The sequence below is a fragment of the Prevotella sp. P5-64 genome (assembly GCF_002251285.1).
In the GTDB taxonomy this organism is placed as follows: Bacteria; Bacteroidota; Bacteroidia; order Bacteroidales; family Bacteroidaceae; genus Prevotella.
Window position 1 is genome coordinate 1 of the sequence record NZ_NPJK01000071.1, and the last position, 46499, is coordinate 46499.

44 protein-coding genes, 2 tRNA genes and 1 other RNA gene are annotated in these 46499 nt (G+C 44.1%); 17 read left to right on the forward strand and 30 right to left on the reverse strand.

The window, feature by feature from the left end:
• Window positions 1-434: 434 nt before the first annotated feature.
• Window positions 435-1352, reverse strand: a complete 918-nt coding sequence (locus tag CIK87_RS12515) for a FimB/Mfa2 family fimbrial subunit (RefSeq protein WP_144008223.1) — start codon at window positions 1350-1352, stop codon at window positions 435-437.
• A gap of 125 nt (window positions 1353-1477) precedes the next feature.
• On the reverse strand, window positions 1478-1639 hold the full coding sequence (locus CIK87_RS14515) for a hypothetical protein (protein ID WP_173823503.1): 162 nt from the start codon (window positions 1637-1639) through the stop codon (window positions 1478-1480).
• Between the two features lie 340 nt (window positions 1640-1979).
• Here CIK87_RS14515 and mtaB point away from each other — a divergent pair, with 340 nt between their 5' ends.
• From mtaB to CIK87_RS12530, 3 genes are read left to right on the forward strand one after another with little or no spacing between them, the layout of a single operon-like run.
• Window positions 1980-3320, forward strand: a complete 1341-nt coding sequence (gene mtaB, locus CIK87_RS12520) for a tRNA (N(6)-L-threonylcarbamoyladenosine(37)-C(2))-methylthiotransferase MtaB (protein WP_094387450.1) — start codon at window positions 1980-1982, stop codon at window positions 3318-3320.
• Window positions 3317-4810, forward strand: a complete 1494-nt coding sequence (locus tag CIK87_RS12525) for a glycosyltransferase (RefSeq protein ID WP_094387451.1) — start codon at window positions 3317-3319, stop codon at window positions 4808-4810. The genes mtaB and CIK87_RS12525 overlap by 4 nt, the downstream gene beginning before the upstream one ends.
• Before the next feature lie 14 nt (window positions 4811-4824).
• The gene (locus tag CIK87_RS12530) at window positions 4825-5094 is read left to right on the forward strand and encodes a PqqD family protein (protein WP_094387452.1); all 270 of its coding nucleotides are present in this window, start codon (window positions 4825-4827) and stop codon (window positions 5092-5094) included.
• Between the two features lie 108 nt (window positions 5095-5202).
• Here CIK87_RS12530 and CIK87_RS12535 read toward each other — a convergent pair whose 3' ends face one another.
• Complete coding sequence (locus CIK87_RS12535) at window positions 5203-7407, reverse strand: S9 family peptidase (RefSeq protein WP_094387453.1); 2205 nt, start codon at window positions 7405-7407, stop codon at window positions 5203-5205.
• Between the two features lie 93 nt (window positions 7408-7500).
• On the opposite strand from CIK87_RS12535, the gene CIK87_RS12540 reads away from it, so the two are divergent.
• Window positions 7501-8412: a TIGR01212 family radical SAM protein gene (locus CIK87_RS12540; RefSeq protein ID WP_094387454.1), complete on the forward strand. Its 912-nt coding sequence runs from the start codon at window positions 7501-7503 to the stop codon at window positions 8410-8412.
• Here the strand turns inward: CIK87_RS12540 and CIK87_RS12545 are convergent.
• The 5 genes from CIK87_RS12545 to CIK87_RS12565 all read right to left on the reverse strand — a co-directional run bounded on the left by CIK87_RS12545 (window position 8391) and on the right by CIK87_RS12565 (window position 13216).
• A complete protein-coding gene (locus tag CIK87_RS12545; protein ID WP_022311518.1) occupies window positions 8391-9194 on the reverse strand; it encodes a gldB family lipoprotein in 804 nt (267 codons plus the stop codon). The genes CIK87_RS12540 and CIK87_RS12545 overlap by 22 nt on opposite strands.
• A gap of 151 nt (window positions 9195-9345) precedes the next feature.
• Window positions 9346-10239 (reverse strand): hypothetical protein, encoded by an 894-nt coding sequence (locus tag CIK87_RS12550; protein WP_022311516.1) that lies wholly within the window; start codon window positions 10237-10239, stop codon window positions 9346-9348.
• 18 nt (window positions 10240-10257) lie between these two features.
• Window positions 10258-10728 carry a hypothetical protein gene (locus CIK87_RS12555; RefSeq protein ID WP_094387455.1) on the reverse strand — a complete coding sequence of 157 codons (471 nt, stop codon included), beginning with the start codon at window positions 10726-10728 and terminating at the stop codon, window positions 10258-10260.
• Window positions 10729-10739: 11 nt separating this feature from the next.
• Complete coding sequence (locus CIK87_RS12560) at window positions 10740-11603, reverse strand: RNA polymerase sigma factor RpoD/SigA (protein WP_094387456.1); 864 nt, start codon at window positions 11601-11603, stop codon at window positions 10740-10742.
• A 155-nt stretch (window positions 11604-11758) separates the two neighbouring features.
• A complete protein-coding gene (locus CIK87_RS12565) occupies window positions 11759-13216 on the reverse strand; it encodes a Do family serine endopeptidase (RefSeq protein ID WP_022311513.1) in 1458 nt (485 codons plus the stop codon).
• Between the two features lie 342 nt (window positions 13217-13558).
• On the opposite strand from CIK87_RS12565, the gene rnpB reads away from it, so the two are divergent.
• Window positions 13559-13952, forward strand: an RNA gene (rnpB, locus tag CIK87_RS12570) — RNase P RNA component class A.
• 51 nt (window positions 13953-14003) lie between these two features.
• Window positions 14004-14411: a YkvA family protein gene (locus tag CIK87_RS12575; RefSeq protein ID WP_094387478.1), complete on the forward strand. Its 408-nt coding sequence runs from the start codon at window positions 14004-14006 to the stop codon at window positions 14409-14411.
• 550 nt (window positions 14412-14961) lie between these two features.
• Here the strand turns inward: CIK87_RS12575 and CIK87_RS12580 are convergent.
• The 3 genes from CIK87_RS12580 to CIK87_RS12590 form a co-directional block, all read right to left on the reverse strand.
• Entirely contained in the window at window positions 14962-15351 is a 390-nt protein-coding gene (locus CIK87_RS12580) for a rhodanese-like domain-containing protein (RefSeq protein ID WP_254046042.1), read from the reverse strand.
• Between the two features lie 62 nt (window positions 15352-15413).
• On the reverse strand, window positions 15414-16970 hold the full coding sequence (locus CIK87_RS12585) for a DUF4301 family protein (RefSeq protein ID WP_094387457.1): 1557 nt from the start codon (window positions 16968-16970) through the stop codon (window positions 15414-15416).
• Window positions 16971-17115: 145 nt separating this feature from the next.
• A complete protein-coding gene (locus CIK87_RS12590; RefSeq protein WP_022311508.1) occupies window positions 17116-18300 on the reverse strand; it encodes a sugar MFS transporter in 1185 nt (394 codons plus the stop codon).
• Window positions 18301-18618: 318 nt separating this feature from the next.
• Between CIK87_RS12590 and CIK87_RS12595 the strand changes: the two genes are divergently transcribed.
• Complete coding sequence (locus tag CIK87_RS12595) at window positions 18619-20829, forward strand: bifunctional (p)ppGpp synthetase/guanosine-3',5'-bis(diphosphate) 3'-pyrophosphohydrolase (RefSeq protein WP_094387458.1); 2211 nt, start codon at window positions 18619-18621, stop codon at window positions 20827-20829.
• On the opposite strand, the gene CIK87_RS12600 is transcribed toward CIK87_RS12595, so the two are convergent.
• Window positions 20826-21449 (reverse strand): TetR/AcrR family transcriptional regulator, encoded by a 624-nt coding sequence (locus CIK87_RS12600; protein WP_022311506.1) that lies wholly within the window; start codon window positions 21447-21449, stop codon window positions 20826-20828. The two genes, CIK87_RS12595 and CIK87_RS12600, sit on opposite strands and share 4 nt — an antisense overlap.
• Before the next feature lie 131 nt (window positions 21450-21580).
• On the opposite strand from CIK87_RS12600, the gene CIK87_RS12605 reads away from it, so the two are divergent.
• On the forward strand, window positions 21581-23872 hold the full coding sequence (locus CIK87_RS12605; RefSeq protein ID WP_094387459.1) for an NADP-dependent malic enzyme: 2292 nt from the start codon (window positions 21581-21583) through the stop codon (window positions 23870-23872).
• Window positions 23873-23932: 60 nt separating this feature from the next.
• Here the strand turns inward: CIK87_RS12605 and kdsB are convergent, their stop codons facing one another.
• Entirely contained in the window at window positions 23933-24691 is a 759-nt protein-coding gene (gene kdsB, locus CIK87_RS12610) for a 3-deoxy-manno-octulosonate cytidylyltransferase (RefSeq protein ID WP_022311504.1), read from the reverse strand.
• Between the two features lie 98 nt (window positions 24692-24789).
• Between kdsB and CIK87_RS12615 the strand changes: the two genes are divergently transcribed.
• The 3 genes from CIK87_RS12615 to CIK87_RS12625 are packed head-to-tail and all read left to right on the forward strand — an operon-like array spanning window position 24790 to window position 28463.
• Window positions 24790-25905, forward strand: a complete 1116-nt coding sequence (locus CIK87_RS12615) for a phosphatidylinositol-4-phosphate 5-kinase (protein ID WP_094387460.1) — start codon at window positions 24790-24792, stop codon at window positions 25903-25905.
• Window positions 25906-25921: 16 nt separating this feature from the next.
• Window positions 25922-26371, forward strand: a complete 450-nt coding sequence (locus CIK87_RS12620) for a YhcH/YjgK/YiaL family protein (protein WP_094387461.1) — start codon at window positions 25922-25924, stop codon at window positions 26369-26371.
• 4 nt (window positions 26372-26375) lie between these two features.
• The gene (locus tag CIK87_RS12625; protein ID WP_094387462.1) at window positions 26376-28463 is read left to right on the forward strand and encodes an alpha amylase C-terminal domain-containing protein; all 2088 of its coding nucleotides are present in this window, start codon (window positions 26376-26378) and stop codon (window positions 28461-28463) included.
• A 91-nt stretch (window positions 28464-28554) separates the two neighbouring features.
• On the opposite strand, the gene CIK87_RS12630 is transcribed toward CIK87_RS12625, so the two are convergent.
• Genes CIK87_RS12630 through rsmG form a run of 4 tightly spaced genes read right to left on the reverse strand, consistent with a single transcriptional unit; the run spans window position 28555 to window position 30874 of the window.
• Window positions 28555-28989, reverse strand: a complete 435-nt coding sequence (locus tag CIK87_RS12630) for a hypothetical protein (protein ID WP_254046448.1) — start codon at window positions 28987-28989, stop codon at window positions 28555-28557.
• Window positions 28990-29043: 54 nt separating this feature from the next.
• Window positions 29044-29622 carry a crossover junction endodeoxyribonuclease RuvC gene (gene ruvC, locus CIK87_RS12635; RefSeq protein ID WP_022311499.1) on the reverse strand — a complete coding sequence of 193 codons (579 nt, stop codon included), beginning with the start codon at window positions 29620-29622 and terminating at the stop codon, window positions 29044-29046.
• A complete protein-coding gene (locus CIK87_RS12640) occupies window positions 29619-30260 on the reverse strand; it encodes an MBL fold metallo-hydrolase (RefSeq protein ID WP_022311498.1) in 642 nt (213 codons plus the stop codon). The genes ruvC and CIK87_RS12640 overlap by 4 nt, the downstream gene beginning before the upstream one ends.
• Entirely contained in the window at window positions 30254-30874 is a 621-nt protein-coding gene (gene rsmG, locus CIK87_RS12645) for a 16S rRNA (guanine(527)-N(7))-methyltransferase RsmG (protein ID WP_022311497.1), read from the reverse strand. The genes CIK87_RS12640 and rsmG overlap by 7 nt, the downstream gene beginning before the upstream one ends.
• Before the next feature lie 109 nt (window positions 30875-30983).
• On the opposite strand from rsmG, the gene CIK87_RS12650 reads away from it, so the two are divergent.
• Both CIK87_RS12650 and CIK87_RS12655 read left to right on the forward strand, forming a co-directional pair.
• Entirely contained in the window at window positions 30984-31616 is a 633-nt protein-coding gene (locus CIK87_RS12650) for an HAD family phosphatase (RefSeq protein WP_094387464.1), read from the forward strand.
• Window positions 31586-32761: an MFS transporter gene (locus CIK87_RS12655; RefSeq protein WP_144007796.1), complete on the forward strand. Its 1176-nt coding sequence runs from the start codon at window positions 31586-31588 to the stop codon at window positions 32759-32761. The genes CIK87_RS12650 and CIK87_RS12655 overlap by 31 nt, the downstream gene beginning before the upstream one ends.
• A 64-nt stretch (window positions 32762-32825) precedes the next feature.
• Here CIK87_RS12655 and CIK87_RS12660 read toward each other — a convergent pair whose 3' ends face one another.
• The 9 genes from CIK87_RS12660 to CIK87_RS12700 form a co-directional block, all read right to left on the reverse strand.
• Entirely contained in the window at window positions 32826-33209 is a 384-nt protein-coding gene (locus CIK87_RS12660) for a DUF1573 domain-containing protein (protein ID WP_022311494.1), read from the reverse strand.
• A 146-nt stretch (window positions 33210-33355) separates the two neighbouring features.
• Window positions 33356-33429, reverse strand: a tRNA-Asp gene (locus tag CIK87_RS12665).
• Between the two features lie 29 nt (window positions 33430-33458).
• Window positions 33459-33532: transfer RNA gene (locus CIK87_RS12670), tRNA-Asp, on the reverse strand.
• 73 nt (window positions 33533-33605) lie between these two features.
• Complete coding sequence (locus CIK87_RS12675; RefSeq protein ID WP_094387466.1) at window positions 33606-34130, reverse strand: GNAT family N-acetyltransferase; 525 nt, start codon at window positions 34128-34130, stop codon at window positions 33606-33608.
• Window positions 34111-35292: a glycosyltransferase family 2 protein gene (locus CIK87_RS12680; protein ID WP_094387467.1), complete on the reverse strand. Its 1182-nt coding sequence runs from the start codon at window positions 35290-35292 to the stop codon at window positions 34111-34113. The genes CIK87_RS12675 and CIK87_RS12680 overlap by 20 nt, the downstream gene beginning before the upstream one ends.
• Window positions 35267-35695, reverse strand: coding sequence for a hypothetical protein (locus tag CIK87_RS12685; protein WP_094387468.1), 429 nt, complete (start codon window positions 35693-35695; stop codon window positions 35267-35269). The genes CIK87_RS12680 and CIK87_RS12685 overlap by 26 nt, the downstream gene beginning before the upstream one ends.
• Window positions 35696-35697: 2 nt before the next feature.
• Entirely contained in the window at window positions 35698-36309 is a 612-nt protein-coding gene (gene recR, locus CIK87_RS12690; RefSeq protein WP_094387469.1) for a recombination mediator RecR, read from the reverse strand.
• A gap of 5 nt (window positions 36310-36314) precedes the next feature.
• Window positions 36315-36809, reverse strand: a complete 495-nt coding sequence (locus CIK87_RS12695; RefSeq protein WP_094387470.1) for an outer membrane beta-barrel protein — start codon at window positions 36807-36809, stop codon at window positions 36315-36317.
• A 7-nt stretch (window positions 36810-36816) separates the two neighbouring features.
• On the reverse strand, window positions 36817-38337 hold the full coding sequence (locus tag CIK87_RS12700; protein WP_094387471.1) for a carbon starvation protein A: 1521 nt from the start codon (window positions 38335-38337) through the stop codon (window positions 36817-36819).
• Between the two features lie 103 nt (window positions 38338-38440).
• Here CIK87_RS12700 and CIK87_RS12705 point away from each other — a divergent pair, with 103 nt between their 5' ends.
• The 4 genes from CIK87_RS12705 to CIK87_RS12720 all read left to right on the forward strand — a co-directional run bounded on the left by CIK87_RS12705 (window position 38441) and on the right by CIK87_RS12720 (window position 42892).
• Window positions 38441-40087 (forward strand): glycoside hydrolase family 10 protein, encoded by a 1647-nt coding sequence (locus CIK87_RS12705; protein WP_094387472.1) that lies wholly within the window; start codon window positions 38441-38443, stop codon window positions 40085-40087.
• A gap of 112 nt (window positions 40088-40199) precedes the next feature.
• Window positions 40200-40805: a DUF4840 domain-containing protein gene (locus CIK87_RS12710; RefSeq protein ID WP_144008224.1), complete on the forward strand. Its 606-nt coding sequence runs from the start codon at window positions 40200-40202 to the stop codon at window positions 40803-40805.
• Window positions 40806-40872: 67 nt separating this feature from the next.
• Complete coding sequence (locus CIK87_RS12715) at window positions 40873-41163, forward strand: hypothetical protein (protein ID WP_158216255.1); 291 nt, start codon at window positions 40873-40875, stop codon at window positions 41161-41163.
• A gap of 31 nt (window positions 41164-41194) precedes the next feature.
• A complete protein-coding gene (locus tag CIK87_RS12720) occupies window positions 41195-42892 on the forward strand; it encodes a putative transporter (protein WP_022311485.1) in 1698 nt (565 codons plus the stop codon).
• Window positions 42893-42919: 27 nt separating this feature from the next.
• Here the strand turns inward: CIK87_RS12720 and CIK87_RS12725 are convergent, their stop codons facing one another.
• From CIK87_RS12725 to CIK87_RS12740, 4 genes are all read right to left on the reverse strand, one after another.
• Window positions 42920-43711, reverse strand: coding sequence for a DUF4738 domain-containing protein (locus CIK87_RS12725; RefSeq protein ID WP_094387475.1), 792 nt, complete (start codon window positions 43709-43711; stop codon window positions 42920-42922).
• On the reverse strand, window positions 43708-45024 hold the full coding sequence (locus CIK87_RS12730; RefSeq protein ID WP_022311483.1) for a UDP-glucose/GDP-mannose dehydrogenase family protein: 1317 nt from the start codon (window positions 45022-45024) through the stop codon (window positions 43708-43710). The genes CIK87_RS12725 and CIK87_RS12730 overlap by 4 nt, the downstream gene beginning before the upstream one ends.
• The gene (gene rfbC, locus CIK87_RS12735; protein WP_022311482.1) at window positions 45024-45572 is read right to left on the reverse strand and encodes a dTDP-4-dehydrorhamnose 3,5-epimerase; all 549 of its coding nucleotides are present in this window, start codon (window positions 45570-45572) and stop codon (window positions 45024-45026) included. The genes CIK87_RS12730 and rfbC overlap by 1 nt, the downstream gene beginning before the upstream one ends.
• A 438-nt stretch (window positions 45573-46010) precedes the next feature.
• Complete coding sequence (locus tag CIK87_RS12740; protein WP_094387476.1) at window positions 46011-46334, reverse strand: hypothetical protein; 324 nt, start codon at window positions 46332-46334, stop codon at window positions 46011-46013.
• Window positions 46335-46499 lie beyond the last annotated feature (165 nt).

Below are 46499 nucleotides of genomic sequence, written 5' to 3' on the forward strand. Positions count from 1 at the left end.
TTATTTACAAACTTTATGTCACAGTTTCGCATCGGAGTATATTCTTTTTTTCGTGGTAAAGTTAGTAAATATTTATAAATCAAGCATATACAAAGCTGTTTTTCTAATGGCGGTCATTAGAAAATGACAAGAAACTTTTTCTAATGACCGATTTGGGTTAAGTAGTGGTTAGACAAAAGGGACCAACCTCTTGGTAAACCTTGTTAGTTTAGAATTTTGGCACTGTATTGCCTTTTTTCGAAGCAATCGGAAACGTAGTTCTAAGTACCATTAGAAAGATGATGAATGCGGCTTCTTTTTGCAGGATTCCAGTTGCTTTCGAACGGACAAGGACAAAAGATAGGGCTGAATTCCAAGCGCGGAATCCAACCCTATCATTAATGTATATGAACTTTAATCAGTAACTTATAGCCTAAAGCGATGATATTGGTGTGTTAGTAGCAGTTTGTTATATCAGTTATATTGCTACTATTGATGGGGATATGGATATCTGGTTTAACGTTTATGTTATCGTCGTTTCCCCCTCCAGTATTATCTCCTTTGAACAGTGTGGAGTTTATTATTATGCACGTGTTTTTGGAAATAGGTACGTCTTCGTATTGGATGCTTTTGACGGTTGATTTGTCTTTATCCAGAGCTTTAATGGTTAGTTTTACCTCTCCATTCTCGTCTCGTGGGAATGTGTATATATTAAATTCTGAATTTTTGCCAATCATATCATCGGTTACATTGCGGTATTCCGTCTGTCGAGAGTTGACAGACCCATATCCGGATAAACTGCTATAGGTTGAGCTTCCACCCGTGTAATAGAATTCCATCTGCTTCACCTCTTTGGGCATGGGATCGGGTATGGTAACACGTATGTTGGCCACAATACGTTCAAGTTCAACAGAAATAGTCTTATCTGATTCTACATCAATGTTGGTAGAACAGGCAAATGTGTCTGTAATTTTGTTGTCTTTGAACTTGATTTTTTCTTCTGACTCAACGCTGATATTGCCCAGTCCATTATGTGCAATAATCACTAAATGATATTGTCCATCTTCTATAGTAAGCGTAGGTGAGCCAAAGTCTTTGTCGGTGATACTTTGGTGCCTTATGGAATATAGTTTACCATTATTACTGAAAACACAATAGCTGATGCGTGTGCAAACTTGCTTCAGGTCAGTCAAATCATCAATTGTTGTGATATTGACTTTGACCTTTCGGCCATTTTGGATTTCTGTTCCAGGAGAGTCCTCTCCATTATTGGGGATATTTGCTTTTTCGCATCCAGCTAAAAAGAGCAACGAACATACAATCAGTATTTTTTGTGTTACCCAAGCATATATAAAAGAGGGTGGCTTGTTCATTTCGGCGGTTTTATAGTTGATAAACTGGTAGTAATGGTAGATAAGATAGTAGAAAAATAGGATAATGAACAAAAAAACCGCTTAGAACAATGTTCCAAGCGGCCATTTCCTTTAGTTCGTGCTAATTACTCAGCAACTACACTATCAGCAACTGCTGTATCAGCAACAACTGAGTCAACTACTGCAGTGTCAGAGTCTGCGTTAGCAACGGGCTCAGCAGTTTTGTTACCACAAGATGCGAAAGAGATAGCAGCGATAGCTACGAACATCAAAACTAATTTCTTCATTTTCTTTGCTTTTTAAATCTGTAAAACAATCATTTGTTTATTAAAACATTGCAAAGGTACATATTTTTTCAATAGGTTGTTCATCTTTTTGAGTTTTTTTTTAGTGTTAATTGTAACTTTTTTGAAAACGACTGAAATACAATTTATTACAAACTGTGAAATAAGGTTAATTTTCTGCGAGTTGATTCATATCATCTAAAAAACCTTCTTTTGGAGCTGAAAAATGTGGTCTCGGTTACTGGATTATTGGCCAGTGTTTTGTATACAATCATTAAAATTGATGCCAAATCAGTCAAATAGCTCTAAAGTTTTTGCTAACTTTGCATTATAATTAATTAATATGATAGATACATCTGCATTCCAAGGGAAAAAGGCAGCTTACTATACTTTAGGGTGTAAGTTGAATTTTTCCGAAACGTCCACCTTTGCAAAGACGCTTGAAGCTATGGGTGTCGGTACTGTTGAAAAAGGTGAGCGTGCCGACATATGTCTCGTAAATACCTGTTCGGTTACAGATGTTGCCGATCGTAAGTGCCGTTCTATAATTCGTCGCATGGTAAGGGAACATCCTCATGCATTTGTGATTGTGACGGGGTGTTATGCCCAGCTTGAATCTCAAAAGGTTGCCAATATTGATGGGGTGGATTTGGTCTTGGGCAGTAATGAGAAGGCAAACCTTGTGCAGTTCTTATCCGATGCATGGAGTAACCGGACGGATGGTGCACATTTACATATATATCATTCTGTCAAAACCAAGGATATCAAAACATTCCAGCCTTCCTGTTCGCGAGGAAACAGAACTCGCTATTTCTTGAAAGTCCAGGATGGTTGCAGTTATTTCTGTACGTATTGTACTATACCTTATGCCCGTGGTTTTTCGCGTAATCCTTCTATCGAATCTTTGGTGGAGCAGGCACGGCAGGCAGCTGACGAAGGTGGAAAGGAAATTGTGCTTACGGGTGTTAATATAGGTGATTTCGGAGCCACCACGAAAGAGCGATTTATCGATTTGGTAAAGGCCCTGGATAAAATCGAGGGTATCAAGCGATACCGTATCAGCAGCTTGGAGCCCGATTTGCTGGACGACGAACTGATAGAGTATTGTGCACAAAGTCGTGCTTTCATGCCGCATTTTCACATACCTCTTCAGAGTGGCTCTGATCATGTATTGCGTCTGATGCATCGTCGTTATGACAAAGCACTTTTTGCTCATAAAATCAATCTTATCAAGCGACTTATGCCTGATGCCTTTATAGGTGTAGATGTGATGGTCGGATGTCGTGGAGAACATCCTGAACATTTTGAAGAGTGTTATGATTTTCTTGATGGATTGGATGTCACTCAGCTGCATGTATTCCCATATTCTGAACGCCCAGGAACTTCAGCGCTTTCGATTCCCTATGTGGTCGATGATGCTGAAAAGAAAAAGCGGTGTAACAGACTCTTGGCGCTGAGCGATAGCAAAACCATCGACTTCTATAGCCGAAACATCGGTAAGGAAGTTGATGTATTGTTTGAGAAATCTACTCGTGGCAGATTCATGCATGGTTTTACAGAAAATTATATTCGTGTAGAACTATCCCCCAAAGATGCTAAAGCCGAATATGACAACCAGATTCTGCGTGTGAGATTGGGTGATTTCAACCACGACAAATCAGCTCTAAAGGCGGAATTGATATGAAAATAGCCATTGTTATATTGAATTGGAATGGGCGGAATATGCTGAAACGCTTCTTGCCCATATTACAGTCCAATCTTATCGCCGATAGTGTCGTCTTTGTGGCGGACAATGCATCGAGTGACGATTCGCTTCAACTGTTGAAGAGCGATTTTCCAGATGTGCGTGTTATCGAATTGGATAAGAATTATGGTTTCGCTGACGGATATAATAAAGCTCTGCAGCAGATTGATGCTGAGTATTATCTCTTGCTGAATTCGGATGTCGAAGTGACATCTGATTGGATTGAGCCGATGTTGTGGTTTATGGAAGCAAATCATGATGTGGCAGCATGCCAGCCTAAAATTCTCTCCATCTCCGATCGTCATAGTTTCGAGTATGCGGGTGCTTGTGGCGGATTCATTGATAAGTATGGTTATCCCTATTGTCGTGGCCGCATATTTGATACGATAGAGTATGACAAGGGCCAATATGACAATCCGATGGAAATCCAATGGACAACAGGAGCCTGTATGCTTATTAGAAGCTCGGACTACTGGGCTGTAGGCGGCTTGGATGGTCGCTTCTTTGCCCATAGTGAGGAAATCGATATGTGTTGGCGCCTGCGATTGATGGGACGCAAATTGTATTGTATTCCACAGAGCAAGGTGTTCCATGTAGGTGGTGGCACTCTGAATAAAAGCAATCCCAGAAAGACCTTCTTGAATTTCCGCAACAACCTTACGATGCTTTATAAGAATTTGCCCGACAAGGACTTAAGACATGTTATGGCTGTCAGATGGTGGCTTGATTACCTTGCTGCATTCCAAATGTTGATACTTAATCGTAGCTGGGGTGACTTCAAGGCTGTAGTTAAAGCTCGTCGTGCTTTTCACAAATGGAAGAAACAATTTCTTTCCGAACGTCAGGAAATTCAGCTTCGACAGGAAAGCGCTCCGGATGTCCAGGTGAGATCTTCTTATAGTATCTTGTGGCAGTATTATTTTCATCGTAAAAAAGAGTTTAGTAGATTGCATCCTTCTGTCAGCAAAGGAACAAAGCAGTTTCCTAATGTTGTTCTGCTACCACAAATAGAGGCGCTCCTTAATGAGGGGCATACGGTTACGCTACAATTAAGGGGTTACAGTATGCGCCCGTTCCTTGAAGACAATCGAGATAAGGCTTTGCTCATTAAGGCTTGTCATATTGCCGTTGGCGATGCAGTCTTGGCCAGGCTTCCGCAAGGAGGTTATGTCTTACATCGTATAGTAAAAATCAAAGGAGATGAAATAACCCTGCTGGGTGATGGTAATCTGGTGCCGGAGCATTGCAAACGCAGTGATATCATTGGTTTTGTAGTCGGCTTCTATCGCAAGGGGCGCTCTGCCATCGACAAGACGAATGGCATCAAGTGGGGGCTGTATTCCATTATATGGATGCTGCTTAGGCCATGTCGAAGATATCTGTTGGCTTTCTATCGGCGTGTTTGGTTGAAAATGTTTAAACCCATTTAATAATATAATTGCATATGAGAACAAAGAAAGGATTCAAGCTCCGCGAAGTATGTGGAGAGAAGATATTGCTGGCTGAAGGCGTAGAGAATATTGACTTTAGTGATATCATCAGTATGAATGCCAGTTCGGCATATCTCTGGGAACAGGTAGACGGAAAAGACTTCACGGTAGAGGAGATGGCCCGACTGCTCACGGAACAATATGAGGTTGAAGAAGCTGTGGCGTTGGAAGATGCCAAGGAACTGGCCAATCAATGGTTCAAATGTGGTATCATTGAGATTTAACGCAATCAATGCCTTGGCTTTGAACTGACTGCCAGACAATAATAATGCCCGTTACAAGCGTTGAACGATGTAACGGGCATTTGTTGTCTATTGCCAGTGGTAATACTGTTACTTGAGATTGGTGATGAAGAAGTTGGCAATCTGTCTCATTAAGTGATTGCGCGTATTTCCACCATATATACTGTGATTGCGGTTGGTGTACAACAGTTCGGAGAAATCTTTGTCGGCTTCTATCAGCGATTCTGTGTATTCAAATGTATTCTGTGGGTGAACGTTGTCGTCGGCCAATCCATGGCAAATCAGCAATTTTCCGTTAAGTTTGTTGGCCCATCCTATAGGTGAGTTGTCATAACCCTGCGGATTCTCTTTGGGAGTACGCATATAACGTTCGGTATAGATGGTGTCATAATATCTCCAGTCTGTAGGAGGTGCGACAGCTACGCCGGCATAGAAGACATTGCGGCCTTCACTCATGCTCATGAGGGTGTTAAAACCTCCGAAGCTCCATCCCCAAATGCCTATGTGCTGTTTGTCGATATAGGTTTGGTTGCCTAACCAAAGCGCAGTTTCTACCTGGTCCTTTGATTCAAGGACGCCCATCTGTTGGTAAATGCATTTTTCAAATTTGGCTCCTCGACCACCAGTGCCTCTGCCATCTACGCATACTACAATAAAACCTTGCTGAACAAGATATTGGTCAAATGCTCCGCCGTTGCCTAATGAACCGGCTTTCCAAGAATCAACCACTTGCTGGCTGCCTGGGCCACTGTATTGGAACAGGATAACGGGATACTTGTGAGATGGGTCGAAATTGTTCGGTTTTAACATCCATCCATCCAGAGATATTCCTTCAGAAGTAGTGAATGTAAATGGCTCTCGTTTGCTCCATCCATATTCTGCCATTTTGACCTTTAGCTTGCTGTTGTCGAGCAGCACGGACAAAACCTTGCCTTTCTGTGAACGCAATGTGAATGTATAAGGTGTGTTGTAGTTGCTCCATGTATTGATAAAGAACTGATAGTCGCCAGAGAAGATAGCGCTGTTCCATCCTTCCTGGTCGGTCAGTCTTTCTACTTTGCCGTTTTTATGAGAAACAAATACTTGGCGGTCGTGTGGATTTAATGCAGCTGCTTGATAATAAACATCTCCATTCTCCTCATTATATCCATATATGGAAGTAATGTCATGTTTGCCGTCACCGATTTTTCTTATCATTGTACCATTCTGATTGTAAAGGTAAATCTGCATATAACCGTCACGATCACTTGGCAAGAGGATAGTGCTCCGCCCAATGATAATATCTGCCATGGCCTGTTCTTGTATATAGCAATCTGCTTTTTCTTTAATAAGCAGCTGGGCTGTAGTGCTCCTCGGATTGACGGCATACAAATTCAGTTCATCCTGATGACGATTCATGGTGTATACAATTATCCGATGAGGGTCGTTGGTCATCTTTATTCTTGGCATGTAGCTGTCATTATCTGAAGGAACGTTAAGTCTCTTGGTTTGTCTGCTCTTTATGTCAAAGCTCCATGCACTGACAACAGAATTGTCTTCTCCGGCTTTAGGATATTTATATGAATATTCACCAGGATAGGTGCTATATTCATTACGAGTAGGATGTTTGCCCTTGAACATTTGCAGAGAGTATGATTTCACCTTGCTTTCATCGTATTTTATCCAGCAAAGCATAGTTCCATCCCCGTTAAAGCAGAAAGAGCGATTGTTGCCAAATTCTTCTTCGTTGACCCAGTCGGGGATACCATTGATGGTCTCGTTAAATTTGCCATCTTTTGTGACCTGGCTCTCCGCATTGTCGTATAGTAGCTTGATGAGGAACAGATTGTTGTCGCGGACGAAAGCAATCTGGTTCCCGTCTGGCGACCATAGGGGAACTTGCTGCTTGCCGCCGTCGGAAAGACGCTCCAGTTTTGTGGATTTTATCGTATAGATATAATAGTCTGCCTTGAAAGAGTGGCGGTACATTTTCTCGGTATTTGTCTGTATGAGGAATTTGTCACCCTTGGGCGATAAAATGTATCCGTCGAACTTTGTTATCTTTTCGCCTATGGTCTTGTTGACATCAAAAAGAACGGCCGTTTGTTTGCCGGTCTTAAATGAGTTTTGTATAATCTGTTTGCCATCATCGCTGATGCGTGCATACTGGTCTGTACCAGGTATGGGGTCAATTCCTTGGATGATCTTTGCGGAAAAGTATCCGGATGCAATGGTTTTGATGTCCATCTTTTTTGAAGCGGTCAGTTCTGTACAGGTCAATGCAAGAACTGCAAGTATTAATAATTGTTTTCTCATATTGGTGATTATATGTATATGACTATATGCAAAGTTACAAAATCTTCGTTATTATCAGTCTGAAATTGATGTTTTTTTGTAATTTTGCATACTATGCAGCAGGCTTATAATGATTTCGGCGCTTGGATACGCCGCCGCTTCCCGTTTAGGGTTCAGAAAATATCGGTTGATGCAGGTTTCTCTTGTCCTAATCGGGATGGGAAGATTTCGCGTGGAGGTTGTACATTTTGTGACAACCATACATTTAACCCATCATATTGCAATAGCCGTAAAAGTATAACAGAACAGTTGGAGGAGGGGAAAGCATTCTTTGCTCGTAAGTATCCGGATATGAAATACCTCGCATATTTCCAAGCCTATTCCAACACATATGCTCCTGTGCCAAGGCTTAAGCAACTGTATGAGGAGGCTCTGAGTGACGAGGATGTGGTGGGTATTGTGATAGGAACTCGTCCGGATTGTTTGTCGCCAGAGATTTTGGACTATCTGGAAGAACTGAATAGGCGAACCTTCGTAATCGTTGAATTGGGAGTGGAGAGTGCTAATGACGAGACGCTACTGCTGGTCAACCGGGGGCATACCTTTGCAGATAGCGTCAATGCCATAGAAGCCGTGCATCGTCGGGGAATTCTTGTAGGTGTTCACATTATACTTGGACTGCCAGGGGAAGATAGGGAAGAAATCTTGCGACAAGCCTCCGTGATATCTGACTTGCCTCTGGATATCCTCAAACTGCATCAGTTGCAGATTATCAAAGGTACATGTATGGCGCGACAATACTCAGAGGCTCCTTTTCATCTTTTCAGTGTCGAAGAATATATCGAATTGATAGGAGAGTACTTGCCATTACTGCGCAAAGATATAGTTCTGGAGCGCTTTCTTAGCCAGTCACCTGGCGAGATGCTTCTGGCCCCAAAATGGGGATTGAAGAATCATGAGTTTGTACATCTTCTTAACAAATATCTCGAGAAGAACAACATTTGTCAAGGAAGCAAGGTGGTGTAATCATCCTGACTGAGCAGTTGCTCGACAGTTCTGCTTCTGTGCTTGCGCATATAATTGTCAATCAGCAGCACATATTTCGTTTGGAAGATTTTCCGCTCGAGCGCCTTGTTCGTAATCCACATGATTTTTGCGATGTGTAAATCTCTTTCAAGCTGAGTGCGCTTGTCTATATTTGACAGGGGATAAAAACTGAGCAGGTAGAAAACCATTGCATCCGGTACAATGTATGCGCGGGTCATGCTTGTACGTTGTTGGTATGAATAGTACTTTTTGTACAATGGGTAGTTGATACCAAGATATTTGTCCAGACAGATACCGATACTCTTGTTGCCAATGATGACACTTTGGTCCAAAGCGCCTATTTGGGCGTAGACCTTGGGAAGTGGTATGTTGGGCAGGCTTTTACGTAGTCTGGAAAAACTCTTGCTGAAATCCTTGTTCAAGTCATCCATATCAGCAAACTCGGCTTCGGTGTCAGATATGAGAATCTGCAGTGTGGAGTCTTGGTAAAATCTTAGGTATTTGGAACTTATGTCAGGCTCAACCACCTCGCCAATCTGCAATACTTTTTCTATGAGAGTACGTGTCTCTACAGGGTATTCTGTGTTCATTTCCTGCAAGGCAGAATAATCACCGGTCGTGAGATACCGGCTTTGCAATCTGTCATATCTGGCAATCGTGATGTTGCCCTTTTGAAGGTCATCTTCAAAAGGTTTAATCTTTGGTTCGCATGAAACGAAGAGCAAAGCTGACAGTAATATGGTGGCGATACGGTTTCTCACTTGCTAATTCTCCCTTATTCACTTGCAAAAATAGTAAAAAAATGAATAAAACCAAAGGCAATGTATAAAAAATATAAAAAGCAGCCCAATAAATCTGCATATTTATTAAAAACCGTTATACTTCTGCGTGGTAAGTATGCCACGATTTATGCTAAGTGCGCGAAATGGTCTTGTTACAGATAACGGCAGCCTCTTTGTTGGGCAGGCAATGCAATATATAGAATGGCGTTTTTTCTATTACCTGGGTAATATTTTTTATAATGTCATCGTAGATATTCTCATCCCACCTGATGCTTGAGCATGCTGGGATAAAGTTTACCAGTGCATCTATAGGGGATAATCGGTCTATGCTGTTTTGCGGTGCACGGTCAATTTGAGTTATTGCTCCTAAATGGGCTTTGATATTGCGGTAGCATGGAGTCTTGCCACTCCAAGGACTTCCATAGATTACGGGAACGTTGTCTATAATTCTGATAATGGGGTTATCGTCATTCATCAGGTCGCAGTTTGGAAGGTGTTTGAGCCACATGCTGACCTGTGTGCTCTTTCCGGTACCGCTTTTAGCGATAAATGCATATCCATAACCGTTTTGCCTTACCAGGGATGCGTGTATTAATAAGGTGTTATATTTGCAACTGGCAAAAGCATAAGCAATCATGATGGCATTGTTCAGACCGAAACTACGCATGTCATAGTTGCCGTTGAGTGCGCACTGGCAGACGGAAAACTCTTTGTTGGCAATCAATAGGCAACAACTATTTCCATTAATGTCTTTGATGATAAACTGGTGTCTTCCATCATTTGTCTGGTCAACTATGATGTTGCCATTGCCAGTGTCAATGGTCTTTATGCGTACCCGTTCACTTTTTGCAATGGGTGCGGTCTTGTCATCTATGGTAAGCTCAAAGAGGTTGTCCTCTTTGGAGGGTTCGGCAATCTCAAATGGAGAAAAAGAGGGTAGTAGAGACAAATTATTAAGCCCATCCTCTTTGAAGATGAGCTTAATAGTCAGCTCGGCTATCGAGAACCAGTAGTTGCTGTTCATAGTTCGGGAAGTCGTACTTTATTTATCCTTTTTCTTGTTCTTCTTTGCTTTCTTTGTCTTCTTGGTTGGGCTTTCGGTCTGTTGCTCTTCGTCTGATTCTATTGCCTTGAATTGGAACTCGTTGGCGCCTACATATTTCAGTTCGTATTTCCCGTTCTTGGCATACTTCTTCTTGAGCTTGGTAAACTGCTTCTCTATATTCTTGAGTTTGGCATCAAAGAAAATTACGCACACTCTCGCAGGCATTCCTTGGTCCGAAAGGTGCTGACTCAACTGTTTTGAATATAAGTCCCGGTTCTCCAGAAAATGGCTTTTGTGCTCGATAGTTACATCTTTAACCAACTGTATATCTGTAAAATATACCGTTGAATCATTAAATGATGCCGAAAAACCAAATGCATAAATGTCACTCTTCTTGTTGGCAGCGCTTACATTACCTGAAACAATTGCGCATATCAGAATAAGTGTAATGGTAATAATTTTGTTCATTGTTCTTTCTTTTATCTTCCTAAATAACTCTTTAGAAGTTTACTCTTTGTATTATTTCTTAATTTACGTATAGCCTTTTCTTTGACTTGTCTTACCCTTTCACGAGTCAGCCCACACTTTGTGGCGATTTCTTCAAGGGTCTGTTCTGCTTGATTGATGCCAAAAAATGATTTGATGATGATGCGCTCCCTGTCATTGAGAACACTCAATGTTCTGCAAATCTCTTCTCTTAGAGATTCCGCAACCAGTTCATTGTTTGCTTCTGCACCCTCATCACTTGCAATAACGTCAAGTAGGCTGTTGCCTTCGTCGTCATTTATTGGGGCATCAACCGAAACGTGTCTTCTGGTTGCCTTGAAGGCATCTTCGATTTTATCTTCCGGCATATTCAGCTCATCGGCCATTTCATTGAGACTCGGACGGCGCTCGTGCTCTTGTTCGAAAACGCTGGATGCGTGGGATATTTTATTGACGGCTCCAACTTGATTGAGCGGGAGCTTTATCATATTGCTCTTTTCGGCTATTGCCTGCAGTATACTTTGTCTAATCCACCACACAGCATACGAAATGAACTTGAAGCCTCGGGTTTCGTCAAATTTTTCGGCAGCCTTGATGAGTCCCACATTGCCTTCATTGATAAGGTCGGGGAGACTCAGTCCCTGGTTCTGGTATTGTTTGGCCACAGAAACGACGAATCTTAGATTGGCTTTGGTGAGCTTTTCCAATGCTTTATGATCGCCCTTTTTGATGCGCTGAGCCAGCTCGACCTCCTCTTCAACCGTTAGCAATTCCTCACGGCCGATTTCTTGCAGATACCTGTCAAACGAGGCGTTCTCGCGGCTTGTTATTGATTTTGTGATTTTCAGTTGTCTCATAAAGCTATTGTTTGTCACTTTTCTGCAAATGTAGTATTTTTGCTTTATATATGCAAGTATTTTCGTTTTTATTTAACAAAATGGACGCAACTCTGAGCTTGTCTGGCTTGGAGTTGCGTCCATTATACTCGTTGGTAACTGAATTGTTATATATCCTAATTTACTTCTATTGCAAAGTAGTCACGTTTGCCAGTGGGCCATATACCTTTTATATATAGTACGGGGTCCTTGCTTGTCGATGCCTTCTTGACAGTCTCTTGCAGGTCGTTGATGGCCTTTATGGGAGTGTCATTGGCCTGAAGGATAATGAATCCTTTTTCAATTCCCTTCTTCTTCAGCGGACCATCGGTCACCTTGATTACTTCGAGACCATAGTTGATGCCAAGTTGTTCCTTTGTATCTTTGTTGACCGGTGCAAACGAACCGCCCAATACATCCAAGTCAGCAGTCTTTACCACTTTGGTTGTACCTTGCGCATTCTTGAGAGTGACGGTCTTGGTCACTTTCTTCTTCTTGTGAATGTAGGTTACGCTGAGCTTGTCGCCAGGACGCTTGTTGGCCATATGCTCCTGGAGTTCAGCCATCTTGCCAATCTTCTTTCCATCGATACTTATGATGACATCGCCTTCCTCAAGTCCGGCTTCGGCGCCAGCGCCGTCGGGATCCACCTTAGACACATAGACACCTTCGTTTGTGCCGAAATCAGCATCTTTGCCACTGTCTTTGAGCGCGTTGATCTGGTTCAGCAGGTCGCCACCGGTGATTCCGAGATATGCACGCTGAACGGTTCCATATTCTTTCAAGTCGCTTACCACTTTGTTCATGATGGTGGTAGGTATGGCAAAACCATAACCAGTAAACGAACCTGTCTGAGAATATAGCATGGCATTGATACCGACCAATTCTCCCTTGGTATTGACCAGGGCGCCGCCGGAATTACCGGGATTGATGGCCGCATCGGTCTGTATGAAACTCTCCACGCCATTCTGCTGGGCATACAGCGAGCGTGCCTTGGCGCTTACGATACCTGCTGTCACAGTATTGTTCAATCCATAGGGATTACCTACGGCTATCACCCATTCTCCCACCTTCAGCTTGTCGGAATCGCCAATGGGGAGGGTGGGTAAATCCTTGCCGTTGACCTTAATCAGTGCCAGGTCGGTAGAGGGGTCAGTGCCGATGATGCGTGCCGAGAACTCGCGGTTGTCATTCAGGGTCACAGTCAGTTCGTCGGCTCCGTTAACTACATGATTGTTGGTAACGATGTAGCCGTCGGAAGAGATGATGACACCAGAACCGGTAGCTTGCTTCTTAGGAGTCTGGATCTGCTGCTTGCGCTTGCCTCCGTTGCCCTGGCCGAATCCGAAGAAATCGCCAAAGAAATCATCGAATGGAGAGCTTGGAACTTCCACCGTCTGCACCTTGGAGTTCTGCACATATTTTATATGTACTACCGCCGGCAATGATTTCTCGGCGGCATAGGTTAAATCTACCGGCTGGCCAGCAATGGCTACACTGGCTGGTGTGGCATAGGCTTTGATGAAAGAGCCGGCAGAGAGAGCTATGGCAACAATGCTCAAGGCCCCAAAAAGATACTTTGAATACGTTTTCATACTCGTTTGTTTTTAATCTTATGTTTATTTTGTTCTTTCTTTTGGTTGAGGTTGTCAATCCTCTTTGTAATTATATCTGCAAATATACTCCCAAAGTTTGTGAAACTGCCATTTTGGCAGTCCGCTTTATTTCAATTTAACACTTTTATTTGCCCACTTAACGGCTATTAAGCGCCATCATCACGATTTTTACATCTTTTTATTATCCTTGTCAATGCTGTTTTTGGAGGGCTGGAGCATAAGAATAGCAAGCTATTTGGCTGATAAACGAGGTAAAAAGTGATTTTTTTGAAGTATAGTTGTGGTTTTTCATGAAAAAAATTTAATTTTGCAGAAAGAAAGGCAGTTTCCCGGCCCTGCCGCTGGCTCTTTTGCGAGGGCGAGAGGAAAGTCCGGGCAACGCAGAGCGCTCCACTTCCGAAAATAGAAGCTATTGGTGACAGTAGGGGAAAGTAGAAGAAAATAACCACCATGATACTATATGTTGTTTCGACAGCGTATGTGTCGGGAAAGGGTGAGAAGGTAGTGTAAGAGACTACCAGTCGGCGGGTGATCGTCGAGCTGTACTTCCTGGAGGTTGCAAGTTCATGTAAACCGTCGTCTGAAAGCTGCTCGCTTGATGTCTTTGACAACGGCGGAGGGTAGAATGCTTGAGCTGTGAGGTGACTTGCAGACTAGATAAATGACAGGGCTCCACTTGTGGATACAGAACCCGGCTTATCAGGAAACTGCCTTTCTTTTAATCTTTAGATTTATTACTGATAAAACGAACATTGATATGGCAAATATCGAACTTCCCGATTTCATGAGCTATAAGGACAAGTTTTCGAATAGCAAGTTTGTTGAAAAGATTCAGCGCGTGGCCAAGCGTGCCGGTGCCAAGTTGGTTTACGTGGCATTGATTTTGTTTTATACCTTGCAGAGCGATAAGGTGTCGCTCAAAGACAAGGCAATGATTGTCGGCGCGCTCGGATACCTTATTTCTCCTTTGGATGTGGTGCCCGACGCGATCCCTATAGCAGGATTGGGCGACGACCTCGTTGTGTTGCTCTATGTGCTTCATAAGATTTGGGGCGAAGTGTCCGAGGATGTCAAGGACAAGGCTAAGGCCAAGCTGGCTACCTGGTTTGACGGAGATGAAACCTCGAAGATTAACGACCTGTTCCGCGACGACCCCACAGATACTCCTGTATAGAATTATTTCAAACATCCATAGCCACAAGCCGTTTCCATGCTTGTGGCTTTTTTCTGTCCCTACGTTTGGAGTGGCATTTCGGCAAGGGCCATACCTTGTCCTTTTGACTGTAAGCCAACCTATCTGGCGTCGCTTATCTTGTCGATGGTTTTTCTTATGGGCAGATTATAGTTATTTGCAAGTTTTGAAACGGATGATTCGAACCTTGCAATGAACAGATCTAAGTCTGCAAAGAATAAATCAAGTCTTGCAATATAGATTTGTGTGATTATGGCCGTCTTTGACGGGTGGGAGAGTTGTTTCCACTCCTTGGGTGGTTTTTGGTCCATGGATTGTTGCTTCGATATGGGGCTGTTGATATCCAGGATGGCACGGACTGTTGGCGTATGAGGGCCTTGGGGAAAAATAAAACTCCTTATATGTGAATAAGGAGTTGTCTTGTGCTTGTCTGATAAAAGTGGTGTTGTGGCCTATCTTTATGGCATGCTGTCTTGGGGTGCTTCTGGCATGGCCGTAACTGTGAGCGGAATGGGGGAGTATGGTGGCCTTGTCATTTGGTAGTAACTGGCAGCTTGGCCTTAATCCATCCCAAATATCCCGAATCAAGTTCTATCACTTTGTAACCATGACCGGCTAATATCCGTGCGGCGGTTTTGCTGCGCTTTCCGCTGCGGCAGTTGACGGCAATGGTCTGACCTTTGGGCAACTGCTTAAGGGCTTGTTTCTCAAAATCGTCTTTGAGCACATCGATATTGATGGCATGTGCAATGTGGCCTTCGGCAAATTCGGCTGCAGTCCGCACATCCAATCTCACAATAGACGTGTCGGCAATGGCTGTTGCAAATTCTTCTGCGGGTAAACTGCGGAAGGTGCCGTTCTGGGCTTTACATCCCAACAGGCAGCATAGCATGGTCAGGAGTGTCATATATCTGTTCATCATTAATTATAGATAAATATGCGGCGACTATCTCTGTTGAAATAGTCGCCGCTAATGGTAGGTCTTTAATCGTGGTGGCAACTATGTGTTACTTCTCCTTCAGCAGGCTGGTGCTGCGGACGCAACAAGTCGTTGACGGTCTTTACGGGGTTGAATGTGTCGAGTGGGACTTCCACAAAAATTGTGTTCCAATCGCTCATAGCTCCATTCCAAAGGCCAGGCAATTCCAGTGCTTTCAGTTCGCGGCCGCCCTTACTCTTGCTGCTGATGAAGCCGGTGTTGTGGTCAACGTAGTCGGGCAGATGGAAGTGGTTGCCTTTATAGTCGCGGGTGGCACAAACCAAGTCAACTGGGTTGAAATGTGTACCCTCGGTAAACATCTTGACATACTCGGGGTTGGACTTGTCTATCTGGCTCGATTCCAATATCTGTAAACTTACGGTGCCGTCTTGGTTGTAAGCCAGGAAAGGACCACCACCAGGCTCGCCTACATTCTTGACTACTCCGCAGACGCGCATCGGGCGGTTGAGTTTGCTTCTCAGATAACTTACCAGTTCTGCATCTTCGAGTTCCTTGATATCGGCACGGCGGCAGCAAAGGTCGCGCTGTACAAAGCGGATGATTTCCTCAAGGTCCTTATGATTGTAGTTGCCGCTGTCGAGCAACTCAAGATATTCAAAAGCCCGCTTCTGGTTTTCAACCAGTACACCAGCCAATACATTTTTATAAAGTACGGTGTCGCCTTTGAGGCGGTCAGGCACAACATTGTCTATATTCTTGATGAATACAACATCGGCGTCAATGTCGTTGAGGTTTTCGATGAGCGCACCATGTCCGCCCGGACGGAAAAGCAATGATCCGTCATCGTTGCGGAATGGGGTGTTGTCTGTATTGACCGCAATGGTATCTGTCGATGGCTTCTGCTCAGAGAATGATACATTAATCTTTATGTCATACTTGGCTTCGTACTTTGCAATGCAATCTTCTACTTTTTTGCGGAAGAGCGGTAGGTGCTCGTGGCTGACGGTGAAATGGACATTGGCCTCGTCATTGCTTGCTGCATAGAGTGCGGCCTCAACCAGATGTTCTTCCATAGGTGTGCGAGCGCCGTCGGCATAGGCGTGGAACAAAAGCAATCCTTTGGGCAGTTGTCCATAATTCAGTCCCTTTTCCTCCAACAGATTGGCAACGACATCTTTATATTTCTCCTCCTTGAGCAGGGCACGTACACCCTTGCCATTATTCTTCTTGCATTGGTCGCACAGGGATTCACGGAAAGCAAAGTGGGGAATGTTGTCAAAGAACTTGTGTTCAAACTCAGTGGTAGGAGTGTCATATTCGGCAGTAAGGAATCCGAAAAGGTCCTTAAACATGCGGCTGGCTGCACCGGATGCGGGCACAAATTTAACTACACGATGTCCGTGAGCCTTGTATTCGTCCCAAGATTCAATGGCATGCTGGCGTTCTACCTCGTCAAGGGCAAGAATGCCTTTTTCGATAGAGGCTGCGGCTTCTAATTTAAGAAATGGAAAGCCCTTCTCAAACTGGTGAAGTTGCCCCATTACTTTTTCTTCGCTTATCCCTCTCTGGGATATCTGGTTAAGATCTGTTTGTGTTAGCATTATCTTTGATATTTTAATAATTATATGACAAATTTAGGTACTTTATCTGATATGCCCAAGTGTTTTGGGCGTTTTTTTTCAGTATATTGACGGCTTATGTCGTAAAAACTATTTCTCTGGCGGGTGGTATCTTCATGGGCTGGAGTTATAACCTGGCGCTTTTTCTGCGAAGAATGAGCAGGCATACGACCAGAAGAGCGGGGAAGAATGTTGCGGCCAAAATGCCACCATGTATATCGTCGCCTGTAAAATGGGTACAAAGCCCCACAAGAGATGGCCCAAAAGTGCCGCCGGCATCGCCGGCAAGGGCCAGAAGGGCAAAAAGAGCAGTACCGCCGTTGGGTATCCGTGCCGATGTAAGACTGATGGAACCCGGCCACATGATGCCTACAGCCAGACCGCTGACCATGCAGCCGGCCAGACTCAGTAGCGGAACAGAGGCTAAAGAAGCTGTCAGGTAAGCGACCAGACTCAGAAGCCCGGCCCATGTCATATAGGCGGACAGGTCCAGATTCTGTCCCTTCTTGCTATACCATAGACGGCCGAGACCCATACAAAAGGCAAATCCACAGGGACCAGCCAGATCACCAATCGCCTTTTCTACTCCCAGAGAGGCTTCGGCAAAGGCCGATGTCCACTGTGCCATAGTGGCTTCTGAGGCTCCGGCAGCTACCATCAGCAGTAGGAATATCCAGAACATTCCATTGCGCAGCAGTTGACCCATGCTCATACTCTCGGCATCGGGCACAATGGGTTCAATAGGGCATGTCGCGAAATTGATGATGTTGTAGAGCGGTATCAATGCCCATAGGCAGGCCAGAAACCTCCAGTGGTCCAATCCGAATAGGGAAAAGAAAAGCGTAGAGCCGACTATCACTCCCACGGCTCCCCAACAGTAGAAGGAATGGAGCAGGCTCATCATGCCCTCCTTGTTTGGGAAAGGGCAAGCCTCGATAATGGGGCTGCACAACACCTCTATCAACCCGCTACCTATGGCATACACGCATACACAGAGGAGTATTCCCACCAGCGGATTGGGGAATAGTTCTGGCAGAAATGCCAGCCCCATCAAGCCTGTGGCTGATGTTATCCCAGAGATGATGATACTTTTGCGGTAGTTGATGTTCTTGAACTTGGCGCACAGCAAGTCTGTAATCAGTTGGATGATGTAGAATACAGCAGGAATCAACGCCAGACTGGCTATAGGTATCTTGTACTCATGGTGGAAGGCCATGAATAGTAGAGGGGTGAAATTGGCCACGATGGCCTGTGTTACAAAACCAAGGTAGCAAGCCCGTTTGGTCTTCCTGTAATCTTTTCCTTTCTTCATGTTTTTGTCTACTTGTTTTATCTTCCAATGTATTCCTGCTATATTGCATTCGTATTTCTGCATTTATATTAGGATAGCGATGATTTCTGACGTGTGCTGCAAAGTTAACTGTTTGTCGGGAGAAACAGACGAATTATATTAAGTTTTTTCCCTTAATCATTAACTTATGTCAAACAGCCGTAAAAAGCCTACGGTTTTGCTTTGCCGTTTCTGCTAAAAGACGTACCTTTGCACCCTATACTTTGGTGTGTTACAGGTGCATTGACAGCAGATATGGACACCATAAAGGATTACTAATTATATAGAGAAGACATACGTATGAACGATGTATTTGCATTTTCGGATAACGAGCGCAGCGCAGCGATAAAACTGATATTTCAGATACGGGAGGCCATAGCCGACTCGCTGGCTCCCGGTGACGAACAGCTGATGCGCCAGCATATAGAGCAAGCCATCAACAGCCAACGTATCCAGCGTGATATGTTCGGTCTCAACCCCATTCTGCATGCCCTACAGACGGCTTGGCTGGCCGTAACAGAGATAGGGCTTAAGCGTGATGGCGTATTTGCCATTCTGCTCTATGAGGAAGTGATTGGGGGTAACGAGGACATTGACCACCTTACCTCGCTCTTCGGTGATAATGTAGGACGCATCCTGCATGGTCTGTGCCGCATACATGACTTGTATAAGAAAAATCCTGTAATAGAAAGCGAAAATTTCCGTAATCTGCTGCTGTCTTTTGCTGAAGATATGCGCGTGATTCTCATCATGATTGCCGATCGCGTGACGTTGATGAGGCAGATTCGTGACAATTCTAATCTTGAAGCCAAACGCCAAGTAAGCGAGGAGGCCAGTTATCTATATGCGCCATTGGCTCATAAGTTAGGTCTGTATAAGCTGAAAAGTGAACTTGAGGACCTGAGTCTGAAATATCTTGAGACCGATGCCTATTATATGATAAAGGAGAACCTTAATGCTACCAAGCGTTCGCGCGATGCTTACATTGAGCGTTTTATCACTCCTCTAAAGGCTAAACTGGATGAGGCTGGTCTCGTCTATCATATGAAAGGTCGTACCAAGAGCATTCATTCCATTTGGCAAAAGATGAAGAAGCAGCAATGTGGCTTTGATAAAATATATGACCTCTTTGCCATTCGCATCATCCTTGACTCGCCTTTAGACAAGGAAAAGATGCTCTGCTGGCAGACATTCTCTATCGTTACCGATATGTATCAGCCCAATCCCAAACGATTGAGAGACTGGCTGAGTATGCCAAAGTCCAATGGATATGAATGTCTTCATATCACGGTGTTAGGCCCAGAAGGCAAGTGGGTGGAAGTGCAGATACGTACTCAACGCATGGACGATATTGCCGAGCATGGTCTTGCCGCCCATTGGCGCTATAAAGGCGTTAAGAGCGAGGGCAATATGGATACCTGGCTTGCCAGTATCCGTTCGGCGCTTGAAGCCGGTGATGACCTGCAGGTTATGGATCAGTTCAAGATGAACTTGCAGGATGAGGAAGTCTATGTCTTTACGCCCAAGGGCGATCTGTTCAAGTTCTCACAAGGTGCCACCGTACTTGATTTCGCTTATTATGTACATACTGCTGTCGGTAATTCTTGTATTGGTGCCCGTCTTAATGGGCGTATCGTGTCTATACGCGAGACATTGCATTCCGGTGATACGATAGAGATTCTGACGCAAAACAATCAGAGGCCCAAGCCCAGTTGGTTGGGTATCGTAAAGACGCCAAAGGCCAAAGCCAAGGTCAAGTTGGCGCTCAAGGAGACTCAGGCTAAAGAGGGACTTCTCGCCCGAGAAATGCTTGAGCGCAGGTTCAAGAATCGTAAGATTGAGATAGATGAAACGCTTGTTAATATCCTTATCAAAAAGATGGGATTTAAGGAGCGCTCTGATTTCTATAGAAATGTGGCTGATGGGAAACTTGACATCAACACCATTATTGAGAAATATGTAGAGCTGCGCGACCATCAGTCTGCTATGGCGCAGCAACGCCAGATTCAGTCTGCGGAAGAGTTCAATTATGATGGTACTGATTTCAAGTCTAAAGGGAATGATGACGATGTCCTGGTAATTGACCGCAATCTGAAAGGCATAGAATACAGTCTGGCAAAATGCTGTAGTCCTATTTATGGTGATGATATTTTCGGTTTTGTCACCATTAATGGTGGTATAAAGATTCACCGTACAGACTGTCCTAATGCCCCTGAATTGAGGAGGCGTTTCGGTTATAGATTTGTAAAGGCGCGTTGGAGTGGAAAGGGCAACTCCCAATATAGCGTGACTTTACGTATTATCGGCAATGACGATATAGGTATAGTAAGCAATATTACTAATATTATATCAAAGGAAGAACGCATTGTCATGCGGAGTATCAATATAGACAGTCATGACGGGTTGTTCAGCGGCAATCTGGTCGTAATGATAGATGACACATCGCGCATGGCAAGCCTGATTAAGAAGTTGCAAACAGTAAAAGGCGTTAAGTCGGTGGCCCGACTTTAACGCCTTCGGCTTGATTTCTCATCCACAATTTGTATGCCTTTTTCCGTACACATACCGCGGATAAATACAAGAATGGTATTGTCGAAGATACTCTGAAAGGAGTATTTGTTGTACATGCCCGTTTCGATAATATATGTCATGGCGTTTTGTACAACTTCAGTGATAATGGCAAAGTTGGTTCCTTGCCTGAAGTACCCGTCTTCAATGCCCCATTGGAAAAAATCACTAATGGTCTTTTCGCGCTCCTTACGTCGTTTGGCGTGCATCTCCATTACTGTCTTATATTTGGGTATGTCTATGAAAAACTGTGGATTAATGTGGGAGAATGCGTCAACTTGTATGTAATACGATTCCATCAGGATTTCGACGGCATTGCGCTTTCCTCCTTGGGCATAGTTAAGCAGGTAGGCGTCGATGTGTTCTTCGGTCTCTAATAGACCTTCGTATAACAATTGCTCTTTATCCTGGTAGATTTCATATAGCGTGCGCTTTGAAATACCAAGTATCTTGGCAATGTCATCCATCTTGATTTTCTTGATACCATGCAGGAGAAACTGCTCCATTGCGGTCTTGAGAATCTTGCCTTTAAGTTCCTTTCTGTAAATCGTTTCGTTTGCCATGATGACATTATATATTTTCTAAATGCAAAAGTATAAAAAAAAGATAAAAACTTGTCCTTGTTTGTGGGTTTTTTGTTAACTTTGTCACATTATTATTTCAGATGGTAACATAAATAAACTCTAAGATAAAGATGGTAAAGATTACGAAAGAGGCCGCTTTGGAGTATCACCAAAATGGCAGACCTGGAAAGATTGAGGTTAAACCAACCAAACCATTTCATACTCAAACTGATTTGAGCTTGGCTTATTCGCCAGGTGTAGCATTCCCGTGTTTGGAAATCCAGAACAATCCGGACGATGCATACAAATATACCGACAAAGGTAATTTGGTGGCTGTTATCTCTAATGGTACGGCAGTTCTTGGATTAGGAGATATCGGCGCCCTTAGTGGAAAGCCAGTTATGGAAGGTAAGGGATTGCTATTCAAAATCTACGGAGGTATTGATGTCTTTGATATCGAAGTTGACGAGAAAGACCCGGAAAAGTTCTGTGAGGCAGTTGAGCGCATAGCCCCTTCATTTGGTGGTATTAATCTTGAGGACATCAAGGCTCCCGAGTGTTTCTATATAGAAGAGCGTTTGAAGAAAAACCTTGATATCCCAGTAATGCATGACGACCAGCATGGTACTGCAATTATCAGCGCTGCGGGACTGAAAAATGCCTTGGAGGTTGCTGGCAAGGATATTGCCAAGGTAAAAATCGTTGTCAATGGTGCGGGAGCAGCAGCAATCAGCTGTACAAAACTATATGTTGCACTTGGCGCACGCCGTGAGAATATAGTAATGCTTGATTCAAAGGGCGTGATTACTACCGATAGAGAAAAACTGACTCCGCAGAAAGCATTGTTTGCAACCGAGCGCAGAGATGTACATACTCTGGAAGAAGCTATAAAGGGTGCCGATGTCTTCGTGGGACTGTCCAAGGGCAATGTGCTTACTCAGGACATGATACGTTCGATGGCGAAAAGTCCTATTGTTTTTGCTCTGGCAAATCCTGTGCCTGAAATCAGCTACGAAGATGCCATGGCAAGTCGTCCAGATGTGTTGATGTCAACAGGTAGAAGTGATTATCCTAATCAGATAAACAATGTAATAGGTTTCCCATATATATTCAGAGGTGCGCTTGATGTGCATGCGCGCGCCATAAATGAAGAAATGAAAATGGCTGCTGTACACGCAATAGCTGATTTGGCCAAGCAGCCTGTTCCTGATGTCGTCAACGAGGTATATCACGTAAACGAATTGGAATTCGGTCCTGATTACTTCATACCGAAGCCCGTTGACCCCAGATTGATTACGGATGTTAGTGCCGCTGTAGCTAAAGCCGCTATAGAAAGTGGTGTGGCCCGTCTGGAGATAAAGGATTGGGATGCATATAAGGATCATTTGCGGCAGATGTTAGGTCAGGAGACCAAGCTCACTCGTAATCTGCATGCCACTGCAGCTTTGCATCCTCAACGTGTAGTATTTGCGGAAGGTGGACACCCAACGATGATGAAGGCGGCAGTGCAGGCCCGTCAAGAAGGAATCTGCCAGCCAATCTTGCTTGGTAACCCTGACCGCCTGAATCGCCTGGCCAATCGCTTGAAGCTCGACCTTGCAAATATAGAGATTGTGGATATGCGCGCCGATAAAGAGCAGGGCCGCAGAGCTACTTATGCCAAGCATTTGGCAGAGAAACGTGCACGTCAAGGATATACTTTTGAAGAGGCATACGACAAGATGTATGAGCGTAATTACTTTGGAATGTCTATGGTGGAGCAGGGGGATGCCGATGCATTTATAACCGGACTTTACACCAAGTATTCCAATACTATCAAGGTGGCGAAAGAGGTTATTGGAATACGTCCCGAGTACAACACATTTGCCACTATGCATATTCTGAATACTAAGAAAGGTACGTATTTTATAGCTGATACGCTGATTAATCGACATCCGGACCAGAATGTGCTTTATGATATTGCTAAGTTGAGCGCTAATGCTGTTAAGTTCTTTAATGTAGAACCCGTCATTGCCATGATCAGTTACTCTAATTTTGGAACGGATGACGCAGGTAGTCCCCAGAAAGTTCATGCTGCAGTGGAGCAACTCCAGAAAGATTTCCCCAACTTGAAAGTGGATGGAGAAATGCAAGTGAATTTTGCTCTGAATAAGGAATTAAGAGATGACAAATATCCATTTACCCGTCTGAAAGGAAAGGATGTCAATACGCTTGTCTTCCCAAATATGAGCAGCGCCAATGGTAGTTACAAACTACTCCAGGCCCTTGATCCTGATGCGGAAATTATAGGTCCGATTCAGATGGGATTGAACAAACCGATTCACTTTACAGATTTTGAGAGTTCGGTGCGAGACATAGTGAATGTTACTGCGGTGGCGGTGATTGACGCGTATGTTCAAAAAATTATAAACAAAAACAAATAAGCAATTATCTTAGAATAAACGGCCATCTGCATTAACTTCAGATGGCCGTTTATGTAATAATTATCTGTTGTCTTTCTCGTGTTGGGCAAGGAATGCTTCTGCACGTTCGAGGTCTTCGGGTGTGTCTATGCCGACAGTCTCAATAGAGGTTGTTCCAACCTTAATCTTATATCCGTTTTGAAGCCATCTTAATTGTTCCAGACTCTCTGCGATTTCCAATGATGATTGTGGAAGTTTGGTTATTTGCGAAAGTACCTCTTTTCTATATGCATAGATGCCCAGGTGTTTTAAGAAGGGATAGCGGTTAATCCATTCCTGTTTCTCTACTCCACGGACAAAGGGTATAATGCTTCGTGAGAAATACATGGCATAACCACTATTGCTTACAACGATTTTGGGAGAATTAGGGTTCTCGACGGCTTCTATTGTTGTAAATGGTTTGCCAAGGGTGGCTATTTGGGTATCTTCATCGTCAAAGCATTTGCATAGAGTTTCAATTTGACTTTGCTGGATGAATGGTTCGTCACCCTGGATGTTAACAACGACATCGGCATCAATATTGATTTTGGTGAGAGCTTCCTGTATGCGGTCGGTGCCACTCTTATGGTCACTCCGTGTCATAATGGCATTTCCACCAAATTTAACTACCGTATCAAAAATGCGCTGGTCGTCTGTTGCCACGTATGCATGGGGCAATACAGATGTAACCTGTTCGTAAACTCTTTGAATAACTGGTTTTCCACCGAGAATTGCCAATGGTTTGCCCGGAAAACGGGTAGAGGCGTATCGGGCGGGAATGATTGCAATAAACTTTGTCATAATTTGGTTTTTTATAGATGCAAAGGTAGTGATTTTTAAGAATATATTTTGCCGTATCATCGTTTTTTGCTAATTTTGGCAATAAATTCTATTAATTTATGACTAAGAAAGCAATTGTTATATATATACTTCTATTATTTCCTTTATTCCTTTCTGCGCAGAAAGTTTATTTAGGTTCGTGTACAACTTCTGATGGAGGTCAATATAAAGGAGAAATGGTGGGGGGGAAGCCCAATGGTAAAGGTTCTGCAGTATATACAAACGGAGACACTTATGAAGGGGAATATGTAAAAGGAAAGCGCAATGGTTATGGCGTATACTCTTTCTCCGATGGTGAGAGATATGAAGGTTCGTGGTTTCAAAATCAGCAACACGGACGCGGAACTTATTATTTCCTTACCAACAATAAGTATGTCGGGCTTTGGTTTCGCGATGAACAGCAAGGCCATGGAGTTATGTATTATTATAATGGTGACAAATATGAAGGCAATTGGCAGAAGGATAAGCGCCATGGCAAGGGAAAATATACTTTTGCAAGTGGTGCATATTATAATGGCAATTGGGATAATGATAAAAAATCGGGTAAGGGATTCTTTGATTGGGGAAATGGCACCACGTATGATGGTATGTGGCTTGACAATCAGAGATCTGGAAAGGGAACTTTCAGATATGCTGATGGGGATGTATATATAGGAGAATGGAAAGACGATATACAGGACGGCTTGGGTATCTACAAATTCCAGAATGGTGATTACTATGAAGGAAAATATGTTCAAGGAGAACGAACAGGGGAAGGAATATTCAAGTACTCTAATGGTGACAAGTATGTTGGAAACTTTCAGAATGGAGAGAAAAATGGATATGGCTCATTCTATTGGTCCAATGGAGACACCTATATAGGATATTGGAGCAATGACCGTCAGCATGGCAAAGGTAAGCTGGTCAAGAAAAATGGCGATGTATTTGAGGCCAATTTCAAAGAAGGTTTGTTTGATGGGGAAGTGATAATCCATTTCGCAAATGGTTCTCGCTTTAAAGGAATGTACAAGAAAGGACTTCGTAATGGTCCTGCAATTGAAGAAGATAAAGATGGTAAACGCTTTGAGGGTGTTTATGCAGATGGTCTGCGGAATGGCCGTTTTTTGGAAAAAGACCGCAACGGAAAAATTGTCGCTCAAGGCAAATATGAACATGGACGAAGAATAGTAGATTAATTTAATAAACGAAATTATGATAATTGACAATTTGACTAATCTTACCAAGTATGTCGCTCTCAACCGTTCTTTTCAAACAGTCATTGATTATCTTAAAGCCAATGATTTGAAATCAATGGAGCCTGGTCATTATCCAATTGATGGTGACAATATATTTGTGAACATCCAAGAGGGCTTTGGAAAAACAAAAGATGAGGCCAAGGTAGAGTGTCATCATGAAATGATAGACATACAGATTCCTTTGACCGAAGTGGAGACATACGGATACATAGATATTACCTACAGAGATGTTAAAGGTTTTGATGCCGTTAATGATATAGGCTTTTTCCCAGACTTGACGCCTTTGTGTTATCCTGTGTGTCAAGTTGGTATGTTTGCCATCTTTTTCCCTCAAGATGGTCATGCACCTATGATAGGTGATACCGCCCGAAAGATAAAGAAAGCAATTTTTAAAGTAAAAATCTAAAGTTATGGTGACTTCAAGTAAAACTTGTAGAAAAGGCTTGAAAGTTGACTCTCCAGCAAAGCAGGCCAAGAGTCAGCAAGTTAAACATTTAGGAATCGTCAAGCGCGATGGCTATCTTGCTCCTTTTGAGGATGCTATTCGTGGCAGGCATGAACATGCTCAGTGGAAATATTCTCAATATACCGATAATGGCAAGTCCACATTATCAGACTTTGCTAATGGACATGAATATTACGGATTGCATAAACTTGAAAAAGGCTGGGTGTTCCGCGAATGGGCTCCCAATGCTACTGACATTTATCTGATAGGTGACTTTAATAAATGGAAGGAAAGTCCCAAGTATAGATGCAAGCGCATCAAAGGTACCGGCAATTGGGAGTTGAAATTGTCGGAAAACAGCATAAATCATGGCGACCTCTATAAGATGCATGTCTATTGGGAAGGTGGCGAGGGAGAGCGTATCCCGGCATGGACTCGTCGTGTCGTTCAGGATGAAGAAACGAAGATTTTCTCCGCCCAAGTCTGGAATCCGGAACAGCCTTATAAATGGAAAAAGAAATCGTTTGTACCTAAAACCAATCCTCTCTTTATTTACGAGTGTCATATCGGCATGTCCCAGGATGCAGAGAAGGTTGGAACCTATGATGAGTTTAGACTCAATGTTCTGCCTCGTATAATCAAGGATGGCTATAATTGCATTCAGATTATGGCGATACAGGAACATCCTTATTATGGAAGTTTCGGTTATCATGTCAGTTCGTTCTTTGCTTCATCGTCGCGTTTCGGTACTCCGGAGCAACTGAAGCTGCTCATTGACGAGGCCCATCAGCACGGAGTGGCTGTAATCATGGATATTGTTCATTCCCATGCTGTCAAGAATGAGGTAGAAGGTCTTGGAAATCTTGCAGGTGACCCCAATCAGTACTTCTATCCGGGAGAGCGTCACGAGCATCCCGCTTGGGACAGCTTATGCTTTGATTATGGCAAAGACGAGGTCGTTCATTTCCTGCTTTCCAATTGTAAGTATTGGTTGACGGAATTCCATTTTGATGGCTTCCGTTTTGACGGAGTAACGTCCATGTTGTATTATAGCCATGGGTTGGGTGAGGCATTCACCAATTATGGAGATTATTTCAATGGGCATCAGGATGACAATGCAATTTGTTATCTTACATTGGCTAACATTCTTATTCATGAGGTAAACAAGCATGCGATTACTATTGCTGAAGAAGTAAGTGGCATGCCTGGCTTAGCGGCCAAATTCGCTGACGGTGGTTATGGCTTTGACTATCGCATGGCAATGAATATCCCTGATTATTGGATTAAGACCATCAAGGAGTTACGCGATGAGGACTGGAAACCAAGCTCCATTCTTTGGGAGGTTACCAATCGCAGGTCTGATGAGAAGACGATATCCTATTGTGAATCCCATGACCAGGCGCTTGTCGGAGACAAGACCATAATATTCCGTCTTGTTGATGCCGATATGTATTGGCATTTTAAGAAAGGTGATGAGAATATGTGCGCCCAACGTGGTATCGCTCTTCATAAGATGATTCGCTTGGTTACGGCCTCTACCATTAATGGAGGGTACCTGAATTTCATGGGAAATGAGTTTGGACATCCTGAATGGATTGATTTCCCGCGTGAAGGTAACGGATGGAGCCATAAGTATGCTCGCCGACAGTGGAACCTTGTAGACAATAAGGAATTGGATTATCACTATCTTGGCGACTTTGACCATGATATGCTTAGTGTATTGAAGTCAGAAAAGAACATCAACAAGACAGCTGTGCAAGAAATATGGCATAATGATGGTGATCAGATTCTCGCATATATGCGTGGGGATCTGGTATTTGTATTCAATTTCTCTCCATCCCGCTCATATTCTGATTATGGCTTTCTCGTGCCCGAGGGAGCGTATGAAGTGATGCTAAACACTGATTCTAAATTGTATGGAGGAAATGGATTGGCTGATGATACCATTACCCATTTCACCAACTCCGACAAGTTGTATGCTAAAGACCATAAGGGGTGGTTGATGCTTTATATTCCAGCCCGCTCTGCGGTCGTATTAAGACGAAAAGAGTAATACCTTCCTATAAAAAGAATGGCACTGTGTTTTTCCACAATGCCATTCTTTTTTATTTCATGACTGAGATTAAGCCCAGTCGTGTATTGGCTTAGTTGTTGCGGCGAACTTCTTCAAGTGCCTTAACCCAGTTTGTGTCCAAGGAGAATTGGGTAATGAAGTTGTCGTTGTCAACATAGGCATAAATAATGTCTTTGTCCATGTCGTTGAACAATGCGTTTTCGATAGTGACTTTTTTAAATCTGCTCATAATGATGTTTCGTTGATTCTTTTTCTTTTCCATTGACAGTCTCTTTATGTACAGATTGACAAAGTCTATCATTGCGCTCGTCTGGTTGCCTAATTCGTAGGCTGTTACATGGTTGTCGCCAGCCTTCACCATCATATAATATATGGCATCATACTTGAATGTTGCGATTTTCCTTTCGTCAAGCGTCTTCTTGGGATCCGACTTGATGACTTCTTGATTTTGCATGATGCGCTTAATCTCTTTGTAGATTTCCTGAGCGCTTGCGTTTGTTGCCATTGTCAATAGCAACAACATTGATACTAAAAATGTTCTCATATTTTCTTCTGCTGTTTACTTCAACTTTGATATATTGTTTATTCTGTCTTGGTTTCTTGTCGCGAAATCTTTCCAACTCCCGTATTTATGCTCGCTTTGTGGCGCATTCTGTTGCAAAAAATGACAATAAGCGACACCTAATGCGTCAGTTGCATCCATAAACTTGGGCATTTCCTTCTCGTCCATTTTGAGAAGTCGTTGTAGCATTCCTGCCACCTGCTCTTTGCTTGCCTGACCTTGTCCGGTTATGGCCATCTTTATTTTAAGAGGAGCATATTCATGGATAGGGATTTCGCGCCTTATAGCTGCGGCAATTGCCACTCCTTGAGCTCTTCCCAATTTCAGCATAGATTGGACATTTTTCCCAAAGAACGGAGCTTCTATAGCCATCTCGTCGGGCAGATATTCGTCGATAATTCCCGTAATCCTTTCGAAAATCTTGCCTAATCTTATGTAAGGGTCGTGCATTTTTCGTAAATCTATTACTCCTAAAGCCATAAGTTGGGCTTTATTGCCGACGGCTTTCAAGACGCCATAACCCATTACATTTGTGCCAGGGTCTATACCAAGAATGATGCGTTCATTATCTGTCATCTATCAAGATACGGGTTGCTGGCCAATTCATTGCCTATAGTAGTCGTTTCGCCATGACCAGGATATATTTTCGTAGTATCTGGAAGCTGGCAAATCATTCGAAGGCTTTGTATTATCTGGAACATTGAGCCTCCTATAAAATCCGTGCGACCAATGGCATGTCTAAACAATGTGTCGCCAGAGAAAGCAACGTTTTCTTCTTTGCAATAGAAGAACACGCTACCAGGAGAATGGCCGGGTGTTTCAATAATTGTAAACTCATGTGTTCCAAATCTGATGACATGATTCTCGTCAAAATACACGGGATTGGGCATCTGGTAGTCAAGGGTCACATTGACCAAACCTTCCGCTTGCTTGTCGAGCATTTCCATCAGTTGTTCGTCTTCCTTGTGCACTTCTGGCATTAAACCGTATTGCTCATAAATAGTATTATTACCGAAATTATGATCAATATGGCCATGTGTGGCAATGAGGTGCACCGGTTTGAGCTGCTGCTCTTTGATATAGTCTATTATGCTTTGGCGTTCATGTTGTGAGTATGCTCCGCAATCACAGATAACACACTCCTTTGTGTCATCGCTTATCACATAGCAATTCTCTTGCAACATGTTGCATGTAAATCGTTTTATTGTCAGCATGGAATGTATAATATGTTTTTTTCTTTGAACCATTCTTCTTCAAACCAATTACTGATGGGGGCAATTTCAGCAATATTGGAGTAGGGCTTTATCTCTGCTTGCAAGTCACCTCCTTTGAGGCAGATAATACCATTGGGGAGGGCATTGCTTTGTTTCTTGGAAATATTTTTGGCCACAATCTTGGCGAGGTCAGGTAGAGGCATGACCGCTCTGCTCACGACAAAGTCGAATTTTCCTTTTTCTTCCTCGCCGCGGAGATGGACTGCGTTGACGTTCTTCAGCCCTATTGCTTTGGCTACTTCTGTTGCCACCATGATTTTCTTTCCAGTTCCATCGATGAGCCTGAACTTACATTCGGGAAATAGTATAGCAAGAGGAATACCTGGAAAGCCGCCACCAGTACCAAAGTCAAGAAGGGTAGTACCGGGCTTGAAATGAATAAACTTTCCAATTGCGAGAGAGTGAAGAACGTGGTGTTCGTAGAGATTGTCAATATCTTTGCGTGATATTACATTTATCTTTGCATTCCAATCTCTGTATAAATCCTTGAGTTTGGCAAACTGTTGAATTTGTTCCTCACTCAGTTTGTTGAAGTATTTGGTTATAATCTGCATATAGTCTGATGACAATTAAACGGCTAATTATCAATTTCTTTTTGTTCCTTGCAAAGTTACGATAAAAATGTCGTAACTTTGCATAATAATAGTAATTATTTAGTGAATAATGATTAAAGCAGCGCTTTTTGACTTGGATGGTGTCGTATTTGATACCGAGCCACAATATACGCTCTTTTGGGGAGAGATTGGCAGGCAGTATCATTCTGATATTCCTGATTTTGCAAAGAGAATCAAGGGACAAACCTTGACTCAGATATTTTCGGCGTATTTTTCTCATCTTCAGTCTGAACAATCGCAGATTGTAAGTCGTCTTAATGAATTTGAGCGGAATATGCATTTTGATTATGTTCCCGGATTTCAGCAATTTGTTTTGGCATTGAAAGAGAAAAATATCAAAACGGCAATTGTCACAAGCAGTAATAATGAAAAGATGAGAAGTATCTACGCGGCTCATCCTGAGTTTCGGGATTATTTTGACGCCATTCTTACTTCTGAAGACTTCTCCCATAGCAAGCCCCATCCCGAATGTTACCTTAAGGGTGCCGAAGTCTTGGGTGTACTTCCTGACGAATGTATTGGCTTCGAAGATAGTTTTAATGGTCTGAAGGCGGCGCGTGCTGCCAATTTGTATGTTGTAGGACTGGCTACCACAAATAGTGCTTCAGCCATATCAGATTATTGTGATTTAGTAATCAATGATTTCTCAAATTGGACACACAGAATACCTCCATTCATCTGAGCCATTGGCATAAAGAATTCTGGTTTTTGGCTATAGCCAATTCTTTACTTTCAATAGGCGTATATATGTTGATACCTGAAATGTTGACATATATGCGAATCAATGGTTTCTCTTATCAGGCACAGGCTCTTGTAATGGGGGCGTATGTGCTGGGTCTATATGCTTTTGGGCCATTTGTAAGTTATTTGGTAGAGCGTTATCGTCGCAAAAGGGTGTGTCAATATGCGATTTTGCTGTTAATTGGCGATATCCTTATGATGTTGTATTTGCGCACGTCTCCAATGGCTGCTCGATTTGAACTTGTAGTGGCCTTACGATTCATATTAGGTGCCGTTTACGGGTTGGCACAGATGGTCTTGCTTTCTACTCTGGTCGTTGATTCTGTTCAGTCTTATTTCCGTACAGAGGCTAATTATCATATCAACTGGTTCGGTCGGCTTGCTGTTGCTTTGGGCCCGCTGATCTCTCTTGTGGTGGTTTCTCATGTAAGTCTTGAGCGCGCGTTTCTTTTATCTGTGCTGTTGTCAGTATTGGCCCTCTTGCTTATTTCGGTTATACGCTTTCCTTTCAAGACCCCTCCAGATAATATAGAAAGATGTAGCTTGGACCGTTTTCTCTTGCCAGGCGGAGTTATGCTCTTTGTGTGTTTGGCACTGATTATGGTAGTTGTAGGTATGCTTTACACCTTGCGGTTGCCTGCTGCTTTTTTTGCTTGGATGTTGTTGGGATTGTTTGTGGCAGTCCTTGTAGAGAGGATTGCGTTTGTCAATGCCGAGTTAAAGAGTCAAGCGGTAACAGCTCTTCTTGCCATGATTATAGCATTGTTTTTACTCATTGAGCGTTCTGGTTGTCATGAGGTCATATCTATTTCAGCCACATTGCTTGGGTTGGGAGTAGGGGTGATAGGTACGCGTTTTCTCTTGTTCTTTATCAAACTTAGTACTCATTGCCAACGTGGCACTTCTCAGAGTAGTTACTTTCTGTCTTGGGAGACGGGAATTGGACTTGGTGTAGTCGGTGGCTTGGCGGTATGTCACGGAGAGATGTATCTCACCTTATGGATTGCGCTTGCCATTAGTATTATGGCATGTATGCTATATGTATTCTACTTGCATCGTTGGTTTATGAAACACAAGAATAGGTAATAAGCAAAAAACTCATTCAAGACCTGCTTGAATGAGTTTTTTGCTTATCGTATAGGACTGTTTGTTACTCTTCTTTCATATCTCCTTCTATATATAGACGGACCATTTCTACTTTTCCGTTAGTCCTAATGGTAATCGATTTCTTGAAATGTCCAGGGAATTTGCCTTTCCCGTTATAGGTAACTTTTACAGTTCCCTTTTCGCCGGGCATGATAGGCTCTTTTGTATATGAGGGGATGGTGCATCCGCAACTGGCTATGGCCTGGTTGATGATGAGAGGGGCTTTGCCGATATTAGTGAATGCAAAAACGGCAGTCTGGACAGGTGTCTTTTCACTGAACGTGCCGAAGTTATGTACGGTCTTGTCAAACTTTATTTCTGGCTGTTCCTGCTGCGCGTAGGCGACAAGGCTTGCCAGCATCATTAACAATAAAAATATCTTTTTCATATCAATCATTATTTAATATTGTGCAAAGTTAGGGATAAATTATGAATATAGGCAGTTTTCGGCGGTTATTTATAATTTATTAATTAACTTAGTGTTTGTTTGCTATAAACGAAAAGAGTCTTAAGTAAGAACTTAAGACTCTTCTGCGGTGTGTACGGGACTCGAACCCGTGACCCCATGCGTGACAGGCATGTATTCTAACCAACTGAACTAACACACCTTGTTAGTTTTTTGCATCTGAAGAACTTGCGGTGCGTACGGGACTCGAACCCGTGACCCCATGCGTGACAGGCATGTATTCTAACCAACTGAACTAACGCACCAGTTACCTGTTCCTTATTTGCGAGTGCAAAGGTAGTAATATTTTTCTAATCCACCAAATACTTGCGCATATTTTTATAAAAATAATTGCATGGCATATGCGTCTGCAAAACCGTTTGAAGTGCGGAACCAATCTTTAAGTATTGTCCCTTTGACAAAGCCGACATATTCATGCAAAGACACAGAACGTTCATTGTCAGTATTTATGAGTGCATAAAGTTGGCGAAGGTGTAGCACACTGCCAGCATAACTGATCAGCTGTAGCAAGGCTGATAAGGCATACTTGTTTCTTCTGTATTTTTTAGCAATGACGATTCCCGTCTCGGCTCTTGAGTGATGTGGGTCAAAATTGGTTAGGTCTATCATGCCCACAACCTCGCCTTCTTCGTTTTCGATGGCCCACCTTACTTGGCCGTCTTTATATATGTCGCATGTACTGTTGGCAATAAAGTCATGCAGGACATATCGTGAATACGGGGTCGTATAGTCGCTCACATCCCATAACTCGGGATCATTTTCTATACTATAGAAGAACTCCAAGTCTTCTGGCTCTAAAGCTCTTAGCTTGACTGTTGGCAGGCTATTGGTCATTGAATACATTTTTTTCGGTGATAATCGTATGCGACAATGGGTTGAAAAAGCCCATCTTCACTCTTGGGTGGGCAGACGATGTCGCACTCTTGAATATCTGCTGAAGGGCAAAGGCAGACACATCATATATAATATATGTAAGGGCTGTCTCGTTGAGTTCGTTATACTCTATGTCATCTAAATCTGTAATGTAGTTTGGGTCTAAGCCGTTTGCAGATGCGATTTTATTACACAGTTCTCTATTCTCCATGGGTACGACACAAATGTAGCTTATGGGGGCAGCCACTTTGAGCTTCTCGTTTTTGAAGGTTGAATAGAATTTGCTCATTTTGACACTAATCAGAGTAGATAGTGCCTTCGAGTAAATTGCCATTTGTATGGGAAGAGAGAAAAGAAAACTCAGGTGGGAATAATGCTTGTTGAAGAATATAAGCATTGCCTCATAAAACACGTGTACATAGCGAAACGATGTTTTTTGCGTGCTTTCCCCCTTGTAGTGGAGTATTTCTGTCGGGTAATACCATACATCCCATCCTTTGTTATGTATGCGATACGACAAGTCTATGTCTTCTCCATACATGAAGAAGTCTTCATCGAGCAGGCCTACATCTTCCAGCGTAGATTTGCGCAGCAGGCAAAACGCACCGCTTACAATCTCTATTTTGGAAGCCTCGTTCCATGGGAGGTAGCTCATATAATAGTGGGCAAATGTCCGGTTAGCTGGAAAGCGTTCGCACAACCCGCACATCTTGTAGAAGGCAGTGGCAGGCGAGGGTATGCCTCTACGTGATTCTTTGGCCACGCTGCCGTCTGTGTTTAGCATCTTGACTCCTAAAGCACCAGCCCGCTCATGACTGTCCATAAACGCGATAGTCTGGCGAATGGTGTCTTCGCCTACCATTGTGTCCGGATTCAGCAGGAGCACGTACTTGCTTTGGGAGCGCCTTATGGCTATGTTGTTGGCGCGTGAGAACCCCATGTTCTCTTGGTTTTGGATGAAAACAACGTCATCAAAACGCGGCTTGAGGTAGTCTATGCTGCCGTCATTCGAACAATTGTCGACAACACATATTTCGGCGTCTATTCCCGTTAGCGCTTTGCGCAACGAGTATAGGCACTGCTCCACATAAAACTTTACGTTGTAGTTAACTATTATGACCGTCAGTTTCATTGTAACAGCGCGACAATGATGGATATACGAAGAAAAGGCTCAGGAACAGGATGATGGCAAGATACCCGAAGCCGGCACCGACAAAAAGGTAGTAGCATACCAGATTGATTACCATGGGCACGTTGAGCAGGCATAGTCGTACAATTCCCCAACGCTCGAAATGAAGCAAGGTGTCAGAAGCCAGTTTGTTGGCGATGGCTTTGAACTTGAAGAGTTTCAAGGCTACAGGAATCGCAATAATCGTGAGAATCTCCATCATTGACATGATGACAAACTCCACTTGCTTGTCATTGGCCAGGATGCCATTGGGTATGATGTCCAACTCGCCTGATACAATTATGATCGCCGAAAGTGCGATTGGAATCCAAAATATGAGTTGTAATTTCTTCTGAATAGTTTCCATTTTTATTTGCTGAAAGGAATACGATTGAGTATAGAACGGCCCAGTGTCACTTCGTCGGTATATTCCAATTCGTCGCCGATAGAAATGCCTCGTGCGATGACGCTGATATTCACATTTGTGTGTGCCAATTTTCTGGATATATAAAAGTTGGTTGTGTCGCCCTCCATTGTGGGGCTGAGTGCCAGGATGATTTCGCCTATATCGTCACGCTCCACGCGTTCTACGAGCGAAGCTATCTCTATATCTCCAGGGCCGATGCCGTCCATCGGGGATATTATGCCACCTAAGACATGGTATAGTCCCCGATATTGCTGAGTGTTCTCTATCGCCATCACGTCGCGGATGTTTTCCACTACACATATTGTCCTTGTGTCGCGATGTGCATCAGAGCATATCGGACAGATGTCAGTATCGCTGATGTTGTGACACACCTTGCAATACTTTACATTATGACGCAAAGTGCCGATGGCGCTGGTGAAACCGTCAACGCTTTCTTCGCTCTGCCGTAAGAGGTGCAGTACAAGTCTTAGTGCTGTCTTGCGCCCGATACCTGGTAGTTTGGAGAACTCGGAGACGGCTTTTTCCAATAGGGTCGATGGATATTGCTGTTCCACCGCGATTAATCGTCAAACAGGTAAACGCCGATGCCCACCTTAAGTCCGATTGTGGAGTGGTCGCTATCCTTGAATGAATGTTTGTAATACACTGAAGGCTCGATGGTTACCGAGCGGTTGATGAAGAAGGCATAACCAACTTCAGCACTGGGCATAATGTCGTTGTAGTTATGATTGCTGTGCACAAAATTGCAATTTGCGCCGAGGAAGAGACCGTTCTGGATGATGTAATAACGGAATCCCACGCCTATTGCTGCCTGGTCAGCTATCTTATCTTTGCCATAGTGGTCATAGCCTACCTCGCCCAAGAGCATCCAATTGTCTGCAAACAGGTAACCTGCCTTGGCCTGTACGCCGAGGTTCAATCCGTTCTCGCTGTTGTATGATAGGTTGAGTCCGCTAAGCGAAGCGCCTATATATCCTTTACCTTGTTGAAACTGTGCGCTGGCTGTCAGTGCGACAACAAGCATCGTTAATGATAATACTATTTTCTTCATAATGCAAATGTTATCTTTTTGTTGTTTGTTTCTTATACCATATTATATATATAATCGTCAACGCAGCGGTAAGCAGCCCTCCTAATGTGTAGCTTAAGCCAGCTGGGAGATGCAGGGCTTTGTCGCTGATGAGGATGTAAGTCGTACATACCATTGTCATGAATGCCGCTGGCACAAATGTGAACCAGTGACACTTATGCTGCTTGGCCAGATATACCGTGATAGTCCATAAGGCAAAGACTGCCAGAGTCTGATTTGACCATCCGAACCATTGCCAGATGGTGTTGAAACCGTCTTTGTTTTCTATCTGCCATACGAGCAAGCCCAGTCCGACGGCAAATAATGGCAAAGCAATCATAAACCGCTTGCCCAATTGCTTCTGGCTGGCATTCATTGCCTCTGCTATGATGAGTCTGGCTGATCTAAAAGCGGTGTCTCCACTGGTGATTGGAGCGGCGACCACTCCCAGCAGGGCCAGCAGTCCTCCTATTACTCCCAGCCAGCCCGTACAGACATTGTTGACCACGTCGGGAGCAGTGAAGTATTGTATCAGTGATTTGCCGTCAGCATCGTTTGCCTGTGCCAGGAAATCACTGATTGTCTGCGGGTCAACCACCTCGCGCCAGCCGCCATAGTAGAAGAAGTATGAAGATACTGCTGCCCAAATCAAGGCCACGATGCCTTCGGTTATCATCGCACCGTAAAATATGGGGCGTGCCAAACGCTCAGATGTGATGCAGCGCGCCATGAGCGGACTTTGTGTGGCATGGAAGCCGCTTATAGCTCCACAGGCAATAGTGAGAAATAGGCAAGGAAACAAGGGGTTGTTGCTGAAGAATGTATCTGTGCCTAACAGCGAGGCAGGGGTGTTCCTGTTAGAGGCTTCCAAGTCGCTCCATATCTCGGGTAAAGCCGGCATCTTGACAAACAGCATGACCATAAGTGCAAATGCCATGAATATGAGGGAAATGGCAAATAATGGATAAATCTTTCCTATTACCTTGTCAATGGGAAGGATTGTCGCCAGGATGTAGTAACCGAAGATGATGATGACCCACCAAGTGGTGGTGAGGCAGTAATTCTTCAGAAGTAGAGCCGGGCTATATACAAACACAACGCCGACCATGAGCAACAGGAAGACAGAGAAGACGAGCATTATCCTTCTGGCTGTTGTTCCCAGATAGGTGCCCACCAGTGCTGGCATGTTGGCACCGCCGTGGCGTATGCTTAACATTCCCACAAAGTAATCGTGCGTGGCGCCTGCAAAAATACAGCCAAATACTATCCAGAGATAGGCGGCTGTACCATACCATGCACCCATAATGGCACCAAAGATAGGACCTGTTCCGGCGATGTTTAGAAATTGTATCATAAAAACCCGCCATGAAGGCATGGCGATATAGTCAATGCCGTCAGCGTGGCTGATGGCTGGGGTTGGGTTGTCGGTGGGACCGGCCACGCGCTCGACGATACGCCCATAAATACAATAGCCGAGTATGAGGGCTATCAAGGCCATTATAAAAGAAATCATCTTTCCGCTAATTTAGCTTATATTTGTTGCAAAGTTAATAGATTTTGTTCTAATCGCAAACTAAATACAAAAAAGTTAAGTATCTTTGCGGAAAAATTGAACAATGAAAGTTAGATTACTTCTTTTATATCTCCTGATATCCATATATACGCCGTTATTAGCCCAGTTCAATCAGCCTTCGCCCAAGTATGAGGCGCGGGCTGTCTGGCTTGCCACTATCGGAGGGATAGACTGGCCGCACTCTTATGCCCAGACTTCATCTTCGATAGACAGGCAGAAGCGGGAACTGGTTGCCATCTTAGACAAGTTGCAAAAGGCGGGTATCAATCAGGTGTTGTTGCAGACGCGTATTCGTGCCACCACTATTTATCCTTCAGTCTACGAGCCTTGGGATGGTTGTCTGAGCGGTCGGCCTGGCAAGAGTCCCGGTTATGATGCTCTTGCCTTTGCAATCGATGAGTGTCATCGTCGTGGCATGGAACTGCATGCCTGGGTGGTGGCCATTCCTGTTGGCAAATGGAATGGAGCCGGTTGCCGCAATTTGCGCAAGCGAAATCTGAAGATGCTGAAGAGGATAGGGGATGAGGGTTTTCTCAATCCCGAGATGCCACAGACGGCCGGCTATATTGCAGACATTTGCGAGGAGATAGTCAGAAATTATGATGTTGATGGAATCCATCTCGATTATATCCGCTATCCTGAGAATTGGAATATCAAAGTCACGCCTACTCAGGGCCGCAGTTTCATTACTCGTATCGTCAAGGCGATACATGACCGTATAAAGCCCATCAAACCTTATGTCAAACTGAGCAGTGCGCCCATTGGCAAGCATGATGACCTGACCCGGTATCAGAGTTATGGATGGAATGCCTATAGGCGCGTGTGCCAGGATGCACAAGGATGGCTGCGGGATGGGTTGATGGACCAGCTGTTTCCGATGATGTACTTTCAGGGACGCCAGTTCTTTCCATTTGCCATCGATTGGAGCGAAAACAGTTATGGGCGCATCGTCACTCCTGGCTTGGGCATCTATTTTCTGTCACCCAAGGAGAAGGACTGGCCACTGGAGATTATCTCGCGCGAGATGCATGTGCTGCGCCAGTATGGTTTGGGGCACGCCTTCTTCAGGAGCAAGTTCTTTACAGACAATACCAAGGGCATTTACGATTTTACATTAAAGCATAACGCCTCACCGGCCCTTGTGCCGCCAATGACATGGGCCAGCAGCACTGCACCCGCTGCCCCTACATGCTTGGCTCTTGGCCGCAATCATGTCCTGACCTGGCAGAAGACGGTAACAGGTGGGGATATATATTATAATGTGTATTCGTCTCCCTCCCATCCTGTAGATATCACAGACGGACGCAATCTTATAGCTGCCCGCGTTAGCGGCAATGCGGTAAAGGTGGGCAACTCGGACCGGTTGTATTATGCTGTGACGGCTATGAATCGATATGGTGTAGAGAGTGGCGCTCTGCAAATGGAGCCTCGGGGCGATTTGTCCTTTGCCAATCCTTCTGCGGCACTCAGCTGTGATGGGCGCAAATTGATTTTGCCACATTCACAGGAAGTTTGGGAGCGCAATGTAGTGTTGCTGGTGACCGATGTTCTGGGCAATCCTGTCCTGACAAGCGCCTGGAAGGGGCAGACTCTGGATGTGAGCAAGATTGCTCCTGGCGTGTACCACCTCTATGTCTTGACAAGTAGGGGAGTGAGACATCGCTGTGGCTATTTCGTAATCCGCCGATAGTGCGAGGAATGGCGCGGTTAACGTTGTTTAACTGTTTGCCGTGCAAGATTTCCCTAAAGTCGCATTTACAAAGCGAAAAAGCTATATTTATAATTATCAACATAACAAGAAAATGAAAAGAAACAGAAAGACAGCCGCCGTCTTGGCGGGTTTTATCATGATGGCCTTGATGATGGTATCATGCAATGAAAGCAACTCGTACCGTGAACTTACAAAGCAGGAAATCCAAAGTGCTTTCTTGACCGTGAGAGGATATCATACAGGCAAGATGGTATATCTGAAGAATATCGGAAACTATCAGACCAAAACCGATACTGTAGATATCAGCTGGACGATTGATACCGACAGCACGCTGACCATACATAACTTTGCCGTGGAGCCATTTGCCGAGTTTATTACCGACAACGAACTCAAGGAAGCCCTGTTGCAGCAGCCTTACCAGGATGTGAAGTGCAAAATCCATTTCGTTGGCTTGTCACCAGTCCTTTTCTACGTCGGTGTTGATGCGCCTGCATACAATATCACCTATGGCGGCCAAAGTCACAAGGTTCAACTGGCGTTTTATGGTATTGCCAATTCGTTCGGAGTGTATGATGTGCCAACCCAAAGGATGGAGATACACCTCGTCGGTGCCGGTATCTACGAGGATGGAACCTATAAGGAAAAATATCTTTCTACTACCAATATTCCGATGCTGTTGTTTACGCCTAATAAGTAGCAGCACGTTTGTCGCTGTGTAGATGACCGCGGCGGTAGAAGATAGGGGAGGGCCGTGACATTCCAGTGTGAGTGTTACGGCCTTTCTGATGTATAGAGGCGATGTCGCAATCAAGAGTGGCGGCAAGGCAAAACCAGTTGCGATGGCGCTGGCGATAGTTTCAAAGTCTGAAATAAATTATTCAAAACATGAATTGAAAATATCAAACCATGATTTTATCAATTCGCGCTTCGCTTTTGGGATATATTTGATAAAAGGGAATATAAATGCAGGAAACAACAGTCTGGAATGGAGCTGCGGAGCAGTGAAAGTTAAAAAAAACAATTTTGATACTATGAAAAAGAAAAAAATGCAGTAACTTTGTAGGAAAATAACAAATGATATAATTTATGGATTGGCTCATTAATCTTTTTACACAGCAAAATTCGGTTGCCCACATAGTCCTTCTGTTTTCGATAGTGATTGCAGTAGGCGTGTTGTTGGGTAAAATCAAGATTTGTGGCATTTCGTTGGGTGTAACCTTTGTTTTGTTCGCAGGTATCATTGCTGGACATGTCGGCTTTACGGCTCCCGTCGATATCCTGACGTTTATTCAGGACTTCGGTCTCATCCTCTTTGTGTTTATGATTGGTCTGCAGGTTGGCCCTGGCTTTTTTGAGAGTTTCAAGAAGGGCGGCGTTACTCTCAACCTCTTGTCCACGGCAGCTGTCCTGCTTAATATTGGCGTGATGTTTGCCTGCTATTATCTCTTTTTCGATACTACGGATGTCAACAATCTGCCTATGATGGTCGGAACGTTGTATGGCGCGGTAACCAACACACCTGGTTTGGGTGCAGCCAATGAGGCCCTTACTTCGGTCTTCCCTGCAGACAAGGTGCCTTCCATCGCTTCGGGATATGCCTGTGCTTACCCCTTGGGTGTACTTGGCATTATCGGTGCTACCATTGCCATCCGCTACATCTGCAAGATACGTCTGGAGGATGAGAATGAGCAGCTGCAGGCGTTGGAAAATGAGAACCCTCACGAGAAGCCGTTTTCTATGCACCTGAAGGTGAGCAACTCTTATCTTGCTGGCAAGAAACTGCAGCAGATTTCCGAGTTCCTCAATCGTGATATCGTGTGCTCGCGTCTGCTTCACAATGGCGAGGTCGTGATTCCTAACAAGAATACTATTCTCGATTTGGATGATGAGATGAATATCGTGTGTGCCGAGCACGACGCTGAAGCTATCCGCGCGTTTATCGGCCCTGCTATCGACAATCCGTTCCCTGAGGATAATGAGAAGCAGCCTCTGGTGTCTAAGCGTATTGTAATTACCAATCCCTCGATGAACGGTAAGACCCTGGGCAAGATGCACTTCTCCAGTGTACATGGCGTCAACGTTACCCGTATCACCCGCCAGGGTATCGACCTCTTTGCCAGTCGTCGTCACCACTTCCATGTAGGCGACCGCATCATGGTTGTCGGTCCCGAGGACAATGTCAATCGTGTGGCTGAGCTGATGGGTAACTCTATCAAGCGTCTTGATGCACCAAATATTGCGACCATCTTTATCGGTATCATTGTAGGTATTGTCTTCGGTAGCCTCCCATTCGCCATACCAGGTATGCCCGTGCCTCTCAAGCTGGGTATTGCCGGCGGACCTCTTATCATAGCTATTCTTATCGGTCGTTTCGGTTATCGCATGCGACTGGTTACATATACCACGACATCGGCAAATATGATGTTGAGAGAGATAGGATTGGCATTGTTCCTTGCAGCCGTTGGCGTCAAGGCTGGTGCCCACTTCTGGGATACTGTAGTCCAGGGCGACGGTCTCAAATATGTTTATACCGGCTTCCTGATTACTATCATCCCTATTCTTATTATAGGTACTATAGCACGCCTGAAGTATAAGTTCAACTACTTTACCATTATGGGTATGCTGGCTGGTACGTATACTGACCCACCTGCATTGGCTTATGCCAACTCGGTGTGCTCGAAGGAGGAACCCTCGGTAGGCTATTCGACCGTTTATCCGTTAAGTATGTTCTTGAGAATTTTCACAGCCCAGATTATCGTGCTGTTCTGTTGTGGAGGTTTCTGATAGATAGCAAAAAGAAAAATGCAGGTTTCAATCGAAAACCTGCATTTTTCTTTTTCCATTATTGTATATAATCACTTTTATTTGGAACGACGTCGAAGCGTCGGGGATGGCCAGCGAAGCGATGAATATCATACTGTCTGCGGTGGACTTGTAGAATGTGATGTCGCTCAGAATACTCTGCGAAAGATACTCCTTGGGAACCAAATCGGTGAAATCACCCTTAGCAAAGTTGCTTGAATAGATGCGCTTGGCTCCTTGGTAAATGCTCAGGTGGACAATGTTGTCGTAATACACATTGTCGACACCTACACCTTCGTCATTATAAGTAGTCTTGACCACTTTATACGTTGTAGGGTTTACCTGCACATAGTAATGGTACTGGAGTTCGCCAGCCTTGATGACACTGTCGCGCTTGATAAGCTGTCGCTGGTTGAGCGCAATAGTTTTGCGGCTGCCGAAGTAGTAGATGTCCGAGGCATCCTCGCTCTTGGTCAGGGTGATGTGCTCTCCAGACTGGTTCTCGAAGACAAACAGATGCTCCGCTTGTTTCTGGATGTGATATTTGGCCTCCTTGGCACCATGCAGTACCAGCGTGTCGTCGATAATCTGGAAATAGACAGGCAGACTTGTTGTGTCGGGGTAGAAAATGGTATCACCCTTAACCCGGAAGGCAACGTCTTCTCCGTCCTCGTTTATCCAGATTCCCTGTAGCATCCTTTTGGCAGCCCTGTCTTCCTGTATAATCTTTTTGGTGTGCGGCTGTTGGCTGCACGACAAGATTAGCAGCAAGGTAGCTGCAAAGATTGTAAACTTCTTCATCGTCCAATGCAGTGATAAACAAAGCCAGCTGCTTCAAGTTCGCTGGGTTCGAAGATGTTACGACCATCAAGCAGTATGCGGCGGTTCATAATCTTGCCTATAACGTCCCAATTAGGCAGACGGAATTCCTTCCATTCAGTAAGTAACAGTAACGCGTCAGCACCATTGGCGGCGTCATACATATCTGTAGCGTATTCAACGCTGTCGCCAATTCTTCGCTGACATTCATCCATAGCCACAGGGTCATACACCTTGATGCGGCAGCCGGCTTCCTGCAGTTTCTTGATGATTACCAGTGAGGTAGACTCTCGCATATCATCGGTCTCGGGCTTGAACGAAAGGCCCCACAGGGCAACAGTTATGCCCTTGAGGGATTCGCCGGAAAAGACAGATGTGAGCTTGTCAAACAAGACACGCTTCTGTTGCTCGTTGACACGTTCTACGGCTTTGAGTACTTCCATGGAATATCCGTTGTCGTCGGCGGTCTTGATAAGGGCTTTGACATCTTTTGGGAAACAGCTTCCGCCGTATCCGCAGCCTGCGTAGAGGAATTTACGACCGATACGCGTGTCGCTTCCTATGCCCGCTCTGACCATATTGACATCGGCTCCAACTTTCTCGCAGAGATTGGCGATGTCATTCATAAAAGAAATACGTGTAGCAAGCATCGAATTGGCGGCATACTTGGTCATTTCGGCGCTGGGAATATCCATAAATATGACGCGGAAATTGTTGAGCAGGAAGGGCTTGTACAATCTTGTCAGAAGCTCCTTGGCCCGGTCGCTTTCTACGCCTACCACTACACGGTCGGGGCTCATGAAGTCTTTGATGGCATTGCCCTCCTTGAGAAACTCAGGATTGCTGGCCACATCAAAGGTAATGTCTACGCCTCGGCGGTCAAGTTCTTGCTGGATAGTGGCTCTGACTTTCTTGGCAGTGCCCACGGGCACTGTGCTCTTGGTCACCACTACCATATATTTATTGAGGTTTTCGCCAATGGTCTTGGCCACCTGAAGCACGTACTTCAAATCGGCGCTGCCGTCCTCGTCGGGTGGGGTGCCTACAGCCGAAAAAATAATCTGCTGGTCATTGATAATATCTGCCAATGATGTCGAAAACTTCAATCTGCCTGCTTTGATATTCTTTGTTACCAGTTCATCCAATCCGGGTTCGTAGATAGGAATCTGTCCGTTCTTCAGGCGTTCAATCTTCTTGGCATCTACATCGACACATGTAACTGTAGCGCCCGTGTCTGCAAAGCATGTGCCTGACACAAGACCTACATAACCTGTTCCAACTATTGCTATATTCATTATTCAAATAATTTAGCTTCCTTAAATGATTTGCCCGCCAAGTCCTTGGCGCTTGTTATCACCTTGTCAGGGTCAATTGGCCATTCTATTCCTAATGTTTCATCATTCCATCTTATGCTCGCCTCGTGTTGGGGGGCATAGATGTTGTCCACCTTATAGGTAAAGATTGCCTCTTCGCTAAGCACAAGGAAACCATGTGCAAATCCGCGGGGAATAAAGAGCTGTTGTTTGTTTTCTTCGCTTAGTTCCACCATCACATGATGGCCGAATGTCGGTGAATTCTTACGCAAGTCAACGGCAACATCTATCACTTTGCCCTTAATTACTCTTACCAGCTTGGCTTGCGAATACTCGCCCTCCTGGTAATGTAAACCACGGAGAATGCCGTATCCCGATTTGGACTCATTGTCCTGTACAAAATTGATTTTCCCGACATTCTGCTCAAATTCATCTTGCTTCCAAGCCTCGTAGAAATATCCTCGAGCGTCAAAAAACACCTTGGGCTTAATAATATATACACCTTGAATTTCGGTTTCTATATATTCCATAGTCTGTTTGTTGCTTATTGTTCTTTTTTCTTTCATCGCAAATTATTGCTATCGTGTGATAGTTGCGATATCTATGCAAAGGTAAAGATAAAAATAGACAATATGCTAACTTCGGTCCATTTTTTTTACACAATTCATAACTATTGTTGTTAATATATATGGTCAAACAGAGCTGAAACGTCCAATCCTATTGCGTGGCAATAACAAGAAAGCACGCCTTGGTATGCGAGGCGTGCTTGAAGGTAGTGCTTATTGTTAACTTGTCAATCCCACTCTGGGTCATTGTTGTCTTCCGAATGGTGATGGAGTGGAGCGCGTGCATTTCCTGGGCTTGCGCTTACTCCAGACGAAGTGGCAAAATTTTGGCCCAATAAATCGGATGGCAATGTAATGCGAATTATCTCTGGATGTATATATTCTTTTTTCATAGATGTGAATTTATTTGATAATGAACTTTTTGCCGTTTCTTACGTAGATGCCAGAAGGTAGGTTGGTGGTATCGTTTATCTTTATGCCTTGCAATGTATACACTCCATTGGCTTGTTTCTCGGTATAGGTGTTGGGGTGGATGGCTGTAGGTAAGTCCAAGCCTATGCTTTTGTTAACCTGCTGCGAACCAGATGGGAACAAAAAGTAGCAGCGGGTACCTTTGAGTGTGCCGGTTTCACTGACATTTGCAATCACAGTACCGTCATTACCGCCTAACAATCTGTATTTGTCATCGGCTTCGATTTCTGTTGCGCTATATGTGCCAACAAACATTGCGGTTGAGCATGATGTTTGCCCATTTATTAAGATTCCCTAAAATCCGCAACTATCATCCAATACACGATTAAGGGTAGATTTATGAGTCGTTAGTAGCAGCTTTCAGTAAAAAGCAACAGCACAACATCAATATGTAGCCACCATCCCCTTACCCCACGATGC

Coding starts and splice junctions, on each gene's coding strand:
- CIK87_RS12515 (WP_144008223.1), bottom strand. CDS start 1,352: ATGAACAAGCCACCCTCTTTTATATATGCTTGGGTAACACAAAAAATA.
- CIK87_RS14515 (WP_173823503.1), bottom strand. CDS start 1,639: ATGAAGAAATTAGTTTTGATGTTCGTAGCTATCGCTGCTATCTCTTTC.
- mtaB (WP_094387450.1), top strand. CDS start 1,980: ATGATAGATACATCTGCATTCCAAGGGAAAAAGGCAGCTTACTATACT.
- CIK87_RS12525 (WP_094387451.1), top strand. CDS start 3,317: ATGAAAATAGCCATTGTTATATTGAATTGGAATGGGCGGAATATGCTG.
- CIK87_RS12530 (WP_094387452.1), top strand. CDS start 4,825: ATGAGAACAAAGAAAGGATTCAAGCTCCGCGAAGTATGTGGAGAGAAG.
- CIK87_RS12535 (WP_094387453.1), bottom strand. CDS start 7,407: ATGAGAAAACAATTATTAATACTTGCAGTTCTTGCATTGACCTGTACA.
- CIK87_RS12540 (WP_094387454.1), top strand. CDS start 7,501: ATGCAGCAGGCTTATAATGATTTCGGCGCTTGGATACGCCGCCGCTTC.
- CIK87_RS12550 (WP_022311516.1), bottom strand. CDS start 10,239: ATGAACAGCAACTACTGGTTCTCGATAGCCGAGCTGACTATTAAGCTC.
- CIK87_RS12555 (WP_094387455.1), bottom strand. CDS start 10,728: ATGAACAAAATTATTACCATTACACTTATTCTGATATGCGCAATTGTT.
- CIK87_RS12560 (WP_094387456.1), bottom strand. CDS start 11,603: ATGAGACAACTGAAAATCACAAAATCAATAACAAGCCGCGAGAACGCC.
- CIK87_RS12565 (WP_022311513.1), bottom strand. CDS start 13,216: ATGAAAACGTATTCAAAGTATCTTTTTGGGGCCTTGAGCATTGTTGCC.
- CIK87_RS12580 (WP_254046042.1), bottom strand. CDS start 15,351: ATGATGAACAGATATATGACACTCCTGACCATGCTATGCTGCCTGTTG.
- CIK87_RS12585 (WP_094387457.1), bottom strand. CDS start 16,970: ATGCTAACACAAACAGATCTTAACCAGATATCCCAGAGAGGGATAAGC.
- CIK87_RS12590 (WP_022311508.1), bottom strand. CDS start 18,300: ATGAAGAAAGGAAAAGATTACAGGAAGACCAAACGGGCTTGCTACCTT.
- CIK87_RS12595 (WP_094387458.1), top strand. CDS start 18,619: ATGAACGATGTATTTGCATTTTCGGATAACGAGCGCAGCGCAGCGATA.
- CIK87_RS12600 (WP_022311506.1), bottom strand. CDS start 21,449: ATGGCAAACGAAACGATTTACAGAAAGGAACTTAAAGGCAAGATTCTC.
- CIK87_RS12605 (WP_094387459.1), top strand. CDS start 21,581: ATGGTAAAGATTACGAAAGAGGCCGCTTTGGAGTATCACCAAAATGGC.
- kdsB (WP_022311504.1), bottom strand. CDS start 24,691: ATGACAAAGTTTATTGCAATCATTCCCGCCCGATACGCCTCTACCCGT.
- CIK87_RS12615 (WP_094387460.1), top strand. CDS start 24,790: ATGACTAAGAAAGCAATTGTTATATATATACTTCTATTATTTCCTTTA.
- CIK87_RS12620 (WP_094387461.1), top strand. CDS start 25,922: ATGATAATTGACAATTTGACTAATCTTACCAAGTATGTCGCTCTCAAC.
- CIK87_RS12625 (WP_094387462.1), top strand. CDS start 26,376: ATGGTGACTTCAAGTAAAACTTGTAGAAAAGGCTTGAAAGTTGACTCT.
- CIK87_RS12630 (WP_254046448.1), bottom strand. CDS start 28,989: ATGGCAACAAACGCAAGCGCTCAGGAAATCTACAAAGAGATTAAGCGC.
- ruvC (WP_022311499.1), bottom strand. CDS start 29,622: ATGACAGATAATGAACGCATCATTCTTGGTATAGACCCTGGCACAAAT.
- CIK87_RS12640 (WP_022311498.1), bottom strand. CDS start 30,260: ATGCTGACAATAAAACGATTTACATGCAACATGTTGCAAGAGAATTGC.
- rsmG (WP_022311497.1), bottom strand. CDS start 30,874: ATGCAGATTATAACCAAATACTTCAACAAACTGAGTGAGGAACAAATT.
- CIK87_RS12650 (WP_094387464.1), top strand. CDS start 30,984: ATGATTAAAGCAGCGCTTTTTGACTTGGATGGTGTCGTATTTGATACC.
- CIK87_RS12660 (WP_022311494.1), bottom strand. CDS start 33,209: ATGAAAAAGATATTTTTATTGTTAATGATGCTGGCAAGCCTTGTCGCC.
- CIK87_RS12675 (WP_094387466.1), bottom strand. CDS start 34,130: ATGTATTCAATGACCAATAGCCTGCCAACAGTCAAGCTAAGAGCTTTA.
- CIK87_RS12680 (WP_094387467.1), bottom strand. CDS start 35,292: ATGAAACTGACGGTCATAATAGTTAACTACAACGTAAAGTTTTATGTG.
- CIK87_RS12685 (WP_094387468.1), bottom strand. CDS start 35,695: ATGGAAACTATTCAGAAGAAATTACAACTCATATTTTGGATTCCAATC.
- CIK87_RS12700 (WP_094387471.1), bottom strand. CDS start 38,337: ATGATTTCTTTTATAATGGCCTTGATAGCCCTCATACTCGGCTATTGT.
- CIK87_RS12705 (WP_094387472.1), top strand. CDS start 38,441: ATGAAAGTTAGATTACTTCTTTTATATCTCCTGATATCCATATATACG.
- CIK87_RS12710 (WP_144008224.1), top strand. CDS start 40,200: ATGAAAAGAAACAGAAAGACAGCCGCCGTCTTGGCGGGTTTTATCATG.
- CIK87_RS12720 (WP_022311485.1), top strand. CDS start 41,195: ATGGATTGGCTCATTAATCTTTTTACACAGCAAAATTCGGTTGCCCAC.
- CIK87_RS12725 (WP_094387475.1), bottom strand. CDS start 43,711: ATGAAGAAGTTTACAATCTTTGCAGCTACCTTGCTGCTAATCTTGTCG.
- CIK87_RS12730 (WP_022311483.1), bottom strand. CDS start 45,024: ATGAATATAGCAATAGTTGGAACAGGTTATGTAGGTCTTGTGTCAGGC.
- rfbC (WP_022311482.1), bottom strand. CDS start 45,572: ATGGAATATATAGAAACCGAAATTCAAGGTGTATATATTATTAAGCCC.
- CIK87_RS12740 (WP_094387476.1), bottom strand. CDS start 46,334: ATGTTTGTTGGCACATATAGCGCAACAGAAATCGAAGCCGATGACAAA.